We start from the raw sequence: 57,671 nt of genomic DNA, 5'->3' as shown, positions 1-57,671 counted from the left end.
CGCAGGCCAGCGCCTGCGCCTCGGCCAGCGTCCCGTGCATCTTCCAGTTGCCGGCGATCAGCGGGCGGGGACGCGGCATGGCGGCAGGCTCCGTATGTTTGGGCCCTCCCCGCCTAGCGCCCGGCCCCGTTTGCGGCAACAGGGCGCATTCCCTCCCCCCCGCTTTTCCGCTACCGCGCCATGCATGATCATCTCGATGCGCCGCCTCGCCTCCACCTGGTTCGCCAAGGCCCTGTTCCTGCTCCTCGTCCTGTCCTTCGGGATCTGGGGCATCGAGGATGTCGTGCGGAATTTCGGCCGTGACGCGGCCATCGCCCGCGTGGATGGCGCGCCCATCGACCTGGAGGAAGCCCAGGCCGCCGCCCAGCGCGCCTTGCAGCGGATGCAGACCCAGCTTGCCGGGCGGATGGAGATCGATCCGCCGATGCGGGAGGCGATCACGCGCCAGTCGCTCGAAACCCTGATCGGCGACCGCACCCGCCAGGCCGAGGCCGAGCGCCTCGGCATCACCGTGCCGGCGCAGGTGGTGCGGGACTTCATCTGGTCCGTGCCCTCCTTCCAGGGCACCGACGGGCGCTTCAACCGCGGCTTCCTCGACCAGTTCCTGCGCCAGAACGGCATGGGCGAGCCCGAGTTCCTGCGGCTGGTCGCGGCCGACCTCTCACGCATCCAGCTGATCGGCGCGGTCCGCGCCGGGGCCCAGGCGCCGGCCTCGATGGTCACCGCCCTGTATGGCTTCGCGCAGGAGCAGCGCTCGGCCGATCTGGTCGAATTCGCGACGCTCTCCGCCCCCGACCCCGAGCCGCCGAGCGAGGCGACGCTGCGCCGCTTCCACGAGAACACGCCCGAGCGCTTCTCGGCCCCCGAATACCGCGGCGCGACGGTCGCCGTGCTCTCCCCCACCACCCTGGCCGGGGAGATCGAGATCCCCGAGAGCGCGATCGGGGAGAGCTACGCGAGCCACCGCGCCCGCTACGAGACCCAGGAACGCCGCGACCTGGAGCAGGCGCTGGTGCCGGGCGAGGAGGCCGCGAAGGCCATCGCCGAGGCCTGGCGCGCTGGCGCCGCGCTGCCCGACATCCTGGCCCAGGCCCAGGCGGCGGGCGGCGGCGCGCTGGCGCTCGGCGATGTGGCGCGCGATGGCATGCCGACGCCGGAGCTGGCCGATGCCGCCTTCGGCCCCCCCATGGTCGGCGGCATCTCCGACCCGGTGCGGAGCCCCTATGGCTGGCACGTCTTCCACAGCGTCGCGATCACGCCGGCGACCATCCGCCCCCTGGCGGAGGTCCATGACGAGATCAAGCTGGAGCTGGCGATGGAGAAGGCCCGCGACCTCGCCTATGAGCGCGCCAACCGGATCGAGGATTCCCTGGCCGGCGGCACCACCTTGGCCGAGGCCGCCACCCGCTTCGGCCTGGGCCTGGCCGAGGTGCATACCGATGCCTTCGGCCGCGACCCGGAGGGCCGTCCGGTGGCCCTGCCCGTGACCGCGCCCGCCCGCCCCGCGGCGCTGCGCGCCATCTTCGCCGCCAGCCAGGGCCAGGGCGCGCGGATGGAGGAGATCGACGGCGGCGGCTTCATCGGCATCGAGGTCAAGGAGATCACCCCGGCGGCGCTGCGGCCGTATGAGTCGGTCGCGGCCGATGTGCTGCGGCTCTGGACGCTGGACGCCCGCCGCCGCCACCAGGATGCCCAGGCCGCGGCCTTGATGCAGGCGGTGGAGGCCGGCACCCCGATCGCCGAGGCGGCGCAGGCGCAGGGCCTCGCGGTGCAGCAGTTCGGCCCCTTCGGCCGCAGCCCGCCGGCGCCGCCCGCCACCGGGCCGCAGCCGCCGCGCGAGATCCTGGGCCCGCTGTTCAGCCTGCCCGCCGGTGGCGTGACCATGGCCGCGACGCCCTCGGGCTTCGTGGTGGCGAAGCTGACGGGGATCGTGCCGGCCGATCCGGCGGCGGCACCGGATGCCGTCACGACGATCCGCAGCGAGACGGAACAGGCGATCGCCGCCGATCTGGAGGCGCAGTTCTCGGCCGCATTGCGGGCGCGGGCGGATGTGCGGATCAATGAGGCGCTGTTGCCGGCGCTGGTGGCGCGGTAGCGGGCCTCAGGCGAGGGCTGGCGCCGGCACCGCCAGGACCGGCCCAGCCACCGGGGCCTTGGCGGGAGCCGGGACCGCGCTCAGCGCCGTCGTCACCGCATCGCGGCAGGCCATGGCGGCCAGTTGCTGCGAACTCGGGAAGTCGAAGCCCTCCGGGGCCTCCTCGAACAGCCGTGTCGCGCCATAGCCACCCTTGCGGTAGGCGTCCTCGGTGAAGTGCTCGCCCTGCGAGCCGATGTAGTGGCCATAGGCGGGGATGCAGGTGATCCGCGCGGCCCCCGCGAGGTGGCAGGCGACGTTCTTCGCGGCATCCTGGGACGTGGCCAGGCTGGGCACCCCGAGCGCCGCGAAGTGCTCCCGGATCGCGCCATGCGGCCGCTTGCGGTAGTTGCCAGGACCGATCAGGGCGAGGTAGCCCTCGACGACCTCACGGCACCGCAGCCAGTGGCGGCGGGTCAGCCCGAAGGCCCAGCTATGGTGCATCTGGGTGATCCGCCGGCGCTGCTGGCCCATCGCCTCCGGTGTGGCGCGATGCATGCCATAGGCGGCGAAGGTGCCGACGCGCTCCTCGGACAGGGCGAATGCCGCCATCATGTCCATCGCCGTCAGGTAATGCGGCGACAGCACCATGTCGTCCTCGAGGATATAGCCGACCTCGGCATCCAACGTCTGGAACAGGTGCCGTTCGGCGCGGTCGAAGTTCAGCGCGGTGCCGAGGTTGACCTCGGTCGCATGCACGCTGCCTTCGGGAAACAGGCTGCGGAAGATCGCGATGCAGGCGCTGGCGGCGGCGACGTCTTCGACTGCCTCCTCGGGCGCCACGTCCTGGAACAGGCCGACCCGGGCCGCATCGACCGGGGCGATCTGGCTCCGCAGGCTCTCCAGCACCCGGTACAGCATCACCGGGCGGTTGCAGGACATGATGGCGATGGGGGGTGGGGTCATCGTCCGCCGCAGTCCATGGTGAGGCGTTCCATCACCTCGGTGCGCGTCAACGCGTCCTCGGCCAGGGCCCAGGCGAGGCCCTTCAGGCTGATGCTGAACCGCCGTGGGTCGTTCTGGAAGTGCCGGGCCGGACGGTCCATGCGAAGCTCCAGATCGACGCGCCCGCCCGCATCCGTCCGGGTCCGCAGGCGCAGGATCCGCGTCTCATCCGGCCGAAGCCCAACACGCAGCGGACCTTCGAGCGAGCGCTGGGACGTACCGATCGACCTCACCGTCACCATATCGCCCGCGATATGCGGCGCACCGCAGAGCCGCAGGTAGACCATGACGTCCTGGTCCGGCTCGTCGGTCACAAAAGAGATCAAACCGGTCTCATTCCGCATCCAGGCGCCATGGTCCTCGCATCCATACCAGCCCTCGGTGAAGATCAGACGCAGCGGCCGACCGATGTAGGTCGTGATGCCTTCCTTGAGGACACTGCCGCCGAAATAGTCGCCCGGGAAGAAGATCGTCGCGGCCGGCAGACGCGGACAACAGTCGGCTGCCGGGCGGATCGCCATCGCCGACACGCCATCGATCGCGGCGAGCATATCGTCCAGTACGTCGCGCCAACCGCGCATACGGAAGTGCGCCGCGATGCGCGCCTTGCGGCTTTCGAGATAGCCGTCCTCAAAGAGCAACCGGCGGAAGACGGCCAGCCCTTCCCGTAAATTGTAAGGGTCGAAATAATCAACGAAGTCACCACCCACTTCCGGGATCGACGTCGCACGGGAAGCTGCCACCGGCGTGCCGTAGGAGAGGCTTTCGCCAACCGGCAGGCCCCAGCCTTCGACGAAGGAGGGAAAGGCCGTGAACAGGCAGCTTTGGTAGAGTGTGGCCAGATCGGCGTCTGTCACGCCATGCAGCACATGAATGCGGCCGTCGAGGTAGTCGACGTTCCTGAGCTGGCTCATGAAATCGTCAATCATCCAGCCGGGACGCCCGACCAGGACAAGATCCGGCACATCATCGCCAGCCGCGATCATCGCCCGCCACGCGTGGAACAGATAAACGTGGTTCTTCCGCGCCTCGATCGTGCAGACCGAAAGGACGAAGCGGCGGTTGCGCAGGGGGGCCAGATCATCCGTCCAGTCGGCGCGATCGACCTCCACCTTGGATGGCGGAATGAGGACATGCCCGAGGGGCACCGCCTTCACCGGCAGTGCGGGAAGCCCAGCCTGCCGCAGCAAGGCCCGCATTTCTTCCGCGACGTATTCGCTGATGGTCAGGATGAAATCGAGGCCGGCCAGGACATCGCCGAGCCCAGTCGCGAATGTCGCGGTCAGCGAGGCGGTGCAGAACTCGCTGTTGTTCAGCGGGATCAGGTCATAGAGGTAGAGGCCGGTTCGCAAGCCCTTGGTCTTCAGCGCGCGGACACGCTGCAATAGCCCGGCATCATTGGCCCAGAACGCACCGAGGATGATGTAGGTTTGGCCGGCCACAGGCCGGAGCGGCAGCGCCATCCCGATCATCTCGGCGATACGCTCGCGCAACCGGGCATGTTGAACCTCCGGCTCGCGAGGAGGCGGTGCCAGTGCGAGCTTGATCACGCGGCGCAGCTGGTCCCGCGGCAAGGACAGCGCACCGCCGCCGATGGGGTCACTGATGACAAAGCGGTGTTGCTCTGCCTGCGCCGCCGGCAACGCCAGCAGGTTTTCGAGCAAATTGCTGACCACGCGCTGGATGCCGCTCAGCGTGCGGTGGTGGTCGAGGTAGAAGAACAGGTCGCCGATCTCGAACAGCACCGTCTGCGCGGCGCCGCCGGCGTCCCGCTCCTCCAGCACCTCGGCGGCCAGCCCATCCTCCTGCAGCGCCATCAACTCGCGCACCGCATCCTCCGACCCGTTCAGCCGCACCGCCTGGCTCAGCTCGGCCACCGCCTCCTCAGTCCGGCCCAGCAGGCGCAGGACCCGCCCCAGTTGCAGCCGCGCATCCGCATCGGCGCCGTCGCATCGGGTGGCCTGGCGATAGGCGGCGAAGGCCTCGGTCAGCAGCCCCTGCTCCTTCAGCGCATGGCCGAGTTGGACGTGGATCGCCGTATCCTCCGGCTCTTCGGCCAGATGCGCCTTGTAGGCGGCGGCCGCCGCCGGCCAGTCGGCCAGTTCCCGAGCGTCGTCCCCAGCCTGCCGGTAACGGCCAGGGGCGGTCCGTGCCGCCGTAAGGACCCGCGTCACTCGCTCAAGCATCTCGGAAACATCCCGTCTCTTTGCTTCGGCCCCCGGTGACCGGCCTGAGGAGTATTGGCCGGTTCACGTTTTTGTGAAACACGTGGAATTGATAATTCGTAATGATTTTATAACCCGCCCCCTCAGCGGCGCCTCCCGCCCGCCTCCTCCAGCAGCCAGTCGCGGAAGGCCGCGGCGCGACGGCTCGGCGGCCCCGGCGGCAGCAGCAGCCAGTAACTGTCACCGGTCGCCACGGCACCGGGGGCCAGGCGCCGGAGGCGCCGGCGACGCACCTCCTCCTCGACGAAGGAGGGCGGGGTGATGACCGCGCCCAGGCCCTCCAGCGCCGCCTGGATCGCAAGCGAGGTGCCGTCGAACAGCAGCGGCGCCGCGGCGAGCCCGGCCACCTCCGGATGCGCGGCGCGCCAGATGTCCCAATGTCGCGGCCGCACGCTGCTGCCGAGCAAGGTAAGGCCGGCGAGCGGCGCCGCCGCCTCCCGCCCCTGGCCCCGCCCCGCCCCGCGCCCCTGGCCGCGCACCGCGGCCGGATGCGCGAAGGGCGCCACCTCCACCCGCTGCAATTGTACGACCGAGGCGATCGGCGGCACCGGCGCCGTGCGGATCGCCGCATCGACGCGGTCGCGCAGGAAATCGACATCCGGCGCGTTGGAGACGGAGACCTGCACTTCGATGTCCGGGTGCCGGCGGTAGAAGCCGGGCAGGCGGGGGATCAGCCAGCGCATCGCCCAGGTGGCATAGGCGCGGATGCGGAAGGGGCCGTCGGGATTGGCGGTCAGTGCCGCGGTCGCCGCGCGCAGCGTGCCGAAGCTCGCGGCCACCGCCTCGGCGTAGCGCGCGCCGGCCTCGGTCAGGCGCAGCGCATTGGCGCCGCGATGCACGAGTGCGACGCCGAGCGCCCGTTCCAATTCGCGCAGGCGGCGGCTGACGGCGGGCTGGGTGACGTTGAGCCGGGCGGCGGCGCCCGTGAGGCTGCCGGTCTCGGCCACCATGGCGAAGAACAGCAGCGGACCGAGGGGCGGGAGGGGATCAGCCATCCGGTCAGCATAACAAAAATTTGGGGTAGCCCAAAGATTTCAGCCTCGCGCCTGCGTCCGCTTTGGGCCAGCAACAAGGCCTGTCACAACGGGCAGGCCGTCCAAGGAGACCAGAAAAAATGCATCGCCGTACCGCGCTCGCCCTACCCCTGCTCGCGCTGCCCGCGATTGCCCGCGCGCAATCCTCCGGCCGCCCGCTGCGCATGGTGATCCCCTATACCCCCGGTGGCAGCAACGACTTCGTCGGCCGCCTGCTGGCCGATGGCATGGCGTCGCGGCTCAACCAGCCCGTGGTGGTGGAGAACCGCGGCGGCGCCGGCGGGCTGATCGGCAATGACGTGGTCGCCAAGGCGGCGGGCGATGGCCAGACCATCCTGCTGGCCGGCAGCGGCTCCTTCCTCATCTCCTCGCTGGTGCAGCCCCGCCTGCCCTACGACCTGGAGAAGGATTTCGCGCCCGTCGGCTATATCGGCGCCTCGCCCAACATCATCACGGTCAAGCCCAGCTCCCACATCACCAATCTGACCGAGCTGCAGGCCTATGGCCGCGCCGCGTCGGGGCCGCTGCGCTTCGGCACCGCCGGCGTCGGCAGCACCAGCCACGCGCTTGGCGCGATGATCGGCGTGGAACTCGGCATCGAGCTGGAGGCCGTGCATTACCGCGGCACCGGCCCCGCGCTGAACGACATGCTGGGCGGGCGGCTCGACATCCTCACCAACGCCGCCGCCCCCTTCCTGCCGCATCTTGAGGCCGGCACGCTGAAGGCCGTCGCCGTCGCCGGGCTGCGCCGCACCGCGGCCCTGCCGGATGTGCCGAGCTCGGCCGAGCAGGGCTTCCCGGGGCTGAACTCGGCCACCTGGTACGGGCTGCTCGCCAGCGGCGGCACGCCCGCCCCGCGCCTCGCGGAGCTGCATGCGGCGCTGAACGACGCGCTGAACGATCCCGAGATCAAGCGCCGCCTGACCGAATCGGGCGTCGAGGTCGAGACCCTGCCCTCGCCCGCCGCCTTCGGCGATTTCCTCACCGAGGACCGCAAGCGCTGGGCGCGTGTGGTCAGCCGCGCCAACCTGAAGGTCGATTGATGTCCCATGACTCCGCGATCACCCTCGGCATCGTCGAGGGTGTGGCGACGCTCACCCTGAACCGCCCTTCGGTGCGCAACGCGATCGATGACGCGATGCGCTCGGACATGATCGATGCGCTGGAGGCGGTCGCGGCGGATGACGCGATCCGCGCCCTCGTCATCACCGGCGCCGGCTCCGCCTTCTGCGCCGGTGGCGATGTGAAGGGGATGCGGGCGCGGCTGGAGGCACCGGCCTCCGACGTCGCCATCAACGGCTGGCGCCGGCAGCAGCGCACGCATCGCGCGGTGGCGTTGCTGCATGGCCTCGGCAAGCCGACCATCGCCGCGGTGAATGGCGCGGCGGCGGGGCTGGGCTGCGACGTGGCGCTCGCCTGCGACCTGATCATCGCCTCGAACGCCGCGCATTTCACCATGTCCTTCGTCAGCCGCGGCCTCGTCCCGGATGGGGGCGGCATGTATTTCCTGCCGCGCCGGATCGGGCTCGCGCGGGCCAAGGAGCTGGTCTTCTCCGGCCGCCGCGTCGGCGCGGGCGAGGCGCTGAGCCTTGGCCTCGTCGAGCGGCTGACCACGCCCGAGGCCTTGCTTGCCGATGCGACGGCCTGGGCTGCCTGCCTCTCCGCCGGCTCCGCCCCGGCGATCGCGCTGGCCAAGAGCGTGCTCGACCGCAGCCTCGAATCCAGCCTGGAACAGGTGCTGGCCGAGGGCAGCAAGGCGCAGGCGATCTGCTACAGCACCGCCGAGCACCGCGCCTCGGTCGCGGCCTTCCTCGCGAAGGCCAAGGCATGAACGAGGCTGTCCTGCGGCTGTTGCAGCCGCGGCGTGTGGCGATCGTGGGGGCCTCGGCCGATCCGTCGAAGATGACGGGGCGGCCGGTCGGCTACCTCGCCCGGCACGGGTTTTCCGGCGAGATCTGGCCGGTGAACCCGCGCGTGGCGCGGATCGGCGACCTGCCCTGCTTCCCCGATGTCGCCTCGCTGCCGGGGGTGCCGGATGTCGGCATCGTGCTGCTCGGCCCGGATCGGGCGGTGCAGGCGGTGCGCGACCTCGCGGCGCGCGGCACCGGGGCGGCCATCATCCTGGCCGGCGGGTTTGGCGAATCGGGGCCGCAGGGGGCCGCGCGCCAGGCGGCGCTGATCGAGGCGGCGGGCAGGATGCGCCTGCTCGGGCCGAACACCATCGGGCTCGTGAACCTCACCGATGGCATCGTGCTCTCCGCGACCGGGGCGCTGGAGGCGGCGGGGCTGCCCCAGGGCGGCGTCTCGCTGGTCTCGCAAAGCGGCGGCATTCTGGGCGCGCTGCTCTCGCGCGGGGCGGCGCGCGGCATCGGCTTCGCCAAGCTGGTGGCGACGGGCAATGAGGCCGATCTCGATGTCGCCGACATCATCGACTATCTGGTGGAGGATGCCGCGACCCGCGTGATCGCGCTCTATCTGGAAGGGCTGCGGCGGCCGGAGGCGTTTCGCCAGGCGGCGCTGCGCGCGGCGGCGGCCGGCAAGCCCATCGTCGCCTTCAAGGTCGGGCGCTCCGATGCCGGGGCGCGGGCCGCGGTCTCCCACACCGGGGCGATGGCCGGGGCCGACCGGCTCTATGACGCGCTGTTCCGCCAGTTGGGCGTGATCCGCGCCGAGAGCTTCGCCGATCTGCTCGACATCCCCGCCGCACTCGCCACCGGGCAGCGGATCGGCGGCAAGCGCATCGCCATCCTGACCACCACGGGTGGGGCGGGCGCGTTGCTCGCGGACGCCTGCGGCCTCGCGGGGCTGGAGGTGCCGGTGCCGGATGCCGCCACCGCCGCCGCCATCGCGGCGTTGCAGGGCGAGGATTCGGCCGCGAGCTTCGGCAACCCCATCGACCTGACCCTGGCGGGCGTGAAGCCCGAGGTGTTCCGTGGCGCCATCCAGGCGCTGCTGGACAGCCCCGAGTATGACGGCGTCGCCGTGGTCGTCGGCTCCTCGGCCCTGGCGCAGCCGGAGATCGTGGCCGATGCCATCGCCGCCTGCCAGGGGGCCAAGCCGCTGGTCGCCTATGTCAGCCCGCATGCGCCGGATATTCTTGCATTGCTGATGCGGCGCGGCGTGCCGAGCCTGGCCGCCCCCGAGGCGGTGGCGCATGTGTTCCAGGCGCTGGATTGGCAGGCCGCGCGGCCGGTGGCGGCATCCCCCGCGCCGCTTCCGGAAAACCTGCCGAGCGGCAATCTGAACGAGACGCAGTCCAAGGCGCTCTTCGCCCGCTTCGGCCTGCCGATGACGCGCGAGGCCAGTGCCGCGACGCCGGAGGAAGCCGGCCGCATCGCCCAGAGCTTCGGCGGGCGGCTGGTGGCCAAGATCCTCTCGGACCGCATCCTGCATAAATCCGACGCGGGCGGCGTCCGCGTGGGGGTGGAGCCGGCGGCGATGGAAGCCACCTGCATCGCCATGCGCGACAGCGTGCAGGCCGCGACCGGCATCGCCCCGGATGGCTACCTGATCCAGGAGATGGTGACCGAAGGGGTGGAGATGATCCTCGGCCTTTCGCGCGATCCGCATCTGGGGACGGCGCTGCTGGTCGGCCTCGGTGGGGTCGCCGCCGAATTGTTCGGCGACACGGCGCTGCGGCTGCTGCCGATCGGGCGGGCGGATGCGGAGGCGATGCTGGCCGGGTTGCGCGGCTACCCGCTGCTCACCGGCTATCGCGGCGCGCCGCCCGCCGATGTGGAGGCGCTGATCGCGGCCATCCTCGCCTTCGCCCGCATGGGCGAGGCCCTGGGCGCGCATCTGCGCGAGGCGGAGATCAACCCGCTGTTCGTGCGCCCCGCCGGGCGCGGCGTGGTGGCGGCGGATGGCTTGGCCGTGCTGTCATAACCGCCCTGGGCTGACGCAACCGGGCCGGGCCTTGCGTCGTTGCTCCCCCGGCAAGGAGACACGACGCATGGCACAGCGGCCAAGTTGGGAAGGTCATCTCAGGCTCTCGCTCGTCGCCTGCCCGGTGTCGCTGTATCCGGCGACATCGAGTGCCGATGCGATCCGCTTCCACCTCATCAACCCCGAGACCGGCAACCGCATCCGCACCCAGGCCATCGACCCCGAGGCGGGCGAGGTGGAGCGCAAGGATCTCGTGCGCGGCTATGAATACGAGAAGGACCAGTATGTCCTGCTGACCGATGCGGAGATCAGATCGGTCCGCATCGAAAGCACCGAGACCATCGACATCGAACGCTTCGTCGATGCCGCCGAGATCGACCGCATCTGGTGGAACGATCCCTATTATCTGGTGCCGGACGGCAAGGCGGGGATCGATGCCTTCACCATCATTCGCACCTCCATGGAGCAGTCGCGAAAAATCGCGCTCGGCCGCGTCGTGCTCGGCACCCGCGAGCGCATCGTCGCGATCGAGCCGCGCGGCAAGGGCATGCTGGTGACGACCCTGCGCAGCCGGGACGAGCTGCGCGACGAGACGGAGCTGTTCGCGGCCATCCCCTCCGGCAAGGCCGACAGCCGCATGATCGAGATCGCCGAGAAGATCATCGCGCAGCAGGCCGGCCCCTTCGATCCCGACGCGTTCAACGACCGCTACGAGGATGCGCTGCGGGCGCTGATCCAGAGCAAGCAGGAGGACGGCGATGGCGGCGTCACCGCGCCGCCCCCGCGCGATGACAATGTCATCGACCTGATGGAGGCGCTGCGCCGCAGCCTGGATGCGGGCCAGGCGCCCGCCACCCGCCGCCCGGCGGCCAAGGCCAAGACGCCGCCCGCCAAGACCCCCGCCAAACCGAAGCGCAAGCGCGCGGCGGGCTGAGCATGGCGACCCCGGCCGACAGCCTCGCGCCGTACAACGCCAAGCGCGATTTCTCCCGCACCTCCGAACCACGCGGCAAGACCGGCAAACCCGGCAAGCGCCTCTCCTTCGTCGTGCAGCGGCATGACGCGACACGGCTGCATTACGACTTCCGCCTGGAATGGGGTGGCGTGCTGAAATCCTGGGCGGTGACGCGCGGCCCCTCGCTCGACCCCGCCGACAAGCGCCTGGCGGTGGAGGTCGAGGACCATCCGCTGGAGTATGGCAGCTTCGAGGGCACCATCCCCAAGCCCGCCTATGGCGGCGGCACGGTGCAGTTGTGGGATCGCGGGGTCTGGGCGCCGCTCGATCCCGACACCGTCGATGCGGATCTGGCCAAGGGCGAGCTGAAGTTCGTGCTCTCGGGCGAACGGCTGAAGGGCGGCTTCGTGCTGGTGCGGATGAAGCCGCGGCGCGGGGAAAAACCCGGGCGGCACAATTGGCTGCTGATCAAGGAACGCGACAGCATGGCGACCCCCGGCGAAGGGGATGCGGTGCTGCGGGCCGAAACCTCGGTCGCGAGCGGGCGGACGCTGGCGGAGATCGCCGGCAAGGCAGCCCCGGCGAAGACGTCCCCCGCGAAGTCGCCCCCCACGAAGTCGTCCAAGACCGGGACGGCGACAAGGCCGCCCGCCGCCGAGCCGATGCCGGATTTCGTGCCGCCCCAGCTTTGCCTGCTGGTCGCCACCCCGCCGCGCGAAAAACCCTGGCTGCATGAGCTGAAGCTTGACGGCTACCGCATCCAGCTTCGCGTGCAGGGGGGAAAGCCCGCGCTCCGCACCCGCGCCGGCCTGGACTGGACCGCCCGCTTCCCCGCCATCGCCAAGGCGGCGGCAAGCCTGCCCGATTGCCTGATCGATGGCGAGGCGGTGGCGCTGGACGAGGACGGCCAGCCGAGCTTTCCCGCGTTGCAGGCGACGCTCTCGGGCGAGCGGAAAGCCCCCCTCGCCTATTACGCCTTCGACCTGCTGCATGACGGCAGGCGGGACCTGCGCGGCGAGACTCTGCTGACGCGCAAACAGGCTTTACGCGCGCTGCTGCTGCCCGAGAGCGGCCCGATCCTGCGCTACCTCGACCATTTCACCGCGCCTGGCGAGGCGGTGCTGGCCTCCGCCTGCCGGCTGGAGATGGAGGGCATCGTCTCCAAGCGCGGCGATGCGCCCTATGCCTCCGGCCGGGGCGATGCCTGGACCAAGTCCAAGTGTCGCGGGCGGGATGAGTTCATCGTCGGTGGCTGGTCGCGGGACAAGGCCGGGCGCGGCCTTGGCGCGCTGCTGCTGGGGGCGTGGCGGGAGGGCAGCCTCGCCTATCTCGGCCGGGCCGGCACCGGCTTCTCCCACCGCTCGGGGGCCGACATGCTGAAGCGGCTGGAGCCGCTCGCGCGCAAAACCTCGCCCTTCGCCGGCCGCCAGCCCGCCCGCACCAGCGGCGTGACCTGGGCCGAACCCCGCATCGTCGTGGAGATCGCCTATGGTGGCTGGACCGAGGAGGGGGTGCTGCGCCATGCGAGCTTCCAGGGCCTGCGCGAGGACAAGCCGGTGGCCGAGGTGACGCCCCCGCCCAAGCCGGCGGCCCCGCTGAGGCCGGCGGCGCGCGACAGCAACGCGCCACGCCTGACCCATCCCGACAAGATCCTCTGGCCCGCGACCGAGACCACGCGCGCCGTCACCAAGCAGGATCTCGCCGATCATTACGCGCGCTTCGCCGAGCGCATCCTGGCCCATATCGCCGGCCGGCCGCTGTCGGTGCTGCGGGCGCCGGATGGCATCGAGGGCCAGGTCTTCTTCCAGCGCCATGCCATGCGCGGCCAGTCGCCGCTGATCGGCGCGGTCGAGATCGCGGGGCAGCCCAAGCCCTATATGCGGATCGACGATGCCGCGGGCCTCGCCGCTCTGGCGCAGGTCGCGGTGCTGGAACTGCACCCCTGGGGCGCCATGGCGGACCGGCCGGAGGTGCCGGACCGGCTGATCTTCGACCTGGACCCGGCGCCAGGGCTCGATTTCGCCGCCGTGGTGGCAGGCGCGCTGGAGTTGCGGCAGCGGCTGGAGGCGCTGGGCCTGACCCCCTTCCCCCGCGTCACCGGCGGCAAGGGGCTGCATCTGGTGGTGCCCCTCGACGTCACCGGCGAGGCACCGGATTGGGACACCGCCAAGGCGTTCGCGCGGCTGGTCTGCGTGATGATGGCCCGCGACGCGCCGGATCGCTACACCACGACCCTGGCGAAGAAGGCGCGCACCGGGCGCATCTTCCTCGACTACCTCCGCAACGACCGGCTTTCGACCGCCATCGCCAACTGGTCGCCCCGCGCGCGGCCGGGCGCCCCGGTGGCCCGCCCGATCGGCTGGAACCAGGTGACGCCGAAGCTCGACCCCTCCGGCTGGCGCCTGCCCGACCTGCTGGCCGGCGCCCTGCCGCGCGAGCCCTGGCCCGGCTTCGGCGCGGCGGCGGGGTCGCTGCGCGAGGCCATCGCCCGCGCCACGCGCTGAGGCGCGCCAGGCCCTCGGTGATCCTGAGGGCCGGCCCGACACCACGGGGCGCGCCTCACGCCTTCGCCCGCACCACCGTGACCGAACAGGGCGCCCAGGCCGCGACCTCCCCCGAGACGCTGCCGAGCAGGCGCCGCTGCATCGAATGCGGCCGGGCGCCCAGGATCAGATGGTCAACCCGGTTGGCCTCGGCATATTCCAGGATCGCGGCGGCGGGGCTCAGCGCCTCCAGCACATGGAAGGTCAGGCGCTCCTCCTCCAGCCGCAGGGGGGCTGCCCAGTGGCGCAGCTCCACCAGCCGCTGGACGTGCCGGTTCTCCCCCGCCGCATCGAGCGTGGTGTCGATGCTGAGGAGGCTGGTGCGCAGTACGTTCAGGCAGGCCACGCGCGCCTCCGGCACCGTCGCCATGATGCGCTCCACCGCGCGCCGCATCGCCTCATCCAGCGCGCCCGAGGCGGCAGGGAGCTCGATGGCCACCGCGATGATCGGGGCGGCGGCCAACTGGGCCGAGGCGCCGGCCGGGCGCGGCGCCATCGGGTCCGGGTTGAAGCGCCGCTTCAGCACCGCCGCCAGCCCGTCGCGCGCGAGCTTCTGCGCCCGCGGCGTCAGCATCACCTGGTCCGGGTGGCGCAGGTCGAAGGCGAGCTGCGCCGCCGTGGGATGCCTGCGCGCCGGGTCCACCTCCAGGCAGCGCAGGATGACCTCCTGCAGCCAGGGCGGGCAGTCCGGCCGGCGGCGGCGGGGCGGCTCGGGGTCCCGCCACAGCCGCCGCTTCATCGCCGGCAGCCGCTGCTCATTGTCGAAGGCCCAGACGCCGGTGGTGAGCTGGTACAGCACGGCCCCCAGCGCGAAGAGGTCGCTGTGCGGATCGCCGCGCTCGCCCAGCACCTGTTCCGGCGCCATGTAGGGCGCCGAGCCATAGGGCAGGCGGAACTCCTCCTGCATCAGATCCGGCAGCCGGTCGTGGCGGGACAGGCCGAAATCGATCAGCACCGCCGAGCCATCCGGCCGCAGCAGGATATTCGCCGGCTTGATATCCAGATGCACCACCTGCTGCGCGTGCAGATCGGCCAGCGCGGTCGCGACCGCGGCGCCGAATGCGGCGATCTCCTCCACCGGCAGCGGGCAGCGCGGCAGCAGGGTATCGGCCGAGACGCCGTCCACCTGCTCCATCACGATATAGGGCTGCGCGTCGAAGCCGGCGGTGGCGATGAAGCGGGGCACATGCGGGCCCTTGAGGCGGGGCAGGATCATCTGCTCCATCTCGAAGCCTACGATGGCGGCGGGGTCCTCGCCCTCGAACAGCAGCGGCACCTTCATCAGCATCGGCAGGTCGTGGTCGGGATGCGTCACCGACAGCAGCATCGCCATGCCGCCCTTGTGCACCACCTCCCCCAGGGTAAAGCCGTCGATGACGGCCCCGGGGGTCAGTCGCCGTCGGACCATGCTGTCATCGCCCCAGTGCCAGCCGCGTTGCGAGCTGCTCCGGCAGCCCGGCCGCGCGGATCGCGCAGGCGGCACCCGCCACGTCATAGGGCACGCGGACCCAGGTCAAGCTCGGCTCCGTGGTGTCCAGCAGCCCGTAGCAGGCGGCCGGGTCGCCATCGCGCGGCTGGCCCACCGCGCCCAGCACCGCGAGCCAGCGGCGGCGCGCCAGCAGCGGGATGGGCTCATTGGCCGGGGGGCGGAACACCGTCAGCTTGGCGGTGTCGGACAGGCCATAGAGCCGCGGGCTGTGCACATGCCCGCAGAGGGTGATCCGCGCCGATGTCGCATCCATGCTGCGGCGGGCATCCTCGGCATCCATCACATAGCGCCAGGCGCCGGGGTTGGAGGCATCGGCATGGACGTAGAGCCGGTCCTCCTCCTCATGCAGCAGCGGCAGTTCGGCGAGGAAGGTCCTGGCCGCCGGCGAGAGGATCGACCGGGTCCATTCGATGGCGGCGGCGGCGACGCCGTTCAGCCCGGCGATGCCGGCCGCGATCGCCGCATCATGATTGCCCTGGAGTGCTACGGCACCGGCGGCGACCTCCCGCATCACCTGTGCCACGCACCAGGCCGGGTCGCCGCCATAGCCCACGATATCGCCGAGGAAGACGTGGCGCTCGGCCCCCTGCCGCGCGGCATGCTCCAGGCAGGCGGCCAGCGCCTGCCTGTTGCCATGGATATCGGTGAAGAGCGCGATCCGCATGGGGCAGGCTAGCAGCCACGCCCGGCCCCCACCACCGCCGAGGCGCCATGTGGCCGCCTTGTCATTGACACATCGCGGGGGGGGGGGGGGCCGCGCCCGGAGGAGCGCGAGGCCGTCACCGCCACGCTGAAGGGCAGCGGCGGGGGTCGCAGCCTGGTCTCTTCGCCCATCCCGATGGCGAGCCGGTGGCCGGGATCGGAAGCTGGACCCATGACCCCTTCGCCGGCGCGATCGACCCGGGGCGGATGCATGGCTGGGGCATCGCCGATGATTTGGCCGGCGTCGCGACCATGGTCGAGGCGGCGCGCGCCCTCCGCGCCGCCGGGCTGACGCCGCGGGGCGACGCGATCCTGACCAGCACACCGAGCAAGCGCCACGCGCGCGGCGTGCATGCGGGGATGCGCGCCGATGCCGCGATCTACTGCCACCCGGCGGAATCGGATGCGGGGATGCGCGAGGCGAAGACATTCGCGAGCGGCCAGCTCGATGTTCGCGTGGTGCTGACGCCCTGACCCGCGTCAGCCGTTCCCGCGGGCTAAAACCGGTTCTGCAACCGCAGCAGCACCCGCGTCTCGTCGAAATCCGACGCCTTGCTGAAGCGCACCTGCCCGCCGAACGTCATGTTCGGCGTCACCGCATAATCCAGATCCGCCCGCAGCGAGCCCACGAATCCGGTCTGCGACTGGCCGGGATAGCGGGTCACGATCGTCGCATCGCCCGCCCCCAAGGCCACCAGCCGCGCCTGCAACGCCGGATCATTCGGGAAGACCGCCGTCGCATCCTCGCGGGAGGTCGCGTAGCCCGCCGTGGCCCCGAGCCGGTAGGAGAAGTCACCCGACCGCCCGCGGTAATCCAACGGCACATTCAGCGCCGCATAGGATTGCGGGCTGTAATACCCGCCATGGCCCAGCGTGAAATACCGCAGGTTCTGGTCATAGGCGAGATAGACCAGATCGACGCCGGTCGAGATCTCATCCGTCCCCTCCCGGTACACCGGGTAGGAGAAGCCGGCGCCACCCTCGACGCGCGTGTTGTCGGCGACACCATCGCCCTCGAACACCGAATAGCCGCCGCCGGCATAGATGTAGCCAGGCCCGACCGGCAGCTCGAACTGCCCCCGCGCCCCGGTCCGCGCCACCCCGCCCCAGGTGGTGCCGGTGCGGCGATCGGTCGCCCCGGACCAGGACAGCAGGCTGTCGGTGACGCCACGGCGCTCGGCGGTGACGCGCAGCCGCAGCCGCTCGTTCAGGCGCGGCGCCACCTCGATGCCCCCGACCATGCGCGTGGTCTCGAAGCCGAGCGGCGTGCTGCCGATATCGACGCGAAAGCTGTCGCCGCGCGCATAGGCCAGCCCCAGCCCGACGCCCGTGGCGGTGCCATCCCCGGCCCCGTTGGCGCCGCCCAGCGCGTTGCTGCCGAAGCGCCGCGCATTGCTGGCCGAGGTGGTTTCGAGCTGCCCGGCATCCAGCATCACCGGCGTCACCGTCGCGGTGATCCGCCCGCCGAGGCGGCCCGCGGCGATATCGGCTTCCAGCGGAACGGCGATTTCCCGCAAGCGGTCCAGCCCCGGATCGCCCGACCGGGCGCGGCCGGTGGCCGAGGCAGTGAAGCGGCTCGCGGTTTCGGTCTGGAGCTGCGCCAGCTCCTGCGCGATCTCCCGCGCCACGGCATCGCGCGGCATCTGCGGCACGATGCCCCCGGCCAGTTGGACGAGGGGCGCCGCGCCGGCGCGCTGGAAGGGATTCTGCAACCCCTCGGGTGCTGCCCCCCGCGGCAGGCTCACCCCCGCCCCGGGGGCGACGCCCACGGCGGGGGCACGGCCGAGCTCGGCATCGCGCTGCGTCGCCGCGGCCAGCAGGATCCGCCGCGCCCGCGCCTCATCGCCGAAGGCACGCGCCACGCGGGCATCCAGCAGCGCCACGCGGCTGTCGCGCGGGGCCAGGGTCTGGGCCTCGGCCAGCAGCGCCTCGGCGCGGCGGCGATCGCCCATGGCCACGGCGGCCTCGATCGCGCTCTGCCGCGCGGCGAGGTTGCGCGGATCGCGCGCCAGCAGCGCCTCGGCCACCCGCAGCGCATCGGCCGGGCGCCGGGCGCCCTGGTAGAGCCGGGCCAGCGCCAGCCGCGCCTCGGGATTGTCGGGCTCGCTGGTCAGCACCGGGCGCAGCCGCTCGAAGGCCTGGGCCTGTTCGCCCGCCTCGTTCAACTGGTCGGCGGCGCGGATCGCGATGCCCGCCCGCAGCGCGGCGACATCGCGCCGCTGGTCGTTGGACAGCGGCATGCCGTCGAGCACGCCGGCCAGCGCCATCGCCTCGCCATCCTGCCCGGCGCCCAGCAGCGCGCTGGCCAGCGCGAGGCGCGCCGTCGGCCCGGCGTTGCGATTGGCCGCCTGGGCGACGCGGGCGGCCTCGGCCGCGCCGGGGCCATCGCCGGCCTCGCCAAGCGCGCGGATCACCGCGGCCCCGGTGGCGCCGGTCGGATCGGGGCGCGCCGCGATGTTCAGCAGGCCCTGCCGCCCCTCCGGCCCCGCCAGCGGCAGCCGCGCCACCGCCTGGGCGACGTCGCGCTGCGTCCGGGTCCGGGCCGACAGCCGCGCCATATCGGCGCTGCGCCGCCCCGGCGGGATGCGGGCGAGGAACGCCTCGGCATCGCCGGGCCGGCCATCCTCATCGGCATAAAGTGCTGCGGCGTAGGTCGCATCGCCGCCACTGCGTTCGCGCGCGGCCAGCTCCTCCACCAGCGCGCGGCCCTCGGCGTCGCGCCCCTGGCGGCGCAGCACCCGCGCGAGGTCGAGCCGGGTCCAGGGATCGTTCGGCGCAAGCTCCACGGCGCTGCGCAGCAGGGCGATGGCAACGCCGGGATCGGGGCTGCGCGCGGCCTCGGCGCGCAATTGGGTGACCCTGGTATCCTGCGGCGCGGCGGCCTCGGCGCGGGCGCGCGGCGGCTCGCGGATCTCGGACAGGCGCCCCTGCGCCCGCAGCGCCTGGTTCAGCCCGGCGACGGCGGGGCCGAAGCCCGGACGGCGGGCCAAAGCGGCGCGGAACCGCTGCTCGGCGCCGGGCGCATCGCCCCGGCGGAGGGTGACCTCGCCGAGCAGGGTCTCGGCATCGGTGCGGTCCTCGACCTGGCGTTGCAGCGCGCGGCGCAGCAGGGTGTCGGCGGCCTCGGTATCGCCGCGGCGCAGGGCCGTGCGGGCATCGGTCAGCTCCTGGCCATAGGCGGCGCCATCCAGCGCCGGCTGCCATTGGCTGGCGCGGGCGGGGGCGAGCGCGATGGCGCGCTCCAGCAGCGTCCGCGCTTCCGCTGGCCGCCCCGCGCGCAGGCGTAAAATGCCGAGGCCGCCGAGCGCATCGGCGTCGGAGGGATTGACCGCCAGCGCCGCCTCGAAGCGCGCCGCACTTTCCTGCAAGGCGCCCGCCTCCAGCCGCGCGAAGCCCTCGCGGCGCAGGTCGGCGCTGGGGTCGGGGGCCGCGACCGGGACCGCGCGGGCGGTCTCCAGCCGGCGCCTGACCTCGGCATCATCGGGGAAGCGCTGAAGGAAGGCCTCCATCTGCGGGACCGCCGTCGGGTCATTGCCGGCGAAGCCGAGCGCCTGGCTCCAGGCCCGGCGGGCCTCGGCGGCGACATCCGGCTGGGCGGCCAGGGCGGCGAGCAGGCGGATGCCCTCGGCCCGGGTCGCCGGGTCGTAGGTCAGGGTCTGGGCATTGGCCAGGCGCGCGCGATTGTTGGCGCCGGGCCGGGCCGCGAGCCGGGCGAGGCCCCGACGCCCCTCCTCGGCGCCGGTCTCGGTGCCGGCCAGGGTCTGGTAGAATTCCAGCGCATAGGGCTCGGGCGGGGTGCCGGGGCCGAAGGCGCCGCGGTAGCGGGCCACCGCCTCGACCGCGCGCCCCTCGCGCGCCAGGCGCCGGGCTTCCTCGATCGCGCCACGGTCGATGACGGCGAGGCGCACCGCCTGTTCGGCCTCCTGCTGTGCCGGGCTGTCGCCCCCACCGAGGGCGCGCAGGCGCTGCAGCGCGGCGGCGGCGGCATCGCGGTCGCCGCGCGCCGCCGCGATCCGGGCGACGACGGCGAGCACGGCGGGGTTGTTCGGATCGGCGGCCTGGGCCCGCTCGATCTCCGAGGCGGCAAGATCGGCGCGATCCTGATCCAGCCAGCGCTCCGCCCGCCGGACCAGCACATCCACGGCCCCGGAACTGGGGCGCGCGGTCAGGGATGCGGGCGGGGGGAGCTGGGCCTGGGCCGCAACCGGCAGCACGGCCAGGGGCAGGCCCAGCAGCGTCAGCGCGATCGGCAGGCCGGCCCTGGTGGTGCGCATCACGTCAATGCCCCTTCGGTGTGCGGGCGCGCAGCCGCGTGGCGGTACGCCGTCTCAGCATCCAGAAGAAAGGAATCCCAATCAAGGCTGCTGAGGCCAGCAGGACCAAGGCGGTCCGCCACGGGTGGCCACCAAGCCACACCTGGGCCATCAGCCAGGGCGGCAACTCGCCGACCCCATAGGTCGCGGCGGTGCGATAGGACGAGACGGTGCCGCCGGTCAGCAGCGCCACATCACCCTGGATCAGCGGCCCCTGCACCGGATCGCGCAGCGCCGCGACCATGGCCGCGACCGCGGCCGGCGTCACGCCGGTCACCGCGACGATGGAGCGCCCGGCCTGCAACGGGCTCTCCATCCCGAGCAGCGCGCCCATCCCGTCCCCGACATCGCCGAGGGCCGTGGTGGCCCGCACCCGCTCCTCCATGGTCGGCGCGTCCAGGAACAGCGTCCGCACCCGCTGCAACGCATCGGGCAGCGCCAGGGTCAGGCGGTCGCCCTCCACCCGCACCGGGCTGTTCTGCATCAGCCCGGCCAAGGCGGGCTGGCGCCCGAGCGTGCCGACCACCAGCAGGTCCCGCCCCGCGACGCCGTTCAACCCGCCCGGATGCACCACCTGCAGCCCGGTCGCGGGCGCGCCGACCTCGATCGCCAACTGCCCGATCAGGTCGAGGAAGGCGCCGGTCTCGATCGTGTTCGGCCGTTCCGGCAGCACCGCCGCGGTGCCCGAGAGATCGGCGTATTTGGTGAAGGGGAAGCCGCTGCTGGCGAAGAAGCCGAGGTTCGGCATCCGCGCGTAGCGATGCGCCCCGCTGATGTCGAAGGTGCTCTCCGGGTCGATCGCCGCACGCACATCGGCGGGCACCGCGGTGCAATCGCCGCGCGCCATCGGCCTCATGTCGAAGCGGAATTGCAGCTCGTCCCGCCCGAGCAGCAGATAGGGCGGCACGGTGACGCGGCCCTCATGCGTCTCGAACCCGCCGATGGTGCGATCGATCGCCCATTGCAGCGGCCACCACAGCGCCGGCTCGCCGAGGGTGAAGGAGCGCAGATAGGTGTTGGAGATACCGACATCGAGCCGCGAGGTCGCGACATCCGCGACCGGCCCCGGCGGCGAGCGCCACACGAGGTGCACCGGCAGACCGTGGTTGCGCCAGGTGTAGAGGTCGGGCGCCGTGCGCGCCGGGATCCGGATGGTGCCGGAGGAGAAGCCCGAGGCCTGCAATTCCGACCGGTCCACCATCTGGCCGAAGGGCACCGGCCCATCGGTCCGCAGCCAGCGCGGGGCGGCATAGGGCTGCGCCACCGGCAATGTCGGCGCCGCGACCCGCGCGATCGCGCCCGACAGCCCGGCCCGGCCGGCCGCCAGCGCCGAGGCGGCGGCGGCGGCCTCCTGCTCGGTGCGGCCGGCGATGACCAACAGGCTGCCGAAGGGATCGGTCGGGCTGGGCAGGATCGCGAGCGTCGGCCCCTCGATCCGCGGCAGGCTGAGGCCCGGCACGGCATCGGGCCCGACGGCGATGACCACGGCATTGCCCTGGGCCGGCACCGCGCGTTCCACCGGGAAGGTCGCGCCGCGATAATCGGCCTGCACCGCGAACCAGGAGGCGACGATCGCCGCGGCGCGCAGCCCGGCGGGGCCGGTCGTCTCCGGCAGGATGACGGGCAGGTTCAGAGCACCTTGCAGCACCCGGCGGTCGAACAGCGGCTCGGGCAGCCTGGCGAGGTCGCGCACCGGCGGCAGGCGCTCGATCCGCAGCGACAGGGTCGAGAGGTCGGAGATGGTGGCCCAGAGCAGCCCGGACAGCGGATCGTTGCATTCGAGCGCATAGCGCCCGGCGAAGCGGAAGTTCAGCCGGTTGATCTCGGCGAAGAACAGCGGGTCCAGGTCGAAGCCAACCGGGCCGAAGGTCTGCCGCGCGGGGTCGAGCGGGATCACCCCCACCGACTGCTCGTTCAGCGTGATGGCGATCTGCGACAGCGAGGCGATCAGCGAGGGCGAGGCCCCGCCCATCACCGACAGGCGACCGGCCGTGACCACCTCATCCGCGCGCAGGCCGAACAGCACGCCCTGCAGGTCGGAAATCCCGCGCAGCTGCATCGGGCTGCGCAGCCCGAGGTCGCGCAGCAGCAGCCGCGCCTCCCGCGCGCCGGGCGGCAAAGGCTGGCCGGGGGCGAAGGGCTGGCCGGGGGCTAAGGGTTGGGCGGCGGGGGATGGCGGGGCCGGCACCGCCGGACGCTCGGCGGGGATCGCGAAGGGGATCGGTGTTGGGGACGGGGCCTGGCCGGGCACCTGGGCCGTGGCCGGGGCGGCCAGCAGCGCCAGCGCGAGGGCCGCGGCGACCCTCGGCTTGGCGCTGGTATTCGCCGGGCGCTTCGGCATCACCACATCGGAGACGCGCTGCGGCGCCACCTTGGCCGGGGCCTTGGCCGCCCCCGCCTTCTTCTTCACCACGCCGAAGCGATAGTTCACGAACACGGCCGCGGCGGTGGCCCGGACCACCTCCGCCAGGGCCTTCAGCGGCCTGTCCTGCGGCCAATGATCCCAGTGCAGCCAGGCGTCGGGGCGGCCGAAGAACAGGCGGGAGACGGCGCCCTCCTCCGCCAGCGTGTCGATATGGAAGATGAGGAAGGCCTGGTCGCCCTCCCAATGCAGAACCTTGGCACGCAATTCGATGACCTCGCCGAAGCTGGAGAAGGCGACGCGCAGCGTGTCGCCATCGGCGATGCCGAGCGGGCGGGCGATGGTCAGCCGCGCGCCGGAGAGCGAGATGTCGATCGTCACCGCGGCGACGCGCGCGCCATCCGCCTGGATCAGCTCGGCCGGGATCTCGGCCGGCGCGCGGGCGCGGTTGCGGCCCTGCTCGCGCTCCCGCCCGACCGCGATCGAGGCCGAGACCGGGATCAGCGCCATGCCCGCCCAGATCGTGTTCAGCAGATAGGCCTGGAAGGTCAGCGAGCCGACCGGGTTGGAGAAGGTGCCCCAGAGCCCGATCATGAAGCCCACCGAAAGCAGCCCCAGCAGGATCAGGCTTGGCGTCACCGCGCGCAGGTCGAGATAGCCTTCATCGAGCGTGCCGCCCTTGTCCGTCACGTTGAACTTGCCCTTTCTGGGGTCCCACAGGGTGGCGATGGTGATCGGCAGCAGCGAGGCGCAGAGCGAGGCCTCATAGATCTCCGACCAGAAGGAATGGCGGTTGCGCCCGTTCATCCGCGCCGTGGTCGCGATCGCGTGGAACATGTGGCTGCCGGCATAGGCGATGATGGAGAGCGGCGAGGCCGCGATGATGCTCTCGCCCAGGAACAGATAGACCAGCGGCGAGGTCAGGAAGACGATGCGCGGCAGCGAGAACAGGAACGAAAACCCGGCCATGAAGTAGCAGAGCCGCTGCACCCATTTCAGGCCCGGCGCGAAGAGCGTGTTCTCCTGCCGCATGATCTGCAGCATCCCGCGCGCCCAGCGCGCGCGCTGGCCGATGTGCAGCGCGAGGCGCTCGGTCGCGAGCCCCGCGGCCAGCGGCACCCGCAGATAGGCGGTGTGCCAGCCCTTCTGCTGCATCAGGAAGGAGCAGTGGCAGTCCTCCGTCACCGTCTGATGCGGCACGCCGCCGACCTCCATCAGCGCCGAGCGCCGGATCACCGCGCAGGAGCCGCAGAAGAAGGCGGAGTTCCACAGGTCGTTGCCCTGCTGGATGACGCCGTAGAACAGCAGCCCCTCGTTCGGCACCTGGATTTTCCGCGCGAGGTTCCGCTCGAAGGGGTCGGGCGAGTAGAAGTGGTGCGGCGTCTGCACCAGCGCGATGCGCGCATCGCGCAGCAGCCAGCCGACCGTCATCTGCAAAAAGCTGCGGGTGGGGGCGTGGTCGCAGTCGAAGATCGCGATGAACTCGCCCTTGGTGTGCTTCAGCGCGTGGTTGATGTTGCCCGCCTTGGCGCCGAGGTTGTCGGGGCGGATGATGTAGCCGCAGCCGCATTGCTCGGCGAATTCGCGGAACTCCGGCCGGCGGCCGTCATCCAGGATCCAGACGTTCAGCTTGTCGCGCGGCCAGTCGATGTTCATCGCGGCGAACACCGTGGGGCGGACCAGCTCCAGGCTTTCGTTGTAGGAGGGGACGTAGACGTCGATGTCCGGCCAGCTCGCGGGATCGGTCGGCATCGGCACCGGCTTGCGCTGCAAGGGATAGGCCGTCTGCATGTAGGACAAGGCCAGCAGCAGCCCCGCGTAGCATTCCGCGAGGAACAGGCCGGTGCCCAGCAGCACCTGCCACAGGCTGTCGAATTCCAGGGTCTCGGTCAGGCGCCAGAACAGATAGCGCGTGGTGATGACGATGGAGAGCACCACCAGCACCAGCCCCGCGCGCTTGGACTTGCTGCGGTTGATCACCAGGAAGGCGCCGATGCCGACGAGGGTGAGGATGGTCTGCCCCTCCGCATCCATCGGCACGGTGACGATGGCGAAGGCCAGCAGCACACCCAGGATGATGCAGACCGCGCGCAGGATGCGGCCGAACAGCGGGGGGGTTTCGGACAAGGCCATCGACATCAACGAAATCCCCAATCGAGCAGCGCCGGACGGGCGCCGCGCGGGCGTCCGGGCGGCGGCAACCTCGCCATCGCCGCGATCGCGTCGGTCAGCAGAACAAGATCCTCGGCGGCGCCGCCGAAGCCCGGCGCTTCATCCGCCAGCAGGCGTTTGTCGCCCAGGGCCTCGGCCACGCGTTCGTCGCGGCAGACCGCGCCGATCAGCCGCTCACCCAAGGCCGCGACGGACATGTCCATGACGGTGCGGCTCAGCGGGCTGTCCAGATCGACCTGGTTCAGCACCACCACGGACCGCTCGGCCATGCGCGCGGCCAGGGTGCCGCGCCCAAGCTGCCGCCCGCCCGCGACCTGCGGCACCAGCGAGGCGCTGGCGGCATCGGCCAGCAGCACCACGACCAGAAGATCCGCCAGCGGCGCCAGGGCCGAGAGCGCGGCGCTGGCGCCAGGCGGGGTATCCACCAGCACGACCTGTTGCGGGTCCGCCAGCATGTCCCGCACCGGGGCCACCAGCAGCTCCGGATGGTCGAGCAATGCGACGCCGAGTTCCAGCGCCCGGCGCTGGTCGGCGGCGCCATGGGCCAGGAGCTGGACGCCGGATGCCGTCGGCTGCATCGCCTGGCGCCATGCGGGCCGGCGCGTCAGCTCCACCATGAAGCCCGCATCCTCCCGCATCGGGCGGCCGAGGTGCAGGCGCAGCGCGTTCTGCGGGTCGAGGTCCAGCGCCAGCACGGCATGGCCCCGCCGCGCCAGCATCGCCGCGATCTGGGCGGTGAGCGTGGTCTTGCCGACCCCACCCTTGGGCGAGGTGAAGGCGATCAACGGCATGGCGGTGGGCCCGTCATGGGTTCGGCGGCGCGCGGCGGCGCGGCGGCCGGGCCGGTGGTTGCGGCGCGGCCGGCGGTTCGGCGGGCGGTTGCGCCAGGGGCCCCGGCGCGGCCGCGCGCGACCGCCGCCGCGGGGCCGGGCGGGGGGCGGGTTCGGCGTCCTGGGGGGGGGCCGCGGGGGGCAGCGGGGCGGCCAGGGTTGCCGCTGCCTCATCGACCAGCGCGAAGCTCTGCCCATGGGGCCGGCCGGCCGGCATGCCCGCGCGGTGCAGCCGCGCCATGGCCGAGGCCGGCGCGGCCGGGGGCGGTGCCGGCTGGGGCGGCGCCGGCTGGGGCGGCGCCGGCTGGGGCGGCGCCGGCTGGGGCGGCTGATACGGCGCGGGCGGGTAGCCCGGCGGCGGGTAGCCCGGGTATCCGGGCGGGGGGTAGCCGGCGCCCGGGTAGCCAGGGGCGGGGGCGCCGGCGGGCGGATAAGAGGGTGACGGATAGCCGGCCGCCGGATGCGCCGGCTGCGGATAGGCCGGCTGCGGATAGCCGGGCGGCGCCGAATGGGCCGGCGCCGGCCATGCGGGCGCGGCAGCAGGGGCGGTCCAGACCTGCGGCGGCGGCCAGGCGGGCGGGGGGGCCATGGGCGGCGCGGCGCGGGGCGGGGCCGGCGCGGTCGGTTCCGGCCATGCCACGCCAGGGCTGGCGACGGGGCTGGCGACGGGGCTGGCGACGGGGCTTGGGGCGGGCTGCGAAACCGGCGCGGAGGGGGGCGGTGCCTCGGGCGCCGCCATGGGCGCTTCCGCGACGGCCGGCTGCCGCGCCTCCTCTGGCGCCTCCTCTGGCACCTCATCTGGCGGAACGAGCGGAATGGCGTCGAACTCCACCGCCGGATAGGCGATGTAGCGCACGGCGTTCAGGCCACAGGCCTTGGCCAGATTGCCGATCTCCCGCTCCACCTTACGCGCATTCCTTCTCTCTCGATTCGCAGCATACCGTTTCACGGGGCGGCTGGCGCGCGCCCCGCGCGCATCCAGCCCGGCTAACCGCCGGTCAAGGCCTGCGCCTTGCCGGCCCAGGCGTTCCAGGCTGCATCGGCCGCCGCCCCGGCGCGTTCGACCGCGAGGCTCGCCTCGTTCAGGCGGCGCCGTGCCGCCTCGCGCTCGGGGCCGCTGCGGTCCTCGGCGGCCTGGCGGGCGCGGGCCAGGGCGGCCTCGGCCGTCGCCAGCTCCTTCAGGGCGCCGCGCACCACATCCAGCAAGGCCCGCGCCTCGCCGAGGCCCGCGACGGCGGCGGTGATCTCGGCCCGGCCGGGTGCGTCGGCGGGCATGCGGGCGGCGATGTCGCGCAACGCCTCCAGCGTCCCCGGCCCGCCGGGCAGGCGGCGCAGGTTCTGCTCCACATTCAGGCCGCGCCAGGGGATCAGGCGCGGATCGCCGAGCCCGGCATCCCAGAGCGCGATCTCCGTCGTCGCCTCGCGCTCGAAGGCCAGGGTCACGCCGCTGGGCTCGCCATCCAGCGCCACCTCGTGCCGCAGGCCGAAATCGCCCTCCGCCAGCACGGGGAAGCGTGGGGTCATGCCGGGCCGGCGCGGCACGTCGATCAGCAAGGTGCCGGTCGCGCCCTTGGGGTCCAGCGCGAGGGAGACCTCCTCCCGCCGCAGCAGGGTGATGAGGAAGGCGCCGCGCCGCCGTTCCGCCCGCAGCGGCCGTTCCACCTGGCCGCCGCCGGCCGTCACCAGCACATCGCGGTCCCGCCCGAAGGCGAGCAGGCGCTGCTCGCCCGGGGCCAGCGCCCGCAGTTCGGCATCGCCGAGGTAGCCGCCCTCACCCGCCGCGAAAACGCTGGCCAGCGCATCCGGCAGCGTGCTGTCGCCGGCATTGGTGACGCGCACGGCCGAGAGCGGATGCCGCGCCGCGAGATCCTGGATCCACCAGACCCGCTGCGCCGGCAGGGTCAGGTCCAGGAACGGCAAATTCGCGGTCTGCCCGCCGCGCAGGGTCACGGGCTGCGGCAAGCGGAAGGCGACGCGCCCGGCGGAAGCCTCGGCGATCGCGGGCGCGGCGGGGGCGGCGATCTCGGCGGCGCGTGCCGGGGCGGCCGCGCCGGGGGCAGAGCGGAACATCGCCATCGCGGCGGGCGCGGGCGGCGGCGGCGGGGCCGGGCGCGGGCCGGTATCGGCCTGCACCGACACGGCCTCGGCCACCCGCACCGGCATCTCCGGCCGCGCGGGGCGGATCGGGGTGTAGAGCGTCTGGCGATAGGCCGCGGCCTCACCGGAGACGAGGGTCAGCGCAACCTCCGACCAGTCGCTGCCGGTCGCGTTCTCGACCACCGCCCAGGCCTGCAGCCGCGCCTCGGCGGCCGGGCCGGTCGGCGGCACGAACAGCCGGTAGGAGGGCTTCCAGACCGGGGCGCCGGCGACATAGCTCAGGCTGACCTCGCGCATGGCCTGCCCGGCGAGGTCCACGGTGACTTCCCGCTCATCCGCCGCGCGCGCGGCGGCCACGGCCTCGGCGGCGCGGGCGATGCGGGGCCCGAGGGTCGGATCGGCGAAGCGCACCGCATCGCCCTCGCGCAGGATGATGCTGCGGAAGCCCTCGGCGGTCAGCAGGCTCAGGCGCAGCCCGCTCGCCTCGGTCTCCGCGGCCTCGGTGATGCGGCCCTCGGTGCCGCCGGCCGTGACGTTCTGGCCGCGCAGCGCGTTCAGCAGGCTGGCCCGGGTGTCGAAATCCTCGGCCCGCAGCGGCAGGCCGCGAAACGCCTCGGCGGCCAGGTCCTGGGCCGGCAGGCGCAGCCCGATCACCGCCCCGGCCGGGTCGGCGACGGTCAGCGAACGCAGCAGATCATCGACATCGCCGAGCGGCAGGCGGAACCGTGCCGCCTCCCCCGCCGCGACCTCGCCCGCCCGCTCCACCTGCACCACCCCGGCCGAGGACAGGGTGATGGCCCGCACCGGCAGTTCCGCGCCGAGCGCGGGCAGGTTCAGGGCAAGCAGGAAAGCGAGGCTCAGGCGCATGAAAACAGGCATCCCTTATTGCAGATGAGATTACCCGCAGCTTAACCCATCTTCGGCGCCAGCGCTTTACTCACGGTTGCGTGTGAGCAGGCGGCCCGGCTTCTCGCCCGTCGCCTCGCGATTGCGGAAGGTGGCCACGCCATTGGACCAGACTTCCTCGATGCCCTCGCTCATGATCTTCGGCGTCTCGAAGGTCGCGAGGTCGATGACCGTATTCGCGTCGAACAGCACGAGATCGGCGAAATTGCCGACCTTGATCGTCCCGCGATCGACCATGCCATAGGTCTCGGCGGTGCGGCCGGTCATCTTGTGGATCGCCGTCTCCAGGCTGAACAGCCCGAGGCCGCGCGAGTAATAGCCGAGCACGCGCGGGAAGGTGCCCCAGAGGCGGGGATGCGGATGCGCGTCATGCGGGATGCCGTCCGAGCCGATCATCGACAGCGGATGCGCCATGATCCGCTGCACATCCTCCTCATCCATCTGCCAGGTGATCTGGCCGGCGGGGAGAAGCTGTTCGGCGGCGGCCTTGATGTCGGTGTTCCAGCCGCGCGCGATGTCCTTCAGGTCCCGCCCGGCCATCTCGGGATGCGGCACCGACCAGGTGATCATGATGCGGGTGTCGTCGCGCACGCGCTCGGGCATCAGCACCGTGGAGCCGGCGGGATAGGGATACATGTCGAAGGCGAGCGGCTGGCTCGCGGCATAGGCCTCGAGCAGCGGCAGGGTCTGGGTGCTGCGGCCGTGGTTCTCCGGCATCGAGCATTTGTGGTGGCTGATATGGACCTGCACGCCGACGCGCTTGCCGATCTTGCAGCTCTCCTCGATCGAGGCGCAGACGCGATCGGCCTCGTCGCGCATATGCGTGGAATAGATGCCGCCGGTGGTGCGCAGCGCCTCGGCGACCGCGATCACCTCCTCGGTCGTCGCATGCATGTTGGGCGGGTAGTAGAGGCCGGTGGAGAAGCCCGAGGCGCCCTCGGACAGCGCGGCCTTCAGCCGGCTGTGCATGAACGCGATCTCGCCATCCTTGGCCGGGCGCATCACGTCGCCGTCCATGGCCTCGACCCGCATGGTCTGATGGCCGACGAGGGCATAGGTGTTGACCTCCGAGCCTTGGGTCTTCAACGCCCGCGCGTAATCGCCGAAATCGCCGAAGCGCCACCAGCCCTCGGCGCCGATCAGGTCGAGCGGCGGCGGCGGTGCTGATTTGAAGCGGGCGGGCGAGAGGCTGACGCCGCAATTGCCGACGACGACGGTGGTCACACCCTGGCTGATCTTGCAGGTCATGCAGGCGGGGCCGCAGAGCACGGCGCGGTCGTCATGCGTATGCGCGTCGATGAAGCCTGGCGCGAGGGCGCGGCCGGTGCCGATCACCTCCCGGTCGGCGCTGGCGCCGGAGAGATCGCCGACCGCGGTGATGCGGTCCCCGGTCACCCCCACATCGCCGATCCGGCGCGGCCCGCCCGTCCCGTCGAACAGCGTGACGTCGCGGACAATGAGGTCGCATCGAAGAGCCATGGGGCGGGTCCTTGAAAAAGAGATGTCCCATTCTGGCCCCCGATGCCCTCGCGCGAAAGCCGGTCGGGGGCGATTGCATGGCCGGATGCGGCCGATAGTTTGTCGGCCTGTCTCCCCTGCCCCCCTTCGCCCTGCCCCCATCGCCATTTTGGGCCTCGGCCGAATGTCGCGGCGGTAGCTGGCGCGGCGGCGGCGGCCGCCCGGCACCATGGGCAGCCCGGACATCACCGGCGCAGCACGGGGATCGAGCCTTCCGGGCCACGCCGCCTCACCTGATGAGGTGGCGAAGCTTCCCAGGGGAGGCCAATGATAGCAGGCTTCCCGCCGACGGCCCGGCAGCGGCCATCCCCAGGGGAGACCAGTCACATGTGCCAGCTTGCGTGTCGCGCCACACTGGGTGCCGGCCTGGTCCCGCTCTTGGCGGGCCGCACCCACGCCCAGGCCGATGACGCGATCTGCCCAGGCGTGCTCCGGGGCCCCTGGGACCCCCGCAAGCACATCGGCAGCGAGGACGCCTTCCGCCCCGTTGCGCGGGGGACCCTGGCGTGATGCCGCAGCCGCAGCTGATTCCCCTCACCATCAACCAGGCGCTGCTGGGAAAGATGCGCGAGCTTGGCCTGAACTACCCCCGCCTCGCCGGTGCCACCCAGCTGCATTCGGACACGGTGCTGGAGCGGCCCTCATCCTGCGACGCCTCGCTCAGCTCTGCCTTCCCCTTCAGGATCGGTGCCTATTCCTACTGCAACGGCGGGCTCTTCGCCCATTTCGAGCTGGGCCGGTATTGTTCGCTCGCCTCCGAGGTCTGGATCGGGCAGTTCGAACATCCGACCGACTGGTTCTCGACCTCCACCCTTGGGATGGACCCGCAGTTCAAGGGCTGGCTCGACCACTACGTCAGGCAATTCGGCCAACCCGCCCCCTTCGCCGCGCGGCGGTATCAGGCGCGGCCGCTGACCCGCATCGGCCATGACGTCTGGATCGGGGGCAAGGCCGTCCTGCGGGCCGGACTCACCATCGGCGATGGCGCCATCATCGGCGCCGGCGCGGTCGTGACCAGGGATGTGCCGCCCTATGCGATCATGGGCGGCGTTCCCGCCAGGCTGCTGCGCTACCGCTTCGACGCGGCGACGATCGCGGCGATGCTGGATCTGCGCTGGTGGGACTATCACATCTTCGATTTCCTCGACGTGCCGCCGGCCGACATCGCCGCCTGGATCGCCCATGCCCGCAAGGCGATCAACAGCGGTACCGCGAAGAGGATCGAAGGCATGTCCGTCACCGCCGCCGACCTGGCGCGGATGCAGGCAACCTGATCTCCCTTGCCGCCGTGGCCCCGATGCGGGACATGGCGGCATGCGAACCTATGATGCCCTGATCATCGGCGCCGGCGCCGCCGGGCTGATGTGCGCCATTTCCGCCGGACGGCGCGGCCGCAAGGTCGCCGTGATCGAGCATCTCGACCATCCCGGCGCCAAGATCCTCATCTCCGGCGGCGGGCGCTGCAACTTCACCAATCGCGAAGTGGTGCCGGAACGGTTCCTCTCGGCCAACCCCGCCTTCTGCCGCTCGGCGCTGGCGCGCTTCACCTCGGGCGATTTCATCGACATGGTCGATGCGCATGGCATCGCCTGGCACGAGAAGACGCTGGGGCAATTGTTCTGCGATGGCTCGGCGCGGCAGATCGTGGCGATGCTGATGGCCGAATGCCGCGATGCGGGGGTGGAGGTCTGCCTCGGCCACCGCGTCACCGATGTCGCGGCGGGGTTCGTGGTCAGCACCGACCATGGCCCCTTCACCGCGCCGTCGCTGGTGCTGGCGGCGGGGGGGCTCGCGATTCCGAAGATGGGGGCGACAGGCTTCGCGTTGGAGGTCGCGCGGCGCTTCGGCCTCGGCCTCGCGCCGACGCGCCCGGCGCTGGTGCCGCTGACCTTCCAGGGCGAGGCGCTGGAGATCATGCGCCCGCTCTCCGGCCTGTCGCTGGAGGTCGCGGCCAGCCACGGCCGCACCAGTTTTCGGGAGGGCATGGTCTTCACCCATCGCGGCGTTTCGGGGCCGGCGGTGTTGCAGATCTCCTCCTACTGGGTGCCGGGCAGCGAGATCGCGCTGGACCTCGTCCCCGGCGTCGATGTGCTGGCGGCGCTGCTGGCGGCCAAGCGCGCCCGGCCGAAGGCGCAGGTCGCGACCATCCTCGGCGGGATGTTGCCGGCCAGGCTCGCGGATGTGCTGGGGCCGAAGCGGGGGATGGCCGACATGCCGGACAAGGACCTCGCCCGGATCGCCGCCGGGATCAACGCCTGGACGCTCACCCCCTCCGGCACCGAGGGCTATGCCAAGGCCGAGGTGATGGCCGGCGGCGTGGATACCGCCGGGCTGTCGTCGCGCAGCATGGAGGCGCGCGCGGTGCCGGGGCTGTTCGTGGTGGGCGAGGCGGTGGATGTGACCGGCTGGCTCGGCGGCTATAATTTCCAGTGGGCCTGGGCGAGCGGCTGGGCGGCGGGGCTCGCGGTCTAGAACCCGCCCGGCGGCAGCTTCATCACCGGCACGGGGCCGCGCATCGCCGCGCGCAACGCTGTATCCAGCGCCGACAGGAAATTCGAGCGATCGGCCGGCGTCATGCCCGCCGGGCCGCCGGTGCGCCCGCCGGTGCTGCGCAGATGCTCGGCAACGGCGCGGCCGGCGAGCGCGCCGCCGATATTCGCCGCGGTCCAGAGATGGCCCTTGGAGGTCAGCGCGCGCGCGCCCTTTTCCAGGCAGCGCGCGGCCAAGGGGATATCCTGCGTGACGCAGACATCATCGGCGGTGATGCGGTCGGCGATCCAGTCGTCGGCCACATCCGCGCCCTCCGACACGATCACGCGGTGCACCAGGGGATTCTCCGGCAGCAGGATGCCGCGCGCGCCGTTGGAGACGACATGCACGTGCAGCCCCAGCCGGAAGGCGACGCGGAAGGCCTCGTCCCGTACCGGACAGGCATCCGCGTCGATGTAGAGCTCGCTCACCGGCCGTAGAGAGCTTTCGCGGCCGCCGGGGAAACCAGGCCATCGGCGACATCGCGTTCGACCAGCGCCGCGTCGCGCGTCGTCGGGTCGCCCATGCCACCGCCGCCCGGCAGCAGCAGCCGAAGCCGCTTGCCCTTGGCGATGGTCTGGAAGCCCTTGGTGCGCAGCACGGTCTCATCCGTCAGCCCGACCCAGCCGGTCGCGCCGTCGCCACCGCCGGCCCGGCCGCGCGGCGCATTGGCCACGCGGTCGAAGATGGCGTTGATGGCGAATTCGGCATCGCCCTTGGCGCCGACTTCCATGATCTGGCCGAAGCCGCCACGGGTCTTGCCGGCGCCGGCGCTGTCGGCGCGCAGCTCCTTCTTCCAGAACACCACGGGGGCGACGTTCTCGGTCGCCTCCACCGGCATGGTGCGCACGCCCGAGGGGAAGGCGGTGCCGTCCAGCCCATCCTGCGTCGCGCGCGCCCCGGTGCCGCCGGAGTTGAAGGTGATGACCTCGAAGTCGGGCAGTTCGGCGCCCTGGCCGCTGACCTGGGCGCCCCCGCGCAAGGGCGGATTCCAGAGGCAGGAGGAGCCTTCCGCCACGACCCGATCCGGCACCGCCTGATGCAGGCAGCCCATCATCAGATCGGGCAGCAACTGCCCCACGACATGGCGCACCGACACGGGATAGGGGCGCGGCGCGTTGAGGATGCAGCCTTCGGGGATGGTGATGTGGAAGGGCGAGAGGCTCGCCCAGTTGTTCGGGATCTCGGGCGCGATCACGACCTTCAACCCGAAGCAGGTATAGGCGCGGCAATAGGCCGCCGGCACGTTGATGCCGCGCGAGGAGAGCCCGTCGGTGCCGGCGAAATCGACCTCGATGTGGTCATCCGCCGCGGTCACCTTCGCGCGCAGGGTCACCGGCTTCTCATAGCCATCCGAGGTGATGCTGCTGGACCAGGCGCCGCGCGGCAGCTTGGCGATCTCGGCCAAGGTCGCCGTCAGGCTGCTGTCGAAGATGAAGCCGGCGAGATCATCCAGGCCGGCCATGGCGAATTCGGCCATCATTTCGGCCAGGCGGCGCGCCCCCGCGTCATTGCAGGCGCAGAGGGAATAGACGTCGCCCTCAAGCTCCGCAGGAGTCCGTGTCCCCGCACGTAAGAAATCGAAGAAGGTGTCGTTCGGCTTGCCTTCCGAAAAACACTTCACGATGGGGATATACAGCCCCTCCTCGAACACCGAGCGCCCCTCGGGCCCCATGCCAAGGCCGCCGACGTCGATGACATGCGCGGTATTGGCGAAGAGGCCGACGATCTTGCCGTCATGAAAGGCGGGCGTCACCACCGTCAGATCGTGCAGATGCCCGGTGCCGAGCCAGGGGTCGTTGGTGATGTAGTGGTCACCGGGTTTCATCGTCCCGGCCGGGAATTTGGCGAGGAAGTGGTTCACCGATTCCATCATGGAATTGACGTGGCCCGGCGTGCCGGTGACGGCCTGGGCCAGCATCCGCCCTTGCAGGTCGAAGATGCCGGCCGAGAGATCGCCCGCTTCGCGCACCGTGGTGCTGAAGGCGGTGCGGATCATGGTCTGCGCCTGTTCCTCGACCACCGCGATCAGGCGGTTCCACTGGATCTGGCGCTGGATCTTTTCGAGAGCGTTCATCATGCCTGCTCCAAATCCAGATATCCCAAGCCATCCATCCGGCAAGACCACCCCGGCCCGACCAAGGTGCTCGTTTCCGATTCCGCGACGATGCAGGGACCTTCCACGCGCGCCCCCGGCACCAGTGTCGCGCGATCATAGACCGCCCAGGCGGACACCTCGCCCGTCACCGTATCGCGCACCTGCTGCGAACCGCTGGCGGCGGGCGCCGGCATGTCCGCGACCTCGGCGATCGGGTCCAGCGCCTCGGTCGGGGTCGCGACGGTGACGGCGAAGGACAGGATCTCGATATCGCTGCCCGGCACCGCACGATCGTAGAAGCGCGCGTATTCCGCCTCATAGGCCTTGCGGATTTCACCGGCATCGGCGGCGGTCAGTTCCCGCACCGGCAAGGCCAGCGCGATCTCATGCCCCTGGCCGACATAGCGCATGAAGGCGATGCGTTTTTCGATGACCTCGGCGCCAAAGGCACCGAGATCGACGACGCCCCGCGCCTCATCGCGCATCGAGGCCAGCAGCCTATTCACAGCGGAAAAATCCAGACGCGAAAGCCGCTGATACAGGCTGCGAACAACCTCATACCCCACCGGCGCGCGCAAAAACCCGATCGCGCTGCCGACGCCGGCGCCGGAAGGCACCAGCACCCGCTTCACCCCGATTTTTTGAGCAACACGATAGCCATGCACCGGGCCACCGCCGCCGAAGGCGATCAGCACGCGGCCCTCATAGCCGGTGCCGCTTTCGATGGCGTGGACACGGGCCGCATTGGCCATGTTCTCATCCACCGTCTCGACCACGCCGAGGGCCGCCATCTCGGCCGAAAGCCCGAGCGGCCTGCCGACCGCCGCGGTCATCGCGCGGGCCGCCGCGGCCTCGTCCAGCGCCATGGTGCCGCCGGCGAAGCACGCGGAATCATAGCGCCCCAACAGGCAATTCGCATCCGTCACCGCGGGCTTGGTGCCGCCGCGGCCGTAGCAGGCCGGCCCGGGCATGGCGCCCGCACTTTCCGGCCCGACCTGGATACGCCCCAGCCCATCGACACGGGCGAGCGAGCCGCCACCGGCGCCGATCTCCACCATCTCGATGACGGGGATGCGCAGCGGCAGGCCGGAACCCTTGCGGAAGCGCCCGACGCGGGCGACCTCGAAGGTGCGCGCGGCATGCGGCGCGAAATCATCGACCAGGCAGACCTTGGCGGTGGTGCCGCCCATGTCGAAGCTCAGCACGCGATCGAAACCGCGCTGGCGGGCGACGAAGGCGGAGAAGATCGCCCCCCCTGCCGGCCCGCTCTCGACCAGGCGGATCGGGAAGCGCGCCGCGGTCTCAAGCGTCGTCAGCCCACCGCCGGACAGCATCAGGAACAGCGGGCAGGTCAGCCCGGCCCCGCGCAAGCCGTCGCGCAGGCGCAGCAAATAGCTCGCCATGAGCGGCTGCACATAGGCATTGGCGACGGTGGTCGAAAACCGCTCCCATTCCCGCATTTCCGGCGAGACGTCGGAGGAGAGCGAGATCGCGACCTCCGGCCAGACCTCATGGACCAGATCGGCGGCCGCGCGTTCATGCACCGGATTGACGAAGGCGTGGAGAAACCCGATCGCCAGCGCCTCGACGCCCTCGGACTTCAGGAACAGCGCCTGGTCGCGGACCGCCTGCGCATCCAGCGGCAGCAGGATCTTGCCCTCATTGTCCAGCCGTTCCGGCACGCCGACGCGCCAGCGGCGCGGCACCAGCGGCTGCGGCAAGGTGATGTTCAGATCGTACTGGTCGTAGCGACTCTCATTGCCCAGGGCCAGGACATCGCGAAAGCCCTCGGTGGTGATGAGGCCGGTCTTGGCCCCCTTGCGCTCGATGATCGCATTGGTCGCGAGCGTCGTGCCATGGATCAGCAGCGTCACATCCGCCGCCGTCAGCCCGGCGCGTTCCAGCACGGCGGTGACGCCGACCAGCACGCCCTCTTCCGGCGCATGCGGGGTGGTCAGGACCTTGTGGGTCCAGCGTTCGCCGTCCCGCTCCAGGGCGAGATCGGTGAAGGTGCCGCCAATGTCGACCGCGAGACGCACATCGCTCCGGGGCAGAGCGGACCCGCTCACGCCGCCTGCTCCACCAGCCAGCGCGTCAGCACGCGGCAGGCCGCATCGAAATCTTCCATACGCATCGCCTCATGGGGGTTGTGGCTGCCGTTCTGGTTGCGAACGAACAGCATGGCGGCGGGAACGCCCGCCGCGGCGAAGGCGGCGGCGTCATGCCCGCCGCCGGACGCCATATCGAGATAGCTCACACCGGCCTCGCGCGCGGCCTCGGCCAGCCCAGCGCGCAGCCCGGCATCCATGGGTGCGGCGGTGCTGCCGCTCTCCAGCCCGAGTTCGAAGCGCACGCCGCGCCGCGCCTCGATCGCCGGCACCAACCGCGCCAGCTCGTCGAACATCGCATCGACGCTGGCCGGCCGCACGCTGCGGATGTCGAGCATGAAGCTCGCCTCGCCGGCGATCTTGGTGAAGCCCGCCTCGGGCGCCGTCGCCATGGTGCAGAAGGTGCAGACCAGGCTGTGCCCTTGGGCATCCAGCCGGCCCCAGGCGTCATCCATGCCCATCACCAACTCGGCCAACGCCACGGCGGCGTCCGCGCGGTAGCGGCGCGGGGTGCCGCCGGAGTGGTTCCATTCCCCATGCACCTTGCCGTTGCGCAGACGCCGGCTGCCGGGGATGCCGTTGACGATGCCGACGGGAATTTCCATCGCATCCAGCACCGGGCCCTGCTCGATATGCACCTCGACGAAGGCCTGCACGTTGTCGGGGCCATAGACGCGGTCCCCGCGCTCGACGAAGCCCGGGTCAAACCCTTCCTCCAGCATGTGCTCCGCCAGCGTGCGCTCGGTCACCATGTTGCGGATCGCAAGCTCGGCCGCCGGCAGCCGCCCCAGCGCCCCCCGGCTGCCGGGGTAGGAGGTGGGGAACCAGGCCCCCGCCTCCTCCGCCCGGATCGCCATCACCGCGACGTCGCAGCGCGGCGTGATCCCGGCGGCACGCAGGCCCGCGACCGCCGCCAGCCCGGCCAGGACCCCGGCCGCGCCATCGAAATTGCCGCCCTGCGGCACGCTGTCCAGGTGACTGCCGAGCACGATCCGCTTGGCCTGCGGATCGCTGCCGCGCAGCACCATGTGCAGATTGCCGACCGGATCGGCCATGCAGTCGAGGCCCAACCCCTCCGCCGCATCCCGCACCAGCGCATGCGCCATGCGCTCACCGGGGCCATAGGCTTCGCGCGTCACGCCGACGCCATCGAAGGATTCCACCCGCAATGCGTCGAACAGGCGTTCGGCCAAGGCGGTATCGGGGGCGAGGTTGGACCGGCTCATCAGACGTGCTTCACCATGCCGCCCTCGACCCGCATCACGCTGCCGGTGATGTAGGCGGCCTTGGGGCTGGCCAGGAAGGCGCCGAGCGGGCCGAACTCATCGGCCGCGCCAAAGCGTCCGGCCGGGATGGTCTTGCCGCGCTCCGCGATCACCTCCTCGACCGACCTGCCTTCCTTGGTCGCCTGGCCGGTCGCCATCTGCCGCGTGCGATCGGTCACGATCGGGCCCGGCGCCATGATGTTGCAGGTGATCCCCTCGGCGGCGACCTCGTTGGACAAGGTCTTGTTCCAGCCGACCATGGCCGCGCGCAGGGTATTGGACAGCGCCAGATTCGGCAGCGGCTGCTGCATCCCGGCACTGCCGATGGTGATGATGCGGCCGAACTTCTGGGCGCGCATCGCGGGCAGCAGGCGCATGGCGATGCGGATCGGCGAGAGCACGATGCGCTGGAACCAGATCACGAGATCCGCCTCGGTCATGTCCAGCGCGGTGCAGGGCGGCGGGCCGCCATGGTTCAGCACCAGGATATCGACGCCGCCCAGGGCCGCGACCGCGGCATCGGCGAGCTTGTCCATATCGGCGCCCGAGGCGACATCGGCGGGGATGCCGACGGCCTTTTCGGCGCCGAGCGCCAGCAGCGCCTGGGCCACCACATCCAGGCTCGCCTGCTCGCGGCCAGAGACGGCGATCGCAACGCCTTCAGCCGCCAGCGCATCGGCGATCGAACGGCCGAGACCCTTTGAGGCGCCCATGACGAGCGCGCGCTTACCCTTCAGACCGAGATCCATGACCAACTCCCTTTTTCTGACCCTGTGACTGCACCGGCCCCCGCCCCATGGCAACCCGCGCCACACGCGCTATCGTGGGTCCAAACAAGGGGAAAGCCGGTCCATGAAGCATAAGCTGGTCTGTGTGCGGCGCCTGCCGCCCAATGTCGCAGCCCGGGTACGCAGCGAGTTCGACGCGGTGCTGGACGATGCCCGCGACCCGACCCTGCCCGAGGCGCTGGCGCTGATGGCCGAGCACAAGGCCGATGCGCTGCTGTTCTCCTCCGGCTTCCGGCTGACTGCCGAGACCATCGCGGCCTTGCCGCCCTCGGTGAAGGTCGCGGCCACCGCCTCGGTCGGGTTCGACCATGTGGACCTCGCGGCGGCCCGCGCACGCGGCCTCGTGGTGACCAACACGCCCGAAGTGCTGACGGGCTGCACCGCCGACATGGCCTTCACCTTGCTGCTCGCCGCCGCCCGGCGCCTGGGCGAGAACGAGCGGCTGATGCGCAACGACGCCTGGGTGCCGCGCGGCATGGGCGACGGGCTCGGGGTGCGGGTCTGGGGCAAGACGCTCGGCATCGTCGGCATGGGCCGGATCGGGCGGGCGATGGCGCGCCGGGCGCGCGGCTTCGACATGAACGTCATCTATACCGATCTCACCCGCATCGCCGGCGAGGAGGCGCTGTTCGTGCCGACGCTGGCCGAGATGCTGCCGCTTTGCGACTTCCTCACCCTGCATGTGCCGCTGACGCCACAGACGACGAACATGATCGACGCCGCCGCCCTCGCCCTGCTGCCGCCCCGCGCGGTGGTGGTGAACGCCTCCCGCGGCGGGGTGGTGGATGAGGCGGCGCTGATGGCGGCCCTGGCCAGCGGCAAGGTCTTCGCGGCGGGGCTGGACGTCTTCGCCACCGAACCGCGCTTCGATGCGCGCTGGATCGACGTGCCCAATGCGATCCTGACCCCGCATACCGCCTCCGGCACCATCGAGACGCGGGATGCCATGGGCTTCCGCGCGCTCGACAATATCGCGGCCGTGCTCGCCGGCCAGCCCGCCATCGACCCCCTCTGGAGCTGAACCGCGCATGACCAGGCCCAAGCTGCTCGTCACCCGCCATCTGCCCGAGGCCGTGGAGGCCCGCGCCGCCCGCGACTACGCGGCGGCACTCAACCCCTATGACGTGCCCTGGACCCGCGACAGCCTGGTCGCGGCCGCCGAGGGGGCGGCGGGCCTCCTCTGCGCCGCCGGCGATCCGCTGGATGCCGGGACCATCCAGGCCCTGCCGGCTACGGTGAAGATCATCGCGACCTTCAGCGTCGGCACCGACCATATCGCCCTGGATGCGGCGAAGGCGCGCGGCATCGCCATCGCCAATACCCCGGACGTGCTGAGCGTCGCGACCGCCGAGATCGCCATGCTGCTGGTGATGATGGCCGCCCGCCGTGCCTCGGAGGCCGAGGCCCTGATCCGCGCCCGCGCCTGGGCCGGCTGGGCGCCGACCCAGCTGATGGGCGTGACGCTGGAGGGCAAGCGCCTCGGCATCCTGGGCATGGGGCGGATCGGGCGGGAACTGGCGCAGATGGCGCGCGGCTTCGGCATGCAGATCCACTACCGCAACCGCTCCCGCCTCACCCCGGAGCTGGAGCAGGGCGCCGTCTTCCACGGCGAGGATGATGCCTTCCTCGGCGCCATCGACATCCTGTCGATGCATATCCCGGGCGGTGCCGCGACCCGGCACTGGCTGAACGCGGAGCGGATCGGCCGGATGCGGCCGGGCAGCATCGTCGTGAACACCGGGCGCGGCAGCACGGTGGATGATGTGGCGCTCTGCGCGGCACTGGGCTCGGGCCATATCCGCGCCGCCGGGCTGGATGTGTTCGACGGCGAGCCGAAGATCCACCCGGGCTACCTCGGCGCCCCCAATGTGTCGCTGCTGCCGCATCTCGGCTCGGCGACCATCGAGACGCGGGATGCCATGGGGTTCCTGGCGCTGGACAACCTCGATGCGCTGCTGCTGCGGGGGGAAGCCGTCCCGAACCGGGTGGTCTGACCCCGCATCGCTCTGGACATTTCGCGGCTGGGGCAGCTTCATCGCCCCAGCCGCCTGACGATCCGTGCCAGGCCGACCCCTGCTCCAGGATGCCCCTTGAGATGATCTTCGACTTTGAAACGCTGCCGGGCACCGAGTGCTACAAGCTCATGGTCTCGACCATCGTGCCCCGCCCGATCGCCTGGGTGGTGACCGAGGACCGCGCCGGGGTGCTGAACGCGGCCCCCTATTCCTTCTTCAACGGGTTTTCCGGCGATCCGCCGATCATCGGCATCGGCTGCGGCCATCGCAACGGCGTCCACAAGGACACGCTGGCCAATATCGAGGCGACCGGCCAGTTCACCGTCTGCCTGGTGCCGGAAGAGCGCGCCTTGCAGATGAACGTCACCGCCACTGAATTCGGCCCCGAGGTGGATGAGCTGGCCGAGGCGGGGCTGACCGCGGCGCCCTCGACCAAGATCCGCCCGCCGCGCATCGCCGAAAGCCCGGTCGCGATGGAATGCGAACGCTTCCAACTGGTCCCTCTCGGCAAGAACATGCTGGTGCTGGGGCGGATCCTCGCGATGCATGTGCGCGACGACTGCGTGCTGGACCCGGTGAAGCATTACATCGACTCGCCCAAGCTCGGGCTGGTCGGGCGCATGCACGGCCGCGGCTGGTATGCCCGCACCACCGACCGGCTGGAGATCCCGCGCATGACCCCGGCGGAATGGGCCAAGCGCAAGGCCGAAGAGGAAAGCTGAGGCCAGCCCAGCCCGGTCACTCGCCCCAGGCCCCGGATGGTGCCATAGGGACTGCGAATGCATCGCAACACGGCGCCCATGTCCTCAAGCCTCCTCCTCGCGCCCCCGCTCCTGACGCCGGACCCCGGGCCCGCCCCGCCGGCCCGGCGCGTGCCGCTCTGGGCCCGGCTCGGCGTGCCGGTCGCGGCCCTGGTCGCGGCCCCGCTGATCGCCGTGCTGGCCTCGGCCATGGCCGCCGATTCCGGCACCGCCTGGTCGCATATCGTGCATGTGACCTTGCCGACCTACCTCGCCAATTCCGGCATGCTGGTGCTGCTGGTCGGGCTGATGACGGTGACGGCGGGGGCGACCACGGCCTGGCTGGTCACCGCCTGCCGCTTCCCCGGCTCGCGCCTGCTGGAGGTCGCGCTGCTGCTGCCGCTGGCGATGCCGGCCTATGTCTGCGGCTATGTCTATACCGAGATCATGGACATCTCCGGGCCGGTGCAGACAGCACTTCGCTCGGCGACCGGCCTCGGCTTCGGCCAGTACTGGTTCCCCGAGATCCGCAGCCTGCCGGGGGCGGCCGTGGTCATGGCGATGGTGCTCTATCCTTATGTGTATCTGCTGGCGCGCAACGCCTTCATGCAGCAGTCGGTCTGCCTGATCGAGGCCTCGCGCACCCTTGGCCAGTCCCTGCCCCGCACCTTCCTGCATGTGGCGCTGCCGCTGGCGCGGCCGGCCCTGGCCGGGGGCACGGCGCTGGCGCTGATGGAGACGCTCTCGGACTTCGGCACGGTGGAGCATTTCGCGGTGCCGACCTTCACCACCGGCATCTATGAGGCTTGGTTCGGCATGGCCGATCGCGGCGCCGCCTCCCGCCTCGCCGCCTGCCTGATGGTGGTGGTGGCGGTGCTGCTGGTGCTGGAGATGGTCTCGCGCGGCGGGCGGCGCTTCCACCCGATGAGCACGCGCCAGCCGCCGCTGCGCCAGGTGCGGCTGCATGGGATCAAGGCCTGGGCGGCGAGCCTGCTCTGCGCCATGCCGGTGGTGATCGGCTTCCTGGTCCCGGCCGGCTGGCTCGCGGTGGCGGCGGCGACCGTGGGCGATCCGCTCGCCGCCCACCGCTTCCTGCCCTATGCGATCAACAGCGTGACGCTGGCCTCCATCACCGCCGTGCTGGCGGTGGGGCTGGCGGCCCTGCTGGCCTGGGGCGGGCGGCAGCATCCCTCGGGGCTCGCGACCATTACCCGGCGCCTGGCGATGCTGGGCTATGCGGTGCCGGGCTCGGTGATCGCGGTTGGGACGCTGGTGCCCTTCGGCATCTTCGACAATGCGCTGGACGGGTTTTTCCGCGCGCAGTTCGGCGTCTCCACCGGGCTGCTGCTGTCGGGGACGATGGTGGCGCTGATCTTCGGCTATCTCGTGCGCTTCCTGGCCGTCGCCTTGCAGGCGACCGAGGCCGGGCTGTCCCGCGTCAGGCCGAGCCTGGCCGCCGCCGCCCGCACCTTGGGCGCGGGGCCGGCGGAAGCGGTGGTGCGGATCGAGGTGCCGCTGGCGCGCGGCGCGCTGCTGACCGCGGCGCTGCTGGTCTTCGTCGATACCATGAAGGAGCTGCCGGCGACCCTGATCGTGCGGCCCTTCGACCTCGATACCCTGGCGGTGCGGGTCCACAACCTCGCGGCGGATGAGCGGCTGACCGAGGCCTCGACCGCCGCCTTGCTGATCGTCGCCATCGGGCTGCTGCCGGTGCTGGTGATCGTGCGGAGCATGCGGCGGCGCTGAGCGTTATGGGGAGGGCTTTGCCCTCCCATACCCTCCCACCAGGAAACCGGGTTTCCTGGACCTTCCCTTTTTATAAGTAAGTTCAATCTATTAAGGGGAAGTGCAGAACACCTTGTTTCTGCTGGGGGAATCGAGGGGCGAAAAGCCCCTCGATCCTTGCCAGTCAGCGCCCCGAGCACTCGCTGCGCACGATGCCGCAGGTCAGGCCGCGGTCGCGGCGGTTGCAGTCGCTCATGGCATCATATTCGGCATCGGCCCGGGTATTGGCCATCCCATGGCCGACGACATGCAGCCGGAAGGTGCTGGGATCGGAGGTCATGATCGCCGTGCCCGGCGACTGCCGGACGCCATGGGCAACCGCGGCGCAGGCGAAGGTGAATTCGCTGACCAGGCGGCAGGGCGCGCCGCCGCGGTTCATGCAGTCATTCTCTGCGGTGCGATGGGCCAGCATGCGGTCCGCCTGGCCCACGGTGATGCCGACGCCGGTGCCCGGGGGGGCGGCGGTATAGATGGTGCCGTAATAGCGCATCGGCCCCGGCGGGGGTGCTGCGACCGGCACCGGCGGCGGTGCCGGGGCGCGGCCGCGCGGGCGGCTGCGGGCGTCTTCCTGCTGCTGCCGCACCACACCCTGGCGAACGGCGCAGCGCGCAAGGCAGGACTGCACCGCACGGGTCTGACCGGATCGCTCGCCGGCGCCGGCGCTACAGTCCTGGCGGCACTGCGGACCATCATAGGATTGCGCCCCGGCCGGAACCAGAAACGCTGCCAAACCGCCGCAGACCAAGAATGCCAGAAATCGCAAGGGTCAGACCTAAGCAGGAAGGCCCGACCCATGCCATGAACCAAGCCGGCGCCGCAAGATCAGCCAGTAATGCGACAGTATTGCTTCGTCATCGCGAACAACACCGCCCGGCGCTCAGCGCCAGCCGGCGCGCTGCATGATCCGCAGCGCCTCGCCGGCCAAGGCGCCGTAGCGGGCGGCGTTCAACGCATCGGCCTTGAAGGTGCCGAAGGCGGCCAGCGCCGGATGCGGCGCCACATCCGCGACCACCGGATATTCGAAATTGCCGTTGGCGAAGAGCTCCTGCGCCCGCTCGCCGGTCAGATATTCGATGAAGGCCAGCGCCGTTGCCTTGTTCGGCGCCGTCGTCACCACCCCGGCGCCGGAGACGTTCACATGCGTGCCGCGATCGGCCTGGTTGGGGAAGATCACGCCGATCCGGTCATAGACCGCCTTCTCCGACGCGACCGAGGACGCACCGTACCGGGCGAGGTAATAGGTGTTCGCGATGGCGATGGAGCCCTGCCCCGCCGCCACGGTGGTGAACTGCGGCGTATCGCCGCCCTGCGGCGGCCGGGCCATGTTGGCGACGACGCCACGCGCCCAGATCTCGGTCGCCTCGGCGCCATTGGCCGCGATCAGGCTGCCGACCAGGGAGAGGTTGTAGGGGTGGTTCGCGGCGCGGATCAGGATCTGGCCGTGGTACTCGGGCTTGGCCAGATCCTCGTAGCGGGTGAGGCCGGCGGGGGCGCCCTTCTGCTTGTCGTACATGATGACGCGGGCGCGGCGGGACACGCCGTACCAATGCCCCTGCGGGTCGCGCAGGTTTTCCGGCACCCGGGCTTCGAGCAGCGCGCTGCGGGTCGGGGCCAGCACCCCCGCCTCCTGCGCGCGGGCGAGGCGCGCGCCATCGACGGTGATCAGCACATCGGCCGGGCTGTTCGCGCCCTCATTGCGGATGCGTTCGATCAACTGGTCGGCATCGCCCTCGATCAGCCGGACGCGGACGCCGCTTTCGGTGGTGAAGCCGTCGTACAGCGCCCGGTCGGTGTCATAATGCCGGGAGGAATAGAGGTTCACCACGCCATCCGAGGCGCGGACCAGCCTGGGCGCGGCAAGACCGGCGGCAAGGCCCGCGAGCAGCAGCGGGCGTCGGGAGATCTGGGGGCTCATGGCGACTTCCTTTGTTCTGGCCGGCTTTGTTCTGGCCGGCTTTGTTCTGGCCCGGCTCTACTCCAGTTGCGACTAACTCGCAACTGTTACCGAAGGTCTCAGCCCTTCCCGACCATGGCGGCCAGCACCTCCAGCCGGTCGGCCTCGGCCGCCGGCTTGTCGGCGCGGATGCGGGCGATGCGGGGGAAGCGCATGGCCAGCCCCGAGCGGTGCCGAGAGCTCGGCTGCGCCGCGTCGAAGACGACCTCCAGCACCAGCGCCTTCTCCACCTCCCGCACCGGGCCGAAGCGGGCGGTGGTATGGGCGCGCACCCAGCGGTCGAGCCAGACCAGTTCCACATCCGTGAAGCCGGAATAGGCCTTGCCGACCGGCACCAACTCCTCCCCCCGCCACAGGCCGAAGGTGTAGTCGCTGTAGTAGGAGGAGCGTTTGCCATGCCCGCGCTGGGCATACATCAGCACGCAATCGACGCTGAGCGGCGCGCGCTTCCACTTCCACCACAGCCCCTTCACCCGGCCGGCGACATAGGCGCTGTCGGCGCGCTTCAGCATCAGCCCCTCGATCGCCTCGGCCCGCGCGGTGGCGCGGCGGACGGCAAGCTCCTCGACCTCGGCGAAGGGGACCAGAGGCGAGAGGTCGAAGCGCGCAGGCGCATGGGTGGCCAAAAAACCCTCCAGCCGGGCGCGGCGGGCATCGAAGGGCAGCGGGCGCAGATCCTCCGCGCCATCGAAGAGGATGTCGTAGAGCCGCACCGCCGCGGGGAACTCCTTCTGCATCCGGGGTGTCACGATCTTGCGGTTCAGCCGCTGCTGCAGATCGCCGAAGGGCGCCACCACCCCGTCGCGCAGCACCAGCAACTCGCCATCCACCACGCCCGAAAACTCCATCGCCGCGACGATCTCGGGGAAGGCGGCGGAGAGGTCCTCGCCGCTGCGGGACCAGAGCCGGCGCCCGGACGGCCCGGCGCAGGCCTGGACCCGGATGCCGTCCCATTTCCATTCGGCGCGATGGGTCTCGGGCGCGATCGCGGCCAGATCCGCCTCCTCCAGCGGATGCGCCAGCATCAGCGGGCGGAACACCGGGGCACCGGCGGCATCGGGGCGCGGCCCCCTGCCCTCCAGCCAGTCGAACAGCGGCAGATAGGGCGGCAGGCAGGCGTGCCAGGCTTCCTCGACCTCCTCCACCGGGCGGCCGGACCATTCGGCCAGCGCCATGCGGGCGAGCCCGCCCGAGGCGCCGACCCGCAACCCCCCGGTGACCAGCTTGACCAGCGCGAGCCGCCCGGAGACATCCAGCCGGTCCAGCCAATCCGCGAGCATCGCCGGCACCGAGGCGCGCGGCGCCAGTTCCAGTGCCGCGACGACATCGGCGAGGCCCGGCGGCGGCTCGGGGTGTTCGGGCGCGGGCCAGAGCAAGGCGACGGTCTCGGCCAGATCCCCGACATAGTCGTAGGAGAGGTCGAACAGCATCGGGTCGGTCCGTTCCGCGACCAGGGCGCGGATCATCGCGGGCTTGGCCGTCGCGAAGCCGAGGTCCCCGGTGATGGCGGCGAGGCCAATGCCGCGATCGGGGTCGGGCTGGCTCGCGAACCAGTCCCGCAGCAAGGCGAGCTTGGCATTGCGCCCCTGGGTGAAGAGCAGCCGTTCCAGCAGATCGGCGAAGGCGGCGAGGCTGCCGCTCATGCGGCGGGGGCCGGCTCCGGGGCGGCCTCGGGCAGGGCCTCGTCCTCATCCTCGCCGCGCCCGACCAGATGCAGGGCGCGCGCGCGGATGCCGCGCGTGCCGAGCGCATAGGCCAGCGCATCCTCCCGCCCATGGGTGATCCAGACCTCGGGCGCCTGCACGTCCGAGGCGGTGGCCAGAAGCTCGTCCCAATCGGCGTGGTCGGAGATCACCAGCGGCAGCTCGATCCCGCGCATCTTCGCCCGTTGCCGCACCCGCAGCCAGCCGGAGGCGGCGCAGCTCACCGGATCGGCGAGGCGCCGGGACCAGGGCGTGGAATCGGCCGAGGGCGGTGCCAGCACGATCTCCCCCGCCAGCCCCGCCTCGGCCTTGCCGCGTTTTTGCAGCGGCGGCACCGGCAGCAGCGGGCCGAGCGGCACGCCGAGGGATTCATACAGCTCGCAGAGCGCGATCAGCGCGCCATGCAGATAGATCGGCCGCTCCCACCCCGCCTGGCGCAGCAGGGCGATCAGCCGCTGCGCCTTGCCCAAGGCATAGACGCCGATGACATGGCAGCGCTCGGGGAAGAGGCGGATGCTGGCGAGCAGGCGCTGGATCTCGCCCGCCGCCGGCGGATGGCGGAAGACGGGAAGCGCGAAGGTCGCCTCGGTGACGAAGACATCGCAGGGCACCGGCTCGAAGCCCGCGCAGGTCGGGTCCGCCGCCCGCTTGTAATCGCCCGAGACGACGATGCGGCTGCCGCGCCACTCCAGCACCACCTGGGCCGAGCCCAGCACATGCCCGGCCGGCACCAGCCGGATGGTGACGCCGTTGATGTCGAGGGGCGCGCCCAGGGCCATCGCCTGCTGGCTCCCGCCCGCGCGGTCGGCCCCCATGCGGGCGCGCATGATGGCCAGCGTCTCGGCCGTCGCCAGCACGGCGCGGTGGCCGGGGCGGGCGTGGTCGGAATGGCCGTGGCTGATGATGGCGCGGTCCACCGCCCGCGAAGGGTCGATGTAGACACCCGCGGGCTCGCAGAAGAGGCCCTTGGGGGTGACGCGCATCCAGGTATCGGGATGGGGGCTGGTCATGCGCCCTGAGAGGTGGCCGCGGCGGAGCCGCAATCAACCCCGCCGCATCACGGCGACGGAAGCAGCGGGAGGGCTGTTCGCCCTCCTTGAGAGGCAGCGCCCCTCGATCCTTCTCCCAGGCAGAAGCGATCAGCCGGCGGAGGCGACCACCAGCGGGCGGTTGCGCTGGGCATCGCGCCAGGCCAGGCGGGCCAGCATCGTCAGCACCGCGCTGTAGTAGTCGGTCGCCTCGGACACCTGCGGCAGCGTCATGGTGCCGGTGGAGCCGATCCGCGCCGCGACCGTGATCCGCGCCACGGCCCGCATCCCGGCGGGGGCCGCATAGGGGGCGACACCGCCGGAGGTGAGGTTGGTCCAGGCCGGCGGGACCGCGACCGAAGGGTCGGACCAGAAGGCGGCGGCGCCATCCACGGCCGGCTCGTCCCACATGCCGGCCCAGACCATGTTCAGGGGCACCCGGACGGCATCGAAGCCGAAGCGCGGCTCCCAGCCGACCGCCGGGCTGGCGCGGCCGATGCCGCGGGGCACCCGCAGCCAATCGGGCGGCAGGCCCCACTGGCCGAAGCGGGCGGCGCGCAGCAGCGCGCGGCCATCGTGGGACAGCCGCTCCCAGGCCGGGTCCGGCGCCACCTGGTTCATTTCCGGCAGGGCGGCGAAGAGCAGATAGGACGGGTTGACCACCACATGATCGGGGCGGTCGAAGCCCCAGCCACCGGGGCGCAGCAGGGTCTGGTCGCCGACGCGATGGACGCAGATGCGCAGCACGTCACGCGCGATATCGCTGGCGAGGCGGCGGTAGTCGGGACGGCCCATCGAACGGCCGGCGCGGGCAAGCGCCCAGCCGATCAGGATGTCGCCGTCCGAGGCGTTGTTGAAATCCTCGACCGGCGCGGCCGCGCCCGGGCGCCAGCGCCAGGGGGTCAGGTTGTCGCCGGGGCGGCGCATGTTGCCGCGGGTCCAGGTCACCAGCTGGTCGAAGGACTGGGTATCGCCCGCCGCTTCGGCGAGCAGCATGGCATAGCCCTGCCCCTCGGAATGCGAGGCGCCGTTCTGGAAATTATCGGCGATGCGCCCTTCCGGCATGTAGAAACGGCTGCGGAAGGCGGCCCATTCCTGGCGGAAGCTGCTGTCGGCGGCATCGGCATGGGCGGGGCGGGAGAAGAGGGCGGCGGCACCACCGGCGGCGAGGCCGGCCAGGACGGCCCGGCGATCGGTCTGAACCGCGGCGACCGGAAGGCGTGTGCTGAGCATGACGGCAAACCCCTTCGCGTGTGTGTTTCAACACACTTACTACCTAGGGTTGTCGTCATGGTCACTAATTAACGACGGGTAAACCGTTCACGAAAACACGAGACGCCAGAATTTCTATGAATTCAACGGATTAGCGGGCCTCCGCCTCCGCGACCTCCAGCAAAGCGACGCCATTGCGTGCAACGCGGTTGGTTTCCGCCTGCCCGCAGGCCGGCCCATTGAGGAAGATCGCCCCCGGGCTTACAACCTGGAGTTTAGCCCGCACCCGGCACACCAACCGATTCGCGGTGCTGGTGCTGCCGCCGTTCCAGCGGCGGATCGCCTCGGCCCAGTCGCCGCTGCGGTTGTAATAGTCGCGCAAATGCTCCGCCGCCCAGTTGGTGGCGCGGACGGGGTCGAGCGGCCAGTCCGACCGGGGCGCGTGCACGCGGGCATTCACCTGCACGCAGCCCGCCATGATACTGGCCTGCGCCGGGGCGGAGGCGACCAGGCGATGAGCGGTCGCCGCATCCGGCGCGAAGTGTGACCGCCCGCCGATGTTCAGCGCATAGGCATGCAGCCCGGATTCCGCGAGGGCCACGGCGACCAGGAGACCTTCGGGCAGGCCATGACGCGCCTCGGCCGCGCGGGCCGCCTGCAGGCACCTGGCGCGAGGCGAGAGTGAAGGACTGTCGGCGCCTTGGGCAGCCACGGGGGCCACAGAGGCGAGACAGGCCAGGATGACGAACCCGAGCACCGGCCGAAGCCGATGGGCGCCTTGCGGGCGAGAGGGCCGGCGAACCGAACCAGTCTCAAACCGACCGCGCAAGGACGGGATCGCCGCGGGACGTCGCCAGCGCCAAGGCGCTGACGGGCGGGTCGCGGTAATCATAGGGATCGGCTAGCAGGGTGGGCCCGGAGCATGCAAGCCTTTTGCCATCCGGGCCGCCCCGCCATCCCCTGGCGGGCTGCTCCCGCCTGACGCCGCAGCTAAGGTAAACACTTGATGAATCGGCCTCTTTCGGCGCGTGACACCCCCCTGCCCAGCCTGCGCGAGGCCGTCGGGGTCTGGGCGCGGATCGGCTGCCTCTCCTTCGGCGGGCCGGCGGCACAGATCGCGCTGATGCATCGGGAGGTGGTGGAGGAGCGCCGCTGGATCTCGGAGGCGCGCTTCCTCCAGGCCCTGAACCTTTGCATGCTGCTGCCGGGGCCGGAGGCGCAGCAGCTTGCGACCTACCTCGGCTGGCTGCTGCATGGGGTGCGCGGCGGGCTCGCGGCCGGGCTGCTGTTCATCCTGCCCGGGGCGGCGGTGATGCTGGCGCTCTCGGGCATCTATGTCGCCTTCGGCGGCGTGCCGCTGGTGGCGGCGCTGTTCTTCGGCCTCAAATGCGCCGTGCTGGTGCTGGTGGTGGAGGCCTTGCTGCGCATCGCCCGGCGGGCGCTGCACGGCCGCCTCGCCTGGGCGCTGGCGCTGACGGCCTTCCTGAGCCTGGCGGTGCTGCGGCTGCCCTTCCCGCTGGTGGTGCTGGGGGCGGCGGCGGTGGGTGCCGCGCTGCCGCGGCACTTCGGCGGTGGCGGCCATGGCAAGGCCTCGCCCGGCGCGCCGGCCCTGCTGGATGCGGTGATCGCCGCCGACCCGGGGCGGCTTGCCCGCATGGCGCCCTGGGCGCGGCGGGCGGGGCTGGTGGCGCTGGTGCTCTGGCTCTGGCCGGTGGCGCTGCTGCTGCCGGACGGGCTGCTCTGGGGCCAGGCCGCGAGCCATCCGCGCCTTGCCGGCGATCCCGGCGTGTTCGGGGATATCGCCTGGTTCTTCTCCAAGATGGCCGTGGTGACCTTCGGCGGCGCCTATGCGGTGCTCGCCTATGTCGCGCAGGAGGCGGTGGAGCATTACCACTGGCTGAGCGCGGGGCAGATGCTGTCCGGCCTCGGCCTCGCCGAGACCACGCCGGGGCCGCTGATCCTGGTGCTGCAATTCGTGGGCTTCCTCGCGGGGCATGCCGGGGGCGGGTTCGGCTGGGCGGTCGCGGGGGCGGCGCTGACGCTTTGGGTGACCTTCCTGCCCTGCTTCGCCTGGATCTTCCTCTGCGCGCCGCTGATCGAGCGGCTGCGCGACCGGCCACGGCTCGCCGCGGCCCTCGGCGGGGTCACGGCGGCGGTGGTGGGGGTGATCGCCAATCTGGCGCTGTGGTTCGGGCTGCGGGCGCTGTTCGCCGAAGTCGTGGCGATCCCGCTCGGGCCGTTCGCGATGGATGTGCCGCGTCTCGGCAGCCTGGATCCTGCGGCGGCGGGGCTGGCGCTGCTTTCGGCGGTGCTGCTGTTCGGGCTGCGCCTCGGCGTCGGCAAGACGCTGGGGCTGACCGCCCTGGCGGGGCTGGCGCTGCGGGCGGTGGCCGGATAGCCACCGCCCGCCCGAGAGCTTTACTGGTAGAGGGCGCCGAGCAGCACGCTCGCCACGATCCCGGTCGCGATCGCGACCAGCACGATGTCGGGGCCAACCGCGTAATAGGTGTAGCCCGGATAATGCGGCAGCCGCCGCGCCAGCCCCGGCGGCAGCGGCCGGCGCGGCGCGCCACGGGGGAAATACCGCCCGCGCTCGAAGGAGTAGCTGCGGCCGGGCGGCAGGCGTTCCGGCTCCCAGCCATGGTTGTCGCGCCGCCAGTCGCGGACCCGATCGCCATCATCATCCCGGAAATTGGGACGCCGGTCGACATGCCGCTGCTGCGGGCGGGGCTCCGGGCCCGGGCCATTGCCGCGCCGGTCGTCACGGCCGGGACCCCCACGGTTCCCGCCACGATCACCCCCTTGGTCGCCGCCACGGTCGCCGCCGCGATCGCCGCCATCGCCGTGGCCGGGCGGCCCACCGCCTCCATTGCCGCCCCCATTGCCACCCCCATTGCCGCGGCCATTGCCCTGCGCGAAGGCGGGGCCGGCCACCAGCACACCGAAGGCCGCCGCCAGCAGGGCGCGACGGTGCGATGGGGCGGGCGGACCGGTGCGATCATCCTGAGACATGCGGAGACTCCATTCGGCGCGGCCGCGCGGCCTTGGGCAAAAACGGCCCGGGTTGGCGCGGCTTGCGTGAGGTGAGGGGCGCGCGGAGGGGGACCCTCCGCGTGAAACCCCTATCGAAGAGAAAAACGCCGCGCGGGCGTGGACAGTTTCATCCGGTCGCGCATCGTTTCAGCCGGTGAGATGGCGCCGCCGCGCCAGGAGCTTCGGCAACAGCCCGTCCACCGTGCCCAGCAGCATGGACACCGCCCAGATCCCGCCCGCGCAGAGCACGATCGCCGAGCCCGAGGGCAGATCGGCATGGAAGGACAGCAACAGCCCCGCCACCGCCGCCGCGATGGCAAAGCCCACCGCCGCATAGACCATGCCACCCACGCTGCGCGCCCAGAACCGCGCCGCCGCCGCCGGCAGCATCATCAGTCCGACCGCCATCAGCGTGCCCATGGCCTGGGCCGCGGCGATCACATTCAGGGTCAGCAGCCCGAGGAAGCTCAGGTGCCAGAGCCCGCCCCGGGCCCCGGTCGCCGCCGCATGGCCGGGATCGAAGCATTCCAGCACCAGCGGCCGCCAGGCCAGCGCGAGCCAGGCCAGCGTCACCGCCGCGGTCCCCGCCATCAGCAGCAGCGCCGGATCATCCACCCCGAGCACGCTGCCGAACAGCAGCCGGGTCAGATCGACCGCCCCGCCGGCGGTGGAGACGATGGCCACGCCCAGCGCCAGCGCCACGAGATACAGCCCGGCCAAGGTGGAATCCTCCCGCCCCCCGGTCGCGCGCGACAGGGCGCCGGCGCCCACCACCACCACCAGCCCCGCGACCAGCCCGCCGAAGGACATCGCCGTGACCGACAGCCCGCCGACCAGGAAGCCGATGGCGACCCCGGGCAGCATGCCATGCGCGATCACATCGGCGGTCAGCGACATCCGCCGCAGCACCAGGAAGACGCCCAGCGCCGGCCCGGAGAGCGCCAGCGCGATGCAGCCGACCAAAGCCCGGCGCATGAAACCGAATTCGGCGAAGGGTCCCCAAAGGAGGCCGAGCGCGCCGGCGTCGTCGCCGATCACGCCGCCTGCCGGCAGGCCTCGGCCTCGGCGTCCCAGCCCTCGGACATGCCGCGGGCGCGCAGGCGATTGGCGGCGGTCAGCACATCGGCCGTGGCCCCCCAGGCGATCGGCTCGCGCGCCAGCAGCAGGGTCTGCGGGAAATGCGCGCGCACCAGGTCGAGGTCGTGCAGCACCGCGACGATGGTGCGCCCCTGCCCATGCCAAAGCTCAAGCTGGCGCAGCAGATCGGCGGTGGTGGCGGCATCGACGGCATTGAAGGGCTCGTCCAGCAGGATCACCGGCGCGTCCTGCACCAGCAGCCGCGCGAACAGCACCCGCTGCAACTGCCCGGCCGAGAGGCTGCCGACCGGCCGCCCCGCAAAGCCATCCAGCCCGACCGAGGCCAGCGCCGCGACCGCCCGCGCCCGCCCGGCGCGCCCCACGGCCCGGAAGGCGCCGCATTCGGCCCAGAGCCCGAGCATCACCACATCGAGGCAGGAGATCGGGAAGGCGCGATCGATCGCCGCCGCCTGAGGAAGCAGGGCTATGGCCCCTGACGTCTCGATCCCGCCATGGCTTGGCGCATGCAGCCCGGCGATGGCCCGCAGCAGGCTGGATTTGCCGGCGCCATTGGGGCCGACCACCGCCGTCATCGAGCCCGGGGCGAATTCGCCCGACAGATGATGCACGGCCGGCCGCTGCCCATGCGCGACCACCAGATCGCGCAGGCGGACCGCGCCGATCATATCGCCATGGCCCAGAGCACGAGCCCACCCAGCCCGGCCAGCACCACGGCGGCCAGGAGCAGGCGGGCGCCCGCGGAAGCGGACAGGGCGAGAGGATCGATCATCGATACAACATAACATACGCTCGGCCATGGGCAAGAACGACCTGTCCCGGTAGGGTCGCGTCCCATGCAGGGCAGCCCCTTACCCGATCCCGATGCGGCGCTGCGCCGCGGCCTTTCCCGCCATCGCCGTTTCGCCACCGGGCTGTTGCTCGCGATGGGGGCCGCGATGCTCGGCGCCTATGCGCTGCCGTCCGGCTACTGGGCCGATCTGGCGCAGGCGGCGACCAAGGCTGGGCTGGTCGGCGGGCTCGCCGACTGGTTCGCGGTGACGGCGCTGTTCCGCCGCCCGCTCGGCCTGCCGATCCCGCATACCGCGATCATCCCCACGCAGAAGGCGCGGCTGGGCAAGGGGCTCGGCCGCTTCGTCGCCAACCATGTCTTCGTCGAGAGCGAGGTGCGCGGCATCCTCGCCCGGCTCGACCCCGCCGCCATCCTGCAACGCTTCCTGGCCGATCCCGAGACCTCGCGCCAGACGGCGCGGGCGCTGTCGGGGATGCTGCCGCGCATCCTGCAAACCATCTCGGACGGGCGGGCGCGGCGCTTCCTGACCCGGCTGCTGCCGCGCATGGTCACGGGGCCGGCCGCCGCCCGCCTGGTGGCGCGGGTGCTGCGGGCGCTGATCTCGGGCGGGCGGCACCAGGAGGTGTTCGGCCTGGCCGTGGCCCAGCTCAAGGCGCTGCTGGTGGCGCGCGAGGATGCGCTGCGCGAGGCCATCGCCGGCAGGGTCCGCGCCGAGGGTGGGGCCGTGGTCGGCTGGCTCGCGGGGGCCACGGTCGCGCGGCGCATCCTGGCCGCGCTGAACGCCGAGCTGGACAAGGTCGAGCCCGAGGACAGCGAGCTGCGCGCCGCCTTCGCCGAATGGGTCGCGCGCGAGATCGACCGGCTGGAGAGCGACCCCGAACGCGCCGCGGCCCTCGCGCGGGTGATGCGCGACGCGCTGGCGCATCCCTCGGTCGAGACCTGGCTGATGGATGTCTGGGACCGGCTGCGCGCCGGGCTCGCCACCGACGCGGCACGGCCGGATGGGCGCACGGTGTCGCTGCTGGCCGGGGTCATGGCCAATGCCGGCACCCTGCTGTCGGAGGACCCGGCGGCGCGGGAGCGGTTCAACCTCGCGGTGGAGCGGGTGCTGGTCGCGCTGCTGCCCTCGGCGCAGACGCGGCTCGCCGATTTCATCGGCGGCGTGGTCGAGGGCTGGGACACCGAGACGGTGACCGACAAGATCGAGCTGCGGGTGGGCCGGGACCTGCAATATGTGCGGATCAACGGCACGCTGGTCGGCTTCCTGGCGGGCGGGGTGCTGTATGCGGCGCTGACGGCGGCCTTCGGCTATGTGGCGCATTAGAGCATTTTCACGTCAGGCGGACTCGCCTCACGACTCGGAAAATGTGACAAAACAACAGACTAGAGCAGTTGAAGTGAGCGCAAGCGAACGGAAAACACTCTAAGGTCCGTGTTGCTCGCGTAACCGTTGCTTGCCGCGCCCGGGGCAGGCGCCGAGGCTGCCACGTCCATGCGGTGGAGCCTTCCCTCCGTGCCTGATCTCGCCAGTGCCTTCCCCCGCCGTGCCCTGACCCTGCGCCAGCCCTTGGGGCTATGGCGCGTCCTGCTCCTCGCCGGGTTCGGCGCGCTCCTGGCCTTCGGGGCGCTGTTCTGGCTCTCGATGCAGATCGGCCCCGATCTGGTCAGCGATTTCCAGATCCGCGACAATGCCCGCCCGCTCGGCGATGCGCGTCTGGTGTCCGGCCGATGCACGACGCATCTGGGCATCCTGCACGACTGCGACGTCACGCTCCGGCAGGACAGCAAGGCCCGCGCCGCGCTGATGCGTGACGTGCACTACCTTTTCGCCGATTTCCATACCGGCGCCTATGTCGTGAGCGCCGTGCTCGGCGACCCGGACCGGCCGGGCAGCCTGACCACCGACATCGGCATGGACCGGCTGTGGAACCGCCTGGTGCTGCTGCTGATCGCCGGGGTGCTGGTCGTCACGGCGCTGATCGGCCTCGGCGTCTATGTGCGGACCGCGATGCGGCAGCGGCGGCTGGTGCGGAGCCTGTCCGGGCGGGTGCTCTCGCCGGTGCCGCTGCGTCTGGCGGCCCGCGCCAAGGGCAATTGGGTGGTGCAGACCCGCGACGGGCAGCGCCAAAGCTGGCAGGTCTCGCCCCGGGCCAAGCCCTTCCTGCTCGACCCGGCGCAGGGGCTGATCCTCGGCGTGACGGCACCGGGCACGGCGCTGGCCTTTCCGGTGGATGACAAGCTCGCATGGCTGGCGCTGGAGCCGGCGGAGCAGCTAGCCTTGCAGGCGTTTCGCGCGCCGGGGTGAAGATGAGCAAGAAGATCGACAGCGCGGCCGTGGCGCCCTTCATCGGCACGCTCTACCCGCCGCCCTATGACGCGCCCTGCCTGTCGCGGGAGCGCAGCCGGCTCGGCGATGTGGCGGGGCTCACGCAGTTCGGGGTGAACCTGCTGCGGCTGCCGCCGGGCGCCTGGTCCAGCCAGCGGCATTGGCACAGCGCGGGCGACGAGTTCGTCTATGTGCTGAGCGGCGAGGTCACGCTGGTCACCGACGCGGGCGAGGAGGTGCTGCGGCCGGGCGACGCCGCCGGGTTCAAGGCGGGCGATCCCGATGGGCACTGCCTGCAGAACCGTTCAGGGGCCGAGGCCACGGTGCTGGAAATCGGCACCCGCGTGGCGGCGGATGACACCACCTATTCGGACATCGACATGCTGGCGCCGGCCGATGGCCAGCCGGCGATCTATACCCGCCGCGACGGCACGCCCTATGCCGACATCCGGCGGCGCTCGAAACCTGCGGGTCAGTAGGCCACCCGGTCCGCCTTCGCCGTCCAGGCGTCGAACCCCGCCCGCGCCTCCTCGGCCAAAAGGCGCCGGATCGGCAAGGTCCGGGCCGCGAGCGGCGCCGCCACCTCCGCATAGATCGCCGCGTCGTCGAAGCCGATCGCCGCCGCCCCCTCGCGGTCATTGCCGAAGACCACCGCCGCCACCCGCGCCCACCAGGCCGCACCCAGGCACATCGGGCAGGGCTCGCAGGAGGTATAGAGCACCGCCCCCGCCAGATCATGCGTGCCGAGCACCGCACAGGCGGCGCGGATCGCCACCACCTCGGCATGGGCGGTCGGGTCGGCATCGGGCACCACGCGGTTGCGCCCCTCCCCCAGCACCACGCCATCGCGCACCACCACGGCGCCGAAGGGCCCGCCGCCCTCGGCCACCGCCTGGCAGGAGAGCGCGATGGCACGGCGCATGGCGGCGGTCTCGTCGATCATGGTGGTTCCTTTCGTTGCACCCTAGCAGTCTGTCGGATTCACTTTGCCTTTCTGATTTGTCAAACTGCGGTTATGGCGACCTTCGTATCCTACAATCGCGACCAGGCATTCCTGTTGCCTCCGGACCTCAAGGCGTGGCTGCCCGA

General features: G+C 71.6%; 44 protein-coding genes (1 of these 44 running past the window's edge). 17 read left to right on the top strand and 27 right to left on the bottom strand.

What is annotated here, in order from left to right; all coding sequences use genetic code 11:
* A protein-coding gene (gene tpiA / locus C8P66_RS18820) for a triose-phosphate isomerase (protein ID WP_111399832.1) crosses the window boundary here: on the bottom strand, window positions 1-79 show its 5' end (the start). 665 nt of this gene lie to the left of the window's left edge; 79 of the gene's 744 nt are visible here — the first part of the coding sequence; the start codon lies at window positions 77-79; the stop codon falls past the left edge of the window.
* Between the two features lie 105 nt (window positions 80-184).
* Between tpiA and C8P66_RS18815 the strand changes: the two genes are divergently transcribed.
* Window positions 185-2,095 carry a peptidylprolyl isomerase gene (locus tag C8P66_RS18815; RefSeq protein ID WP_158537311.1) on the top strand — a complete coding sequence of 637 codons (1,911 nt, stop codon included), beginning with the start codon at window positions 185-187 and terminating at the stop codon, window positions 2,093-2,095.
* A 6-nt stretch (window positions 2,096-2,101) separates the two neighbouring features.
* Here the strand turns inward: C8P66_RS18815 and C8P66_RS18810 are convergent, their stop codons facing one another.
* The 3 genes from C8P66_RS18810 to C8P66_RS18800 all read right to left on the bottom strand — a co-directional run bounded on the left by C8P66_RS18810 (window position 2,102) and on the right by C8P66_RS18800 (window position 6,299).
* Window positions 2,102-3,040 (bottom strand): glycosyltransferase family protein, encoded by a 939-nt coding sequence (locus C8P66_RS18810; protein ID WP_111399830.1) that lies wholly within the window; start codon window positions 3,038-3,040, stop codon window positions 2,102-2,104.
* Window positions 3,037-5,253: a glycosyltransferase family 4 protein gene (locus C8P66_RS18805; RefSeq protein WP_158537310.1), complete on the bottom strand. Its 2,217-nt coding sequence runs from the start codon at window positions 5,251-5,253 to the stop codon at window positions 3,037-3,039. The genes C8P66_RS18810 and C8P66_RS18805 overlap by 4 nt, the downstream gene beginning before the upstream one ends.
* A gap of 134 nt (window positions 5,254-5,387) precedes the next feature.
* Entirely contained in the window at window positions 5,388-6,299 is a 912-nt protein-coding gene (locus tag C8P66_RS18800; protein ID WP_111399828.1) for a LysR substrate-binding domain-containing protein, read from the bottom strand.
* Window positions 6,300-6,418: 119 nt separating this feature from the next.
* Here C8P66_RS18800 and C8P66_RS18795 point away from each other — a divergent pair, with 119 nt between their 5' ends.
* From C8P66_RS18795 to ligD, 5 genes are all read left to right on the top strand, one after another.
* Complete coding sequence (locus C8P66_RS18795; protein WP_111399827.1) at window positions 6,419-7,381, top strand: Bug family tripartite tricarboxylate transporter substrate binding protein; 963 nt, start codon at window positions 6,419-6,421, stop codon at window positions 7,379-7,381.
* Window positions 7,381-8,169: an enoyl-CoA hydratase/isomerase family protein gene (locus tag C8P66_RS18790; RefSeq protein WP_111399826.1), complete on the top strand. Its 789-nt coding sequence runs from the start codon at window positions 7,381-7,383 to the stop codon at window positions 8,167-8,169. Before C8P66_RS18795 ends, C8P66_RS18790 begins: the two co-directional genes overlap by 1 nt.
* Window positions 8,166-10,223: an acetate--CoA ligase family protein gene (locus C8P66_RS18785; RefSeq protein ID WP_111399825.1), complete on the top strand. Its 2,058-nt coding sequence runs from the start codon at window positions 8,166-8,168 to the stop codon at window positions 10,221-10,223. Before C8P66_RS18790 ends, C8P66_RS18785 begins: the two co-directional genes overlap by 4 nt.
* Window positions 10,224-10,290: 67 nt before the next feature.
* Window positions 10,291-11,157 carry a non-homologous end joining protein Ku gene (gene ku, locus C8P66_RS18780; protein WP_111399824.1) on the top strand — a complete coding sequence of 289 codons (867 nt, stop codon included), beginning with the start codon at window positions 10,291-10,293 and terminating at the stop codon, window positions 11,155-11,157.
* A gap of 2 nt (window positions 11,158-11,159) precedes the next feature.
* A complete protein-coding gene (ligD, locus tag C8P66_RS18775) occupies window positions 11,160-13,682 on the top strand; it encodes a DNA ligase D (protein WP_111399823.1) in 2,523 nt (840 codons plus the stop codon).
* 55 nt (window positions 13,683-13,737) lie between these two features.
* On the opposite strand, the gene C8P66_RS18770 is transcribed toward ligD, so the two are convergent.
* Both C8P66_RS18770 and C8P66_RS18765 read right to left on the bottom strand, forming a co-directional pair.
* Window positions 13,738-15,129: a serine/threonine protein kinase gene (locus C8P66_RS18770; protein WP_111399822.1), complete on the bottom strand. Its 1,392-nt coding sequence runs from the start codon at window positions 15,127-15,129 to the stop codon at window positions 13,738-13,740.
* Between the two features lie 4 nt (window positions 15,130-15,133).
* Window positions 15,134-15,874: a metallophosphoesterase family protein gene (locus tag C8P66_RS18765; RefSeq protein ID WP_111399821.1), complete on the bottom strand. Its 741-nt coding sequence runs from the start codon at window positions 15,872-15,874 to the stop codon at window positions 15,134-15,136.
* A gap of 71 nt (window positions 15,875-15,945) precedes the next feature.
* Between C8P66_RS18765 and C8P66_RS18760 the strand changes: the two genes are divergently transcribed.
* On the top strand, window positions 15,946-16,386 hold the full coding sequence (locus tag C8P66_RS18760; RefSeq protein WP_111399820.1) for a M20/M25/M40 family metallo-hydrolase: 441 nt from the start codon (window positions 15,946-15,948) through the stop codon (window positions 16,384-16,386).
* A gap of 23 nt (window positions 16,387-16,409) precedes the next feature.
* On the opposite strand, the gene C8P66_RS18755 is transcribed toward C8P66_RS18760, so the two are convergent.
* The 6 genes from C8P66_RS18755 to C8P66_RS18730 all read right to left on the bottom strand — a co-directional run bounded on the left by C8P66_RS18755 (window position 16,410) and on the right by C8P66_RS18730 (window position 30,071).
* Window positions 16,410-20,186 (bottom strand): cellulose biosynthesis protein BcsC, encoded by a 3,777-nt coding sequence (locus C8P66_RS18755; RefSeq protein ID WP_245903672.1) that lies wholly within the window; start codon window positions 20,184-20,186, stop codon window positions 16,410-16,412.
* A 4-nt stretch (window positions 20,187-20,190) separates the two neighbouring features.
* A complete protein-coding gene (gene bcsA, locus C8P66_RS18750) occupies window positions 20,191-24,714 on the bottom strand; it encodes a UDP-forming cellulose synthase catalytic subunit (protein ID WP_158537308.1) in 4,524 nt (1,507 codons plus the stop codon).
* Window positions 24,715-24,725: 11 nt separating this feature from the next.
* Window positions 24,726-25,550, bottom strand: coding sequence for a cellulose synthase operon protein YhjQ/BcsQ (locus C8P66_RS18745; protein ID WP_111399817.1), 825 nt, complete (start codon window positions 25,548-25,550; stop codon window positions 24,726-24,728).
* Window positions 25,551-25,563: 13 nt separating this feature from the next.
* On the bottom strand, window positions 25,564-26,493 hold the full coding sequence (locus C8P66_RS18740) for a hypothetical protein (protein ID WP_111399816.1): 930 nt from the start codon (window positions 26,491-26,493) through the stop codon (window positions 25,564-25,566).
* An 83-nt stretch (window positions 26,494-26,576) separates the two neighbouring features.
* Entirely contained in the window at window positions 26,577-28,553 is a 1,977-nt protein-coding gene (locus C8P66_RS18735) for a DUF4139 domain-containing protein (RefSeq protein WP_111399815.1), read from the bottom strand.
* Between the two features lie 66 nt (window positions 28,554-28,619).
* Window positions 28,620-30,071 carry an N-acyl-D-amino-acid deacylase family protein gene (locus C8P66_RS18730; protein ID WP_111399814.1) on the bottom strand — a complete coding sequence of 484 codons (1,452 nt, stop codon included), beginning with the start codon at window positions 30,069-30,071 and terminating at the stop codon, window positions 28,620-28,622.
* Between the two features lie 548 nt (window positions 30,072-30,619).
* Between C8P66_RS18730 and C8P66_RS24770 the strand changes: the two genes are divergently transcribed.
* Both C8P66_RS24770 and C8P66_RS18715 read left to right on the top strand, forming a co-directional pair.
* Window positions 30,620-31,384, top strand: a complete 765-nt coding sequence (locus tag C8P66_RS24770) for a CatB-related O-acetyltransferase (RefSeq protein WP_111399812.1) — start codon at window positions 30,620-30,622, stop codon at window positions 31,382-31,384.
* 40 nt (window positions 31,385-31,424) lie between these two features.
* On the top strand, window positions 31,425-32,582 hold the full coding sequence (locus C8P66_RS18715) for a BaiN/RdsA family NAD(P)/FAD-dependent oxidoreductase (protein ID WP_111399811.1): 1,158 nt from the start codon (window positions 31,425-31,427) through the stop codon (window positions 32,580-32,582).
* On the opposite strand, the gene C8P66_RS18710 is transcribed toward C8P66_RS18715, so the two are convergent.
* The 5 genes from C8P66_RS18710 to C8P66_RS18690 are packed head-to-tail and all read right to left on the bottom strand — an operon-like array spanning window position 32,579 to window position 38,859.
* Entirely contained in the window at window positions 32,579-33,070 is a 492-nt protein-coding gene (locus C8P66_RS18710; RefSeq protein WP_111399810.1) for a YaiI/YqxD family protein, read from the bottom strand. The genes C8P66_RS18715 and C8P66_RS18710 overlap by 4 nt on opposite strands.
* Complete coding sequence (locus C8P66_RS18705; RefSeq protein WP_211314200.1) at window positions 33,067-34,716, bottom strand: hydantoinase B/oxoprolinase family protein; 1,650 nt, start codon at window positions 34,714-34,716, stop codon at window positions 33,067-33,069. Before C8P66_RS18705 ends, C8P66_RS18710 begins: the two co-directional genes overlap by 4 nt.
* Window positions 34,716-36,806 carry a hydantoinase/oxoprolinase family protein gene (locus tag C8P66_RS18700; protein WP_245903671.1) on the bottom strand — a complete coding sequence of 697 codons (2,091 nt, stop codon included), beginning with the start codon at window positions 36,804-36,806 and terminating at the stop codon, window positions 34,716-34,718. Before C8P66_RS18700 ends, C8P66_RS18705 begins: the two co-directional genes overlap by 1 nt.
* On the bottom strand, window positions 36,803-38,071 hold the full coding sequence (locus C8P66_RS18695; RefSeq protein ID WP_111399808.1) for a hydantoinase/carbamoylase family amidase: 1,269 nt from the start codon (window positions 38,069-38,071) through the stop codon (window positions 36,803-36,805). The genes C8P66_RS18700 and C8P66_RS18695 overlap by 4 nt, the downstream gene beginning before the upstream one ends.
* Window positions 38,071-38,859, bottom strand: a complete 789-nt coding sequence (locus C8P66_RS18690) for an SDR family oxidoreductase (protein WP_111399807.1) — start codon at window positions 38,857-38,859, stop codon at window positions 38,071-38,073. The genes C8P66_RS18695 and C8P66_RS18690 overlap by 1 nt, the downstream gene beginning before the upstream one ends.
* A 103-nt stretch (window positions 38,860-38,962) precedes the next feature.
* Here C8P66_RS18690 and C8P66_RS18685 point away from each other — a divergent pair, with 103 nt between their 5' ends.
* The 4 genes from C8P66_RS18685 (at window position 38,963) to C8P66_RS18670 (ending at window position 43,399) form a co-directional block, all read left to right on the top strand.
* A complete protein-coding gene (locus C8P66_RS18685) occupies window positions 38,963-39,919 on the top strand; it encodes a 2-hydroxyacid dehydrogenase (RefSeq protein ID WP_111399806.1) in 957 nt (318 codons plus the stop codon).
* A gap of 7 nt (window positions 39,920-39,926) precedes the next feature.
* Entirely contained in the window at window positions 39,927-40,892 is a 966-nt protein-coding gene (locus tag C8P66_RS18680; protein WP_111399805.1) for a 2-hydroxyacid dehydrogenase, read from the top strand.
* A 101-nt stretch (window positions 40,893-40,993) separates the two neighbouring features.
* Window positions 40,994-41,635 (top strand): flavin reductase family protein, encoded by a 642-nt coding sequence (locus tag C8P66_RS18675; RefSeq protein WP_111399804.1) that lies wholly within the window; start codon window positions 40,994-40,996, stop codon window positions 41,633-41,635.
* Between the two features lie 78 nt (window positions 41,636-41,713).
* Window positions 41,714-43,399 carry an ABC transporter permease gene (locus tag C8P66_RS18670; RefSeq protein WP_111399842.1) on the top strand — a complete coding sequence of 562 codons (1,686 nt, stop codon included), beginning with the start codon at window positions 41,714-41,716 and terminating at the stop codon, window positions 43,397-43,399.
* Between the two features lie 163 nt (window positions 43,400-43,562).
* On the opposite strand, the gene C8P66_RS18665 is transcribed toward C8P66_RS18670, so the two are convergent.
* From C8P66_RS18665 to C8P66_RS24495, 6 genes are all read right to left on the bottom strand, one after another.
* A complete protein-coding gene (locus tag C8P66_RS18665; protein ID WP_146422961.1) occupies window positions 43,563-44,063 on the bottom strand; it encodes a DUF4189 domain-containing protein in 501 nt (166 codons plus the stop codon).
* A 252-nt stretch (window positions 44,064-44,315) separates the two neighbouring features.
* Complete coding sequence (locus tag C8P66_RS18660) at window positions 44,316-45,353, bottom strand: Fe(3+) ABC transporter substrate-binding protein (RefSeq protein WP_111399802.1); 1,038 nt, start codon at window positions 45,351-45,353, stop codon at window positions 44,316-44,318.
* A gap of 98 nt (window positions 45,354-45,451) precedes the next feature.
* Window positions 45,452-47,035 carry a cisplatin damage response ATP-dependent DNA ligase gene (locus C8P66_RS18655; protein ID WP_111399801.1) on the bottom strand — a complete coding sequence of 528 codons (1,584 nt, stop codon included), beginning with the start codon at window positions 47,033-47,035 and terminating at the stop codon, window positions 45,452-45,454.
* The gene (locus C8P66_RS18650; RefSeq protein ID WP_245903670.1) at window positions 47,032-48,105 is read right to left on the bottom strand and encodes a ligase-associated DNA damage response exonuclease; all 1,074 of its coding nucleotides are present in this window, start codon (window positions 48,103-48,105) and stop codon (window positions 47,032-47,034) included. The genes C8P66_RS18655 and C8P66_RS18650 overlap by 4 nt, the downstream gene beginning before the upstream one ends.
* A gap of 129 nt (window positions 48,106-48,234) precedes the next feature.
* Window positions 48,235-49,356: a glycosyl hydrolase family 8 gene (locus C8P66_RS18645; RefSeq protein WP_111399800.1), complete on the bottom strand. Its 1,122-nt coding sequence runs from the start codon at window positions 49,354-49,356 to the stop codon at window positions 48,235-48,237.
* A gap of 130 nt (window positions 49,357-49,486) precedes the next feature.
* Window positions 49,487-50,047, bottom strand: coding sequence for a transglycosylase SLT domain-containing protein (locus tag C8P66_RS24495; protein WP_281271361.1), 561 nt, complete (start codon window positions 50,045-50,047; stop codon window positions 49,487-49,489).
* Between the two features lie 294 nt (window positions 50,048-50,341).
* Between C8P66_RS24495 and chrA the strand changes: the two genes are divergently transcribed.
* Entirely contained in the window at window positions 50,342-51,733 is a 1,392-nt protein-coding gene (gene chrA / locus C8P66_RS18635; protein ID WP_111399798.1) for a chromate efflux transporter, read from the top strand.
* 20 nt (window positions 51,734-51,753) lie between these two features.
* Here the strand turns inward: chrA and C8P66_RS18630 are convergent, their stop codons facing one another.
* The 3 genes from C8P66_RS18630 to C8P66_RS18620 all read right to left on the bottom strand — a co-directional run bounded on the left by C8P66_RS18630 (window position 51,754) and on the right by C8P66_RS18620 (window position 54,131).
* Window positions 51,754-52,347, bottom strand: a complete 594-nt coding sequence (locus C8P66_RS18630) for a hypothetical protein (protein WP_111399797.1) — start codon at window positions 52,345-52,347, stop codon at window positions 51,754-51,756.
* A gap of 168 nt (window positions 52,348-52,515) precedes the next feature.
* On the bottom strand, window positions 52,516-53,406 hold the full coding sequence (locus C8P66_RS18625) for a metal ABC transporter permease (RefSeq protein ID WP_456303649.1): 891 nt from the start codon (window positions 53,404-53,406) through the stop codon (window positions 52,516-52,518).
* Window positions 53,403-54,131, bottom strand: coding sequence for a metal ABC transporter ATP-binding protein (locus tag C8P66_RS18620; RefSeq protein WP_111399796.1), 729 nt, complete (start codon window positions 54,129-54,131; stop codon window positions 53,403-53,405). Before C8P66_RS18620 ends, C8P66_RS18625 begins: the two co-directional genes overlap by 4 nt.
* Window positions 54,132-54,299: 168 nt before the next feature.
* Here C8P66_RS18620 and C8P66_RS18615 point away from each other — a divergent pair, with 168 nt between their 5' ends.
* The 3 genes from C8P66_RS18615 to C8P66_RS18605 all read left to right on the top strand — a co-directional run bounded on the left by C8P66_RS18615 (window position 54,300) and on the right by C8P66_RS18605 (window position 57,061).
* Window positions 54,300-55,580 (top strand): DUF445 domain-containing protein, encoded by a 1,281-nt coding sequence (locus C8P66_RS18615; protein WP_111399795.1) that lies wholly within the window; start codon window positions 54,300-54,302, stop codon window positions 55,578-55,580.
* A gap of 189 nt (window positions 55,581-55,769) precedes the next feature.
* On the top strand, window positions 55,770-56,561 hold the full coding sequence (locus tag C8P66_RS18610; RefSeq protein WP_111399794.1) for a hypothetical protein: 792 nt from the start codon (window positions 55,770-55,772) through the stop codon (window positions 56,559-56,561).
* Between the two features lie 2 nt (window positions 56,562-56,563).
* Window positions 56,564-57,061 carry a cupin domain-containing protein gene (locus C8P66_RS18605; RefSeq protein ID WP_111399793.1) on the top strand — a complete coding sequence of 166 codons (498 nt, stop codon included), beginning with the start codon at window positions 56,564-56,566 and terminating at the stop codon, window positions 57,059-57,061.
* Here the strand turns inward: C8P66_RS18605 and C8P66_RS18600 are convergent.
* The gene (locus tag C8P66_RS18600; RefSeq protein ID WP_245903668.1) at window positions 57,055-57,525 is read right to left on the bottom strand and encodes a nucleoside deaminase; all 471 of its coding nucleotides are present in this window, start codon (window positions 57,523-57,525) and stop codon (window positions 57,055-57,057) included. The genes C8P66_RS18605 and C8P66_RS18600 overlap by 7 nt on opposite strands.
* Between the last annotated feature and the right edge of the window lie 146 nt (window positions 57,526-57,671).

The sequence above is a fragment of the Humitalea rosea genome (genome assembly GCF_003253705.1).
Classification (GTDB): Bacteria; Pseudomonadota; Alphaproteobacteria; order Acetobacterales; family Acetobacteraceae; genus Humitalea; species Humitalea rosea.
The sequence above is the reverse complement of the archived record's forward strand: the minus strand, read 5'-3'. Positions and strand labels throughout refer to the sequence as shown.

Bases quoted from the DNA above. Each gene is read 5' to 3' on its own strand.
- C8P66_RS18815 (WP_158537311.1), top strand. From the start codon at position 185: ATGATCATCTCGATGCGCCGCCTCGCCTCCACCTGGTTCGCCAAGGCC.
- C8P66_RS18810 (WP_111399830.1), bottom strand. From the start codon at position 3,040: ATGACCCCACCCCCCATCGCCATCATGTCCTGCAACCGCCCGGTGATG.
- C8P66_RS18800 (WP_111399828.1), bottom strand. From the start codon at position 6,299: ATGGCTGATCCCCTCCCGCCCCTCGGTCCGCTGCTGTTCTTCGCCATG.
- C8P66_RS18795 (WP_111399827.1), top strand. From the start codon at position 6,419: ATGCATCGCCGTACCGCGCTCGCCCTACCCCTGCTCGCGCTGCCCGCG.
- C8P66_RS18790 (WP_111399826.1), top strand. From the start codon at position 7,381: ATGTCCCATGACTCCGCGATCACCCTCGGCATCGTCGAGGGTGTGGCG.
- C8P66_RS18785 (WP_111399825.1), top strand. From the start codon at position 8,166: ATGAACGAGGCTGTCCTGCGGCTGTTGCAGCCGCGGCGTGTGGCGATC.
- ku (WP_111399824.1), top strand. From the start codon at position 10,291: ATGGCACAGCGGCCAAGTTGGGAAGGTCATCTCAGGCTCTCGCTCGTC.
- ligD (WP_111399823.1), top strand. From the start codon at position 11,160: ATGGCGACCCCGGCCGACAGCCTCGCGCCGTACAACGCCAAGCGCGAT.
- C8P66_RS18770 (WP_111399822.1), bottom strand. From the start codon at position 15,129: ATGGTCCGACGGCGACTGACCCCCGGGGCCGTCATCGACGGCTTTACC.
- C8P66_RS18765 (WP_111399821.1), bottom strand. From the start codon at position 15,874: ATGCGGATCGCGCTCTTCACCGATATCCATGGCAACAGGCAGGCGCTG.
- C8P66_RS18755 (WP_245903672.1), bottom strand. From the start codon at position 20,186: ATGCGCACCACCAGGGCCGGCCTGCCGATCGCGCTGACGCTGCTGGGC.
- C8P66_RS18745 (WP_111399817.1), bottom strand. From the start codon at position 25,550: ATGCCGTTGATCGCCTTCACCTCGCCCAAGGGTGGGGTCGGCAAGACC.
- C8P66_RS18735 (WP_111399815.1), bottom strand. From the start codon at position 28,553: ATGCGCCTGAGCCTCGCTTTCCTGCTTGCCCTGAACCTGCCCGCGCTC.
- C8P66_RS18730 (WP_111399814.1), bottom strand. From the start codon at position 30,071: ATGGCTCTTCGATGCGACCTCATTGTCCGCGACGTCACGCTGTTCGAC.
- C8P66_RS24770 (WP_111399812.1), top strand. From the start codon at position 30,620: ATGCCGCAGCCGCAGCTGATTCCCCTCACCATCAACCAGGCGCTGCTG.
- C8P66_RS18715 (WP_111399811.1), top strand. From the start codon at position 31,425: ATGCGAACCTATGATGCCCTGATCATCGGCGCCGGCGCCGCCGGGCTG.
- C8P66_RS18705 (WP_211314200.1), bottom strand. From the start codon at position 34,716: ATGAACGCTCTCGAAAAGATCCAGCGCCAGATCCAGTGGAACCGCCTG.
- C8P66_RS18695 (WP_111399808.1), bottom strand. From the start codon at position 38,071: ATGAGCCGGTCCAACCTCGCCCCCGATACCGCCTTGGCCGAACGCCTG.
- C8P66_RS18690 (WP_111399807.1), bottom strand. From the start codon at position 38,859: ATGGATCTCGGTCTGAAGGGTAAGCGCGCGCTCGTCATGGGCGCCTCA.
- C8P66_RS18685 (WP_111399806.1), top strand. From the start codon at position 38,963: ATGAAGCATAAGCTGGTCTGTGTGCGGCGCCTGCCGCCCAATGTCGCA.
- C8P66_RS18680 (WP_111399805.1), top strand. From the start codon at position 39,927: ATGACCAGGCCCAAGCTGCTCGTCACCCGCCATCTGCCCGAGGCCGTG.
- C8P66_RS18675 (WP_111399804.1), top strand. From the start codon at position 40,994: ATGATCTTCGACTTTGAAACGCTGCCGGGCACCGAGTGCTACAAGCTC.
- C8P66_RS18670 (WP_111399842.1), top strand. From the start codon at position 41,714: ATGTCCTCAAGCCTCCTCCTCGCGCCCCCGCTCCTGACGCCGGACCCC.
- C8P66_RS18660 (WP_111399802.1), bottom strand. From the start codon at position 45,353: ATGAGCCCCCAGATCTCCCGACGCCCGCTGCTGCTCGCGGGCCTTGCC.
- C8P66_RS18655 (WP_111399801.1), bottom strand. From the start codon at position 47,035: ATGAGCGGCAGCCTCGCCGCCTTCGCCGATCTGCTGGAACGGCTGCTC.
- C8P66_RS18650 (WP_245903670.1), bottom strand. From the start codon at position 48,105: ATGACCAGCCCCCATCCCGATACCTGGATGCGCGTCACCCCCAAGGGC.
- C8P66_RS18645 (WP_111399800.1), bottom strand. From the start codon at position 49,356: ATGCTCAGCACACGCCTTCCGGTCGCCGCGGTTCAGACCGATCGCCGG.
- chrA (WP_111399798.1), top strand. From the start codon at position 50,342: ATGAATCGGCCTCTTTCGGCGCGTGACACCCCCCTGCCCAGCCTGCGC.
- C8P66_RS18630 (WP_111399797.1), bottom strand. From the start codon at position 52,347: ATGTCTCAGGATGATCGCACCGGTCCGCCCGCCCCATCGCACCGTCGC.
- C8P66_RS18620 (WP_111399796.1), bottom strand. From the start codon at position 54,131: ATGATCGGCGCGGTCCGCCTGCGCGATCTGGTGGTCGCGCATGGGCAG.
- C8P66_RS18615 (WP_111399795.1), top strand. From the start codon at position 54,300: ATGCAGGGCAGCCCCTTACCCGATCCCGATGCGGCGCTGCGCCGCGGC.
- C8P66_RS18605 (WP_111399793.1), top strand. From the start codon at position 56,564: ATGAGCAAGAAGATCGACAGCGCGGCCGTGGCGCCCTTCATCGGCACG.
- C8P66_RS18600 (WP_245903668.1), bottom strand. From the start codon at position 57,525: ATGATCGACGAGACCGCCGCCATGCGCCGTGCCATCGCGCTCTCCTGC.